We start from the raw sequence: 57671 nt of genomic DNA, 5'->3' as shown, positions 1-57671 counted from the left end.
TATCGCTGCCCCGCGGTCCNATCATCTGTAGCCCCGCAGGCAGCCCCTCTGCGCCGAAACCGGCGGGGATATTGACAACCGGCAGCCCCACCAGACCGGCAGGCACCACGACCTGCATCCAGCGGTGATAGGTATCCATGTCCCGTCCGGCGATCTGTGTCGGATGCACCTGATCCACGTCAAAGGGCCAAAGCTGCGCCGAGGGCAGCACCAGCACGTCAACCTCGTCAAACAGCGCGGTGACACGGCGATACCAATCCGACCGCGTCAGGCTGGCGCGCTGCACCTCCTGCCCCGTGAACCCGAGCCCGCGCTCGATCTCCCATTGGGCGGCGGGCTTGAGCTTGTCGCGGGTTTCCGGATCGCGGTAGAGCGCGCCCAATCCGGCAGCAACGGCAAAAGACCGCAGCGTGGTCCAGCTGTCCCACATCGCGTCCGCGTCAAAGGGGGCTGGTACAGCGGTCACCTGATGCCCCAGTGCGGCCAGCTGATCCAGGGCCGCTTTGCTCACGTCCTCGATCCCGTCTTCATAGGCGAATGCCCCGCCCCAATCGCCCAGCCACCCGATGCGGCGCGTGGGCGACGGGGTGTCCAGCTCCGGCAAGCTCGGCGCGGGTGACAGGCCGAGGGGTTGTTTGGGGTCCTTTCCGGTCATCGTGTCCAGCAAGGCTGCCAGATCGCGGGGGCAGCGCGCCATCGGGCCTGCCATGCTCAGCTGATGCAGGAACATATCGCCCTCTGGCTCTGCCGGTACAGTGCCCCAGCTGGGGCGCATGCCGTAGACGTTGTTCCAGCCCGCGGGGTTGCGCAGGCTGCCCATCATGTCGGACCCGTCTGCGATGCTCAGCATCCCCGAGGCCAAGGCAGCCGCCGCCCCGCCCGAAGACCCGCCAGCCGAACGTGTGTGGTCATAGGGGTTCCGCGTCGGGCCGTAGACGGGGTTGAACGTGTGGCTGCCCAGCCCGAATTCAGGCGTGTTCGTCTTGCCAATGATGATCGCCCCCGCCGCACGGATGCGGGCGACAAAGACGCTGTCCTTCTGGGCAATCGTACCGGCAAACAACGGTGATCCCTTGGCTGTTGGCAAGCCCTTGGCATCAGATAAATCCTTGATCGCAATGGGAATACCGTGCAGCCATCCGGCCCGAGGCGTGGCATCGGCCCTATCGGCTTCGGCCAGAAGCTCCGCGCGCGGGCGCAGCGCGACGATGGCGTTGACCGTGCCGTTCACGGCGTCGATCCGCTCTAGCGTGGCCTCCATCAAAGCACGCGCCGTCAGGCTGCCGCTCGCCAATGCCTCCGCTTGGGCCAAGGCCCCGATGTCTAGTATGTTCATGGCCGAGCCCTCCGTTCGGGGTCATAGAACGGAAGGCGGCAGGGGTATGCAAGAGGCACCGGCAAAACTGCTGCACGAGACAAGGCCGCTCGCGCGCAGTTGCCTGATATTTGGCCTTAGCCTTCTTGCGCCTCGGCGCGGGTCTTGCCCGACACGGCAAGCGCCAGCGCGGCGCCCATCAACCCGTCAAGGTCACCATCCAGCACCCCTTTGGTATCCGAGGTTTCAAAGTTGGTGCGGAGGTCTTTGACCATCTGGTACGGCTGCAAGACGTAGGACCGGATCTGGTTACCCCAGCCCGCGTCGCCCTTGTTTTCATGGGCTTCGTTGATGGCCGCGTTGCGGCGGTCCAGCTCCATCTGATACAGCCGCGATTTCAGCGCCTTCATCGCGATGTCGCGGTTCTGGTGCTGCGATTTCTCAGAGCTGGTCACGACGATGCCGGTAGGATGGTGCGTGATCCGCACGGCCGAGTCGGTGGTGTTCACGTGCTGACCACCGGCGCCCGAGGACCGATAGGTGTCGATGCGGATGTCGCTGGGGTTGATGTCGATTTCAATGTTGTCGTCCACCACCGGATACACCCAGATAGAGGTAAAGGACGTGTGCCGTTTGGCGGCGCTATCAAAGGGGCTGATCCGCACCAGACGGTGCACACCGGATTCCGACTTGAGCCAGCCATAGGCATTCGGACCGCTGATCTTGTAGGTCGCCGATTTGATCCCCGCTTCTTCGCCGGGGCTTTCGGACTGTAGCTCGACCTTATAGCCCTTTTTCTCGGCCCACCGGACATACATCCGCGACAGGATATTGGCCCAGTCACAGCTTTCGGTGCCGCCTGCCCCTGCGTTGATTTCAAGGAAGGTGTCATTCCCGTCGGCCTCGCCGTTCAACAGCGCTTCCAGCTCTTTCTGTGCGGCTGTCTCGGCCAGCTTTTTCAACGCGGTCTCGGCCTCTGCGATGACTTCGTCGTCGCCTTCCATCTCGCCCAGTTCGATCAGTTCGATGTTATCGGCCAGCTCTTGTTTGATGCCCTCGTAGGTGGCGATGGAATCGACCAGCGCCTGACGGTCGCGCATCAGTTTTTGCGCAGCATCGGGATCATCCCACAGATTGGGGTCTTCGACACGGGCATTGAATTCTTCCAGACGGTATGGCGCTGTTTCGACGTCCAGACGCTGTGCCAACAGCTCCAGCGACTTGCTGATCTTATCCGCTGTATTTTGTGCATCTGCGCGCATGGTATCCTGCCTTTAAATAGATCGCGGCCCCGAATAGCCGGGGCCGCGTTTCAAATAGACCAGCGCCGCAACTTGGGCAAGCGCTGTAGAATGGGGCCGGGCCTAGTACAACCCGCCGGAGTTGATGCTGCCAAAGCTTGCCTTGGGCCCGACACGCGCCTTTTTACCGGTAGAGGTCGTGACCTCGCGCGCGCGCGCCGCCGGCTTCNTCGACCAGAGGCAGATCCGCCCCCATCGCAAAGCCNCCATCNAAGGTGATCCCGAACAGCGGCTCTTCGCCGTCACGGAAGTATTCGGCCACAACGTTNNNACCTGCGGCGCTGTCAGACAGACGNGCACCGGTGAAGCGGTCGATCTTGATGAAGTGACCGCCGGGGGGCACTTCGAAGGGGCCGCCGCCGTATTTCTTGATCGCTTCGCTCATGAACCGCTGGAANACAGGNCCACACATCCCCGCCCCATAGGCACGACGCCCCAGCGAGCGCGGATTGTCGAAACCGATATAGCAGCCCGCCACGATNTTGCTTGAGAAGCCGACGAACCAGACGTCTTTGGCNTCGTTGGTGGTNCCGGTCTTGCCCGCGATTGGCACGGGCAGGTTCACCGCCCCACGCGCCGTNCCGCGATCCACCACGCCCTTCATCATCGATGTCAGCTGATAGGCCGTGATCGGGTCCATCACCCGTTCGCGGTTNGAGATGATGCGCGGCCCCACACCGGGGGCCAGCGTTTCAAGCTGGCAATCGTTACAGATCCGCTGATCATGTTTGTAGACAGTGCGGCCNTAGCGGTCCTGCACACGGTCCACCAGCGTCGGCTGCACNCGCTCGCCGCCATTGGCGAACATCGCATAGGCCGACACCATCTGGTANAGCGTNGTTTCCTGCGANCCAAGCGCGTTGGCNAGCACNGGCGACAGGTTGTCATAGACCCCGAACCGTTCGGCATAGTCGCCAACGGTGTTCATCCCGACCTCTTGCGCCAGACGGATGGTCATGAGGTTCCGCGACTGTTCGATNCCCGTCCGCAGNGGCGTCGGCCCGTAGAACTTGTTCGACGAGTTTCGNGGCCGCCACATGCCTTGGGGTGTGTTGATCTCGATCGGGGCGTCTACAACGATGGTCGCAGGGGTATAGCCGCTGTCCAATGCCGCGGCATAGACAAAGGGTTTGAAGCTCGATCCCGGCTGGCGTTTCGCCTGTGTCGCACGGTTGAACACCGACGCCTGATAGGAGAANCCGCCCTGCATCGCGATCACGCGCCCTGTGTTCACGTCCATCGCGACAAAGCCGCCCTGCACTTCCGGAATCTGACGCAAAGTCCAGCGGATGAACGACCCGTCACTATCCGCNGTCATGCGGCGCACCAGCACCACGTCNCCGACCTCAAGCAGGTCAGCGGGCACNTGGGCNCGGTTGCCGAGCTTGCCATTNTCAAGACGTTTGCGCGCCCANTGGANATCCTTGGCGGGGATGAAATGACCGTCTGCGTCCTCGTCCACGCCTTCGATCCCGATGCGGGCGGCGTCATTGGTCAGGCTCAGCACCACGGCGGGATACCACGGGTTTTCCAGATCAACGTCACGTGGCACACGGGTGTCNGACAGNGCTTCGCGCCAATCNGCCTCGGTGGTCAGCTTTTCGGGCGCGATCTTCTTGCCGGTGCCGCGGTAGATACCGATGCCGCGGTCATATTCCTCAAGCTGCTGCTGCAAGGATTGTGCGGCAATGGGCTGCATCTCGTTGTCGATGGTGGCACGCACGGTCAGGCCGCCGGTAAAGAATTCGCCCTCGCCAAAGTTCTCGGACAGTTGGCGGCGGATTTCATCGGTAAAGTAATCGCGCGGCGGCAGTTCGGCNTTGAAGCTTTCAAAGTCCCCGTTCTGCACCGAGCGCAAGGGCTGTGCGACCTCGGTCTCGTAGACGGCGGGGGTGATATAGCCGTTTTCCTTCATCTCGCGCAGCACGAAGTTCCGGCGTGCCAGCAANCGGTCCTTGCGGCGCACGGGGTGATAATCGGACGGCGCTTTGGGCAGCGAGGCNANGAANGCAGCCTCGTGNGGGGCNAGTTCCCCCAATGTCTTGTTGAAATAGGTCTGCGACGCGGCGGCCACACCGTAGGAGTTCTGGCCCAAGAAGATCTCGTTCAGATAAAGTTCAAGGATCTTTTCCTTGGGCAGCGTTTCCTCAAGCCGTGCGGCGAGGATGATTTCCTTGATCTTCCGTTCAGCCCGACGGTCGCCGGACAGAAGAAAGTTCTTCATCACCTGCTGCGTGATGGTCGATGCACCGCGCACATCCTTGCCCCTTGTGCGCACCGCATCTATGGCCGCCGCCCCGATGCCGCGCAGGTCATAGCCTTCGTGTGTATAGAAATTCTTGTCTTCGGCCGAGATGAAGGCCTGTTTGATCAGCGGCGGGATCGTATTGGCCGGCGCGAACAGGCGGCGTTCCTTGGCGAATTCGTCAATCAACCGCCCCTGCCCCGAATAAATCCGGCTGATCGTCGGGGGCGTATATTGCGCAAGGGATTCGTGGCTGGGCAGATCGCGGCCATACATCCAGAACACCGCGCCGATGGTCAGCGCGACCATACCGATGCTCATGGTGAGGGTGGTAAAAATACCCCCGAAGAAAGACAGGATCAAACGAAACACGGCTGGCAGTTCCTTGCAAGGAGGGTTGGTGACCCGTCTATACGCAACCCTGCGGGAATCGTCAAAACACGATGCAGTGGCCCTGTGCGGTAACCCGCGCAACACCTAGAGGGGCGTTCGGGTGCGGTTTATTGGCGAATCAAGGGCTTGAGCGCGGCATCCGCGTCGCGCCATTTGGCGATGGAATCCGCAATCGCCGACACCATGACCGCCCGCCAGATCGGGTCTCGCAGATTGGCAAGATCACGCTTCGAGCTGAGGAAGCCGATTTCGATCAGGACCGACGGGATATCAGCCGATTTCAACACCGAAAAGCCCGCGTTGCGCAGCGGGTGGCGATTCATCGGACCGCCGGCGGCTTTCATGCCTTCAACCAGCACTTTAGCGGCGGCAACCGACCGTGGCTCTGTCTCTTGGCGGGCAAGATCAAGCAGCACGCTGGCAACCTCGTCATCCGATCCGGTCAGGTCGGCCCCTGCGATAATATCGGCGCGGTTGTGGCGTGCGGCCAGATGGTCTGTGGCAGTATCGCTGGCGTCGTCCGACAGCGTATAGACCGTCGCCCCCTTTGCGCCGCCGTGCTGCAAACTGTCCGCATGGAGCGAGATGAACAGATCGCCTTCGGCCTGATGCGCAATGGCGACGCGGGTTTCAAGCGCGACAAAATGATCCGTGTCGCGCGTCATCACCACATCGACCCCGTCGCGGACCAATGTATCGCGCAGGGCTTGGGCAAAGGACAGCATCAGGTCTTTTTCCAGAATACCATCTGTCTCTGCCCCCGGATCAACGCCCCCGTGACCGGGGTCCAGCACCACGCGAAACGGTACCTCTTTCAGGTCGGCAACCGCCTTGGGCGGTGCGGCCAGCGCCATGGTCCACGCCGGATCAACGGGCGCACCGGCGGCGGCGGCAAATTCCTCGGGGCTGGCGGATTTCAAGGCGATTTCAAGCGTGGCGTGACCGGAACCCTTGTTGACAGGCATCCCGATCTCGCGCGGGATCATCGGTTCGGCCAGATCCGCGACAAGCCGCGACCAACCGGGCTGGAACGGGCCAAAGCGCAGACCGGTAATCCGTCCGGGTTCAGGCAGCAGGTCTTTGGTGTTCACACCGCTCCAGTCGGCCTCGCGGAAATCGACCACCAGCCGCGCCGGATCATCCAGCAAGAACACCCGAAACGGTACCCCTTGGCTCAGCCCAAGCGTCAGCGTCGTGCCCCCGAACCAGCCATCCGAGATGGCGCTTTTGGTAGGGTCCACGCGTGCCAGCGCGGTCAGATCCTGCGCGGACGCTGGCAAGGACAGCGCGCAAACCGTTGCGATAATAGGAAGAATACGCATGCCTGTCACCGTTCTGCTCGGGGTGGTTGCGGCAGGTATAGCCCCCCGCCGCCACCCGAGCCAGCCTTTCAGCGGGCCGCCATATAGGTCTTGAGCCGCCCCAGCCCTTCGGCAATATCCTGGGTGCTGCGCGCATAGGAAAACCGCAGCCAGTGATGCCCGCGCACCGGATCGAAATCGAGCCCCGGGGTCACGGCCACACCCGCCTTGTCCAGAATATCCCGCGCCAATGCCCGGCTGTCATCCGTCAGCTCGGACACATCGGCGTAGACATAGAAGGCCCCGTCGGGGGGCGCGAAACGGGTGAAGCCCGCCTCGCGCAGGCCGGTGATCATCATCGCGCGGTTGGCGCGGTAGACATCCATATTCGCCTCAAGCTCATCGGTGCAATCCATAGCGGCAAGCGCGGCGACCTGACTGGCGTGGGGGGCGCAGATGAACATGTTTTGCGCGATCCGTTCGACCACGCGCACGTGATCCTCTGGCACAACCATCCAGCCGACACGCCAACCGGTCATAGAGAAATACTTGGAAAACGAATTGATGACATAGACATCATCGGTGATCTCAAGCGCGGTCACGGCCTTTTTCTCGTATTCGATGCCGTGGTAAATCTCGTCCGAGATAAAAGATGCCCCCTGCGCTTGCGTCGCGTCGATCAGCGCGGACATGGCAGCGTGATCCAGCATCGTGCCCGTCGGATTGCCCGGCGACGCCACCAACAGCCCCTGCAGGTCCATACCCGCGAAATCCGCAGGCACCGGCTGCAAGCGGTTTTCAAGCGAAGTGGGCAGATCCACGGGGGCAAGGTCCAGCGCCTTGAGAATCTGGCGGTAGCTGGGATAACCCGGTGCCCCGATGCCCACACGGTCCCCGGTGTCAAAGAGCGAGGTAAACGTCAGGATGAACCCGCCCGAAGAGCCAGAGGTGATGACCACGCGGTTCGGGTCCAGATCGACGTTGTACCACTCTCCATACATCCGCGCGATCCGCTGGCGCAGCGCAGGCAGTCCCAATGCGACGGTATAGCCAAGCGCGCCCTGCTCCATCGCGGCGGTCAATGCGGTGCTGGCCCCTTTGGGCGCGCCTGTGCCGGGTTGGCCGACCTCCATATGAATGATGTGGCGGCCCTCCGCCTCGGCGGCGGCGGCGGCCTGCATCACATCCATCACGATAAAGGGATCGACCTGAGATCGGGTTGAAATACGCATGGGCTTGATCCTACTGTTGAGCCCGGACCTTTCACCGCACCCCGCCGGTGCCGTCAACCCTTGTGCGCGCTGGCAAAATCGCGCACCACCCTTGCAACCGGTGCCTGCACCCCTGCGTAACAACAAGCGAGTGACCCTGATGAAAAAGCTGATCGCCCCCGCCCTAGTGGCCCTTTCCCTGACAGCCCCCGCCCATGCGATGGACCTGACCGAACTGACCGATGCCGAACGCGCGCAATTCCGCGCCGAGGTCCGCGCCTATCTGATGGAAAACCCCGAAGTCATCATGGAAGCGGTGAACCAGCTGCAGGCCCGTCAGGCCGAAGCACAGGCGCAGGCGGATTTCACGCTGGTGTCCGACAATGCGGCTGCGATCTTCGACGACGGCTATTCCTATGTCGGTGGCAATCCCGAAGGCGACATGACCATCGTAGAGTTTATGGACTACCGCTGCGGCTACTGCAAAAAAGCGTTCTCCGAGGTTGAAAAACTGGTCAATGGCGACGGCAACATCCGCTTTATCGTGAAAGAACTGCCGATTCTGGGCGAACAATCCATGGTCGCCTCGCGCTTTGCCATCGCAACCAAGATCGTTGCGGGGGACGAGGCCTATAAATCCGTGCATGATGCCTTGATGAGCTTTAACGGCGACATCACCCCGACGTCGCTGGGACGCTTGGCCAGCAGCTTCGATCTGGATGCCGAGGCCATTCAGGAAAAGATGGACAGTGCCGAAGTCACCGCAGAGATCGAAAAGACCCGCGCGCTGGCACAGACGCTGCAGATTTCCGGCACACCGACCTTTGTGATGCAGGACGAACTGCTGCGCGGCTATCTGCCTTACGACCAGATGAAAGCCATTCTGGAAGAAAAACGCGGCTAAGATGCGCTTGGCATTGGCTTGTTGCGTGGCGGCCTTCCCGGTGGCCGCGCAGACCGACTTTAGCGCGCTGACCCATGCAGAACGGCGCGCCTTGGGGGAAGAAGTGCGGGCGTTGCTTCTGGCAGAGCCCGAACTTGCAGCACCCGCTGTGGCCCCCCGCAACTATGCTGCCGAAGCCTATCAAGAGAAGGCGCAGGCGGATCTCGCGCTTATCGCTTCCCTGACAGATCAAGTATTGGCCGGAGCGCCGATTGCGTTGTTTACCGGCGACGACTGCGCAGACTGCGATCTCGCGCTGGCGGAATTGGAAGCGATAACAGATGCATACGACATCATCTTCACGCATCACATGATGTCCGATCCTGCCAGCGTCGCCCTTGCGGCACAGCTTGGCATGACCGATCCTCCCTTCTACGTGATGGCAGACCGCATCTTGCGTGGCCATATGCCCGACATCGTGCTGCGGCGGTATCTGGCCCCGTAGAGCCTAGAGAAACCGCTGATGATAGCGCACCATGCGTTTGAAATGCGCATCAAGCGACCGCTTGAGATGCGGGGCCTCTTTCACGTTGAGGATATAATCGACCAGCAAGTCATACTGCTTGATCTGGCGCGGCAGCCGGTTTGACGGGGTCAACCGCGACTGTCGCTCCTCTTCGTCGATGACCTGCACCACCTGCTTTTCCGGCCAGTCGAACAGCGGCGCATCGGCCACCATCGCCTTGCCGTTCATCAGCGGCAATTCAGCGTCGTAATGAGCAAAGATCGCGCGTTCCAGCGGTTCTACCTCTGCCTTCGTCGCCACCGGCCAGGCCCAGACAAAGGCGATCTCCCACACGTCGATCTGACGGTTGGCAATCACATCGGACCGCGCCGATGTCAGATGCCGGCGCACCCGCGTGCGGATCCCATCAACCGACTGGCCCACATAAATCGGATTGCCATCCAGATCACAAAGCGCATAGACGCCGATCTGATTGGTCAGCGCCGCCAGTGCCTTGCCCCGAAACGCCTGCGCCGCGTTCAAGCGACTGCCTCCAGCGACTGACGCTCAAGCAGGGGCGCGAACAACACCTCGTCGAGATAGCGCACGACAGGCACGGCGACCCCATCCCCCGCCACGCGGTAGGCGTTGTTATAGGTGTCGGGCATCTTGTAGCTGTCCGGCAACCCCATCAGCCGCGCCACCTCGCGCGAGGAAACAAGCCGGGCCTTGGTCTGGTTGCCCTTGATAAACATCAGGATCTGCCGCGAGGACCCGCCCGCAGGGGTCCGCAAGCAGCCCGCAATCCCGTCGGTGCGCAGCTCTGCCCGTTGGCGGACATTCCCATCCGCATCGGGGCGCCCGCGTTTATAGATTGTGCCCACCACCGTACGCCCCGCTTTACGCGCTACACGCAGCCGTTCAAGGCTGGGGGGCGACATCAGCGTCAGCAGACGGTCGGTATCCGCAGCACTAAACCACGGCATGGTGGCACGCCGTTCAAGCACACGCTCAAGCGCCTGTTCGTCGGCGGGGGCATCCCCCAATTTCCACCAGACCCAGTTGGATCGGACCGGCCGTGCGGCGGAGGCGAGAAATTTTTGCAGCTTCTTGCCGTGAAAGACATGGGACGGTTTTGGCACCGTCAGCCCCGAGATATCGATATCCTCGCGCACGCACACAACGAACAGACGCGGCCGGCTTTGCGGCAGGAACCGCCGCGCGTCGATCTCGAGCGCGCCGACCTTATAGCCAAGCCGCACAAAGGTCGCGAGTACGGTGTTCATATCCGCCCCACCATTGCGCGACACCANCCCGACGACGTTTTCAAAGGCGATNATNCGCGGCGCAAANCCTGCTTTTATGGCCGTGGCGATCTTGTCGGCCCAATGGGNAAAGACACCGCTGCGCGCGCCGCCCANGCCCNGCCCCNTGCCCGCAAGGCTGAAATCCTGACAAGGGCTCGACGCCCAATACATATCGATCTGACGTGTCAGAAGGTCATCGGGCATGGCCGCGATATCGCCCTGATGCAATGCCGCCTGCCCCCAATTCTGGGCATAGACCTTGCATTTCATCGCGTCGATATCATTGGCCAGCACGCAATCCCAGCGGTCCTTCAAGGCCGCGCGCACCATGCCACCACCGCAGAAAAACTCGGCGTACGTCGGGGTCTTGGCGGCGTGATCAGGCATATCTATTGATATGGAATACGCAAATATCTGTCGATGGCAAATGCGCCGCTTGGGGCAAAGTCACTCGGCTGCTTGCTCTGCCGCTTGGGTCTCCGCTTCGATGGCGGCGGCGCGAGCTTCAACCTGTTCGACGATGTGATCGATCATCGCGTCATTGCCCAGCTTGTGGCTTTGTTTGCCCGCAAGATAGACCATGCCCGACCCGTTGCCCCCGCCGGTAAAGCCCACATCCGTCATCAGCGCCTCACCGGGGCCATTGACGACGCAACCGATGATGCTCAGGCTCATCGGGGTCTTGATATGCTCCAACCGTTGTTCCAGCGCCTCGACGGTCTTGATCACGTCAAAGCCCTGCCGCGCGCAGCTGGGGCAGCTGATGATGTTCACACCACGGTGACGCAGACCAAGGGATTTCAGGATCTCGTAGCCAACCTTGACCTCTTCCACGGGGTCCGCAGACAGGGACACACGGATCGTGTCACCGATGCCCATCCACAAAAGGTTACCCAGGCCGATGGCCGATTTGATCGTGCCAGAGGTCAGCCCCCCCGCCTCGGTGATGCCAAGGTGGATCGGAGCATCCGTCGCCTCGGCCAACTGCTGGTAGGCAGCGGCGGCCATAAAGACGTCAGAAGCTTTGCAGCTGATCTTGAATTCGTGGAAATCATTGTCTTGCAGGATCTTGATGTGATCCATCCCGCTTTCGACCATCGCATCGGGGCATGGCTCGCCGTATTTCTCAAGCAGATGACGTTCCAGCGATCCAGCATTCACGCCGATGCGGATCGAACAATTATTGTCCCGCGCGGCCTTGATCACCTCTTTGACGCGCTTTTCGTCGCCGATATTGCCCGGGTTGATCCGCAGACAGGCAGCCCCCGCCTCGGCGGCTTCGATTCCGCGTTTGTAGTGGAAATGGATATCCGCCACGATCGGCACCGATACCTCTCGCACGATCTCTTTCAGCGCCTTGGAGCTTTCGACATCCGGCACCGACACACGCACGATATCGGCCCCCACATCGGCAGCGGCCTGAATCTGCGCGATGGTCGCTTTGACATCCGTCGTCAGCGTGTTCGTCATCGTCTGCACCGTGATCGGCGCATCGCCCCCGACCGGCACATTCCCCACCATGATCTGACGGGACTTCCGGCGGTAAATGTTGCGCCACGGGCGAATGTGATTGAGGGACATGCAAAGCTACCTTTGGCGATGAAACAGTCGAAGGGTCTGTCAGGTTCGGTTCGCCCTACACCTATTCAGCCCGTCGCGTTGTTGCAATGGTATCCGGCTTATTCCGTCGGCGAAGTCGCCGCATTCTTCAGCTCGGCCACCATTGTCGCGAGCGCGGAATTCTCTTCCAGTACGGCTGGCTCGTAAAGCTCCGCCAGCGCCTGACGGTGCAGCGGCAGGTTCGACGTCACAGCCCCACGATCGCCAACAGGCCCGAAGTACTGCCCGTCCATCGCGAAATACAGCGCGCCGGATTCGCCGGTGCGCAGCGTCGGGGGCTCTTCGGTCGCGGGGATATCCCAGCTGTCGCCCTTGTTCATGATGCCTTCAAAGATAACCTTGCCATCTGCGGCGCGTACACGCACCCAGGATGGATAGGCTGCAACCATACGCAACTGCGGCGCGGGCCCTTCGACCACCTGCGGCACGGCACCCGGCAGCACCTCGGGCGTATCCCGTTGGACCACGGTATTCTCTGCGGTGCGCAGCGCATCCCCGACGGAAGGCGAAGGCGAGGTCGAGGCAAAGCTGCCGATACTGCGCGGATCAATCGAGGAAATCGGCGCATCCCGCGCGACCAGAACAGGCACATCCAGTGCGGCAGGGCGATAAAGCCGGTCCAGCGCGTCGGAACGTGGCACAGCCATCGCGGTCGGCGCATCGGGGTCTTCTGTCGTTTCGGGAGCGGAGGCAAGCGCGCCTTGAAGCGGATCAAGGTCAGACAGCACAACAGGCGTTTCATCCACCGGAGAGACCTGCACGCGCTGCACTTCTTGCAGAACGCTCCACCCGCCATAGCCAATCCCGCCGATCAAAGCGACGAGCACCAGCAGCGAACCCAAAGCACCGGGCTCTATGCGCGCCAGAAGGGAATCACCGACGGGGGTGAAGGGCGTCGCAGGGCGGGCAAAAATATCGCTCTCGCCATTGCGGGTCATACGCTCTTCGCGGGTCGGTTTTTTGACGACGGACGCTTTGGAGGACATGCCATGCGCCACGGCAAAACCGGATTCAGCACAGAAGGCTGCGAACGCCTTGTCCGGGTCCATGTTCAGATAGCGCGCATAAGACCGCACGTAACCGGCAATAAATCCAGGTGTATCAAAGGCTTCCGGGTCGGCGTTTTCGATGGCGGCAATGTAGGATGCCTTGATCCGAAGCTCGCGTTGGACATCCAGCAGGGATTTACCAAGCGTCGCGCGTTCACCGCGCATCAGGTCACCAAGGCGCAAGTCGAACGCGTCGAAACCTTTGGCTTCAACTTGCTCGTTATCTGCCGACTTGGAAGACCACCGCCCAATCATAAAAATGTCCCGTAGCTATGCCCGCTGCCCTTAATCGAAACAACATGTTGATTCGAGATTAAGCTTTTCTTTCGATATCGGTAGCATAAATCAACGGACTATACGAAATATTCGGGGTCACCCCGCCATTTCGGCACGATTCAGCGCACAATGGGACCACAAAGCGTCCATCGCGTGGACCAGCCCTTCGATTTCCAGCGGGCCATGTACGGGCGACGGGGTAAAGCGCAAACGCTCTGTCCCGCGGGGCACGGTGGGGAAGTTGATCGGCTGCACATAGATGCCGTGATCCTCTAGCAGGCGATCCGACAAAATCTTGGTATGTACGGGGTTTCCGACAATCACAGGGACGATATGGCTGCCGTGATCAATGATCGGCAGACCCAAGCCCTTGAGCCGCAGTTTCAGCACCTTGGCCTGCTGCTGGTGCTTCTCGCGCAGTTCGGGCGCGGTCTTGAGGTAGGCGACCGAAGCCGCAGCACCGGCGGCAACCGCTGGCGGCAGGGACGTGGTAAAGATGAAACCCGGCGCGTAAGACCGGATGGCATCGCACATCTTGGCCGAGGCGGCGATATAGCCACCCATCACGCCGTAGGCCTTGGCCAGCGTTCCGTTGATGATATCCAGCCGGTGCATCAGGCGATCACGCTCGGCGACCCCTGCCCCACGCGGGCCATACATCCCCACGGCGTGTACTTCGTCGATATAGGTCAGCGCGCCGAATTCATCGGCAATGTCGCAAATCGCCTCGATCGGGCCGAAATCACCATCCATCGAGTAAATCGATTCAAAGGCGATCAGCTTGGGTGCGGCGGGATCATCGGCGGCCATAAGCGCGCGCAGGTGGTCCACGTCGTTATGGCGGAAGATACGCTTGGCCCCGCCATTGCGGCGGACCCCTTCGATCATCGACGCGTGGTTCAGCTCGTCGGAATAGATGATCAGACCGGGAAACAACTTGGGCAGCGTGCTGAGCGTCGCGTCATTGGCGATATAGGCGCTGGTGAACAGCAAGGCGGCTTCCTTGCCGTGCAGGTCCGACAGCTCTTCCTCGAGACGTTTGTGGTAAATCGTGGTGCCCGAGATATTGCGCGTCCCGCCCGACCCTGCACCCGTCGCATCAAGTGCTTCGTGCATCGCGGCCAGAACGACAGGGTTTTGCCCCATCCCAAGGTAATCATTCCCGCACCAGACGGTGATATTCTTCTCTTGCCCGTCGGGTTGGGTCCAGACAGCGTGGGGGAATTGACCATTGCGGCGTTCAATGTCGATGAAGGTGCGGTAGCGACCTTCCTCGTGCAGCCGGTCAATCGCCTGATCAAGCTGTTTGGTATAGTCCATTGCGCCTTGCTCCTTCGTCGGTGGCGGGACCAGCAAAGGCAACCGGATCATTCGCCATATTCGTGCTTTAGAATGAATATAGTTTAGAGCCATTCAATTCAATGCCTTAATAGGAACCGATTGTCGCAGGTGCCGGCCCGGGGCGCATCGCATCGCGCTCGGGTGTCGCGCATCGGAAACCTGCACGCTGTCCCGCTTGCGTCAAAGGCCTGATTCTCAAGCGATTCTCACGCTGTATGGCGCGCAAGCTGCGGCCACCTCGGGCGCACCACTGGACACGGCCAAGCGCGCTGATACGGTCGCGGCAATCTTCACCCTGACAGAAAGGTTTACCCCCATGTCCCTACCCGACGTATTGGCACGGATCGATCATGATCTGGATGCGGCCACCGACCGGCTGCTCGATCTGCTGCGCATCCCCTCCATCTCGACCGACCCCGCGTTCAAGGAAGACTGCGACCGCGCCGCCGATTGGCTGGTCGAAGATCTGAACAGCATCGGTATCAAGACCACCAAACGCCCCACCCCCGGTCACCCGATGGTGGTGGGCCATGTGGACGGCCCCGCCGACAAGCCGCATATCCTGTTCTACGGTCACTATGACGTCCAGCCTGTCGATCCGCTGAACCTGTGGCACCGCGATCCCTTTGATCCCGCGGTCGAGGACACGGCAAAAGGCCGTGTGATCCGCGGACGCGGTGCCGCAGATGACAAGGGCCAGCTGATGACCTTTGTCGAGGCACTGCGCGCGTGGAAAGCGGTCAAGGGCGATTTTCCCTGCCGCATGACCTTCTTCTTCGAGGGCGAGGAAGAATCAGGCTCCCCGTCGCTGGTGCCCTTTATGGAAGAGAATGCCGAAGAGCTGCGCGCCGACTATGCAATGATCTGCGACACAGGCATGTTCCAGTCCAAGGTGCCGTCGATCGTGACGATGCTGCGCGGCTTGATGGGCGAAGAGATCACCATCACCGGCCCTGATCTTGACCTGCACTCTGGCATGTACGGCGGCGTGTCGATGAACCCCGCGCGTGTCCTATCCAAGGTCATCGCCTCCCTGCACGATGACACGGGCCGCATCACGGTGCCCGGTTTCTATGACGGGGTGCCAGAACTGCCCGACGATATTCAGGCGCAGTGGCAAGGGCTTGCCTTTGATCACGACAGTTTCCTTGGCGATGTGGGCCTGTCGAAACCCGCCGGCGAACAGGACCGCATGCCGATCGAGATGATCTGGTCGCGCCCCACGTGCGAGGTCAACGGCATGTGGAGCGGATACACAGGTGCCGGCTTCAAGACCGTACTGCCCTCGCAGGCCCACGCCAAGATCAGCTTCCGTCTGGTGGGCACCCAGGACCCGCACGTCATCCGCGAAAGCTTTCGCAAGATGGTAACCGACATGATGCCCGAGGACTGCGAAGCGACTTTCCACGCCCACGGGTCGAGCCAAGGATCGGTCTTCGAGACCACCGCCCCCGCATTCGAAGATGCCCGCAAAGCGCTGACCGATGAATGGAATGTTCCCGCTGCCTATGTCGGCTGTGGCGGATCGATTCCCATTGCGGGGCATTTCCAGAAAATTCTGGATACCACGCCGGTGCTGATCGGATTCGGCAAAGACGACGACGCCATCCACTCCCCGAACGAGAAATACGACCTCGAAAGCTTCCACAAGGGAATCCGAAGCTGGGCACGTATTCTGGATGCGATGACGTAAGCAAACGGGCGGGCCTAACGGCCCGCTTTTCCCTTTTTAGGACGAGGTAAATCAGAAATCTAAAAAGGGANAAGTGGCGCGGTTGACGGGGCTCGAACCCGCGACCCCCGGCGTGACAGGCCGGTACTCTAACCAGCTGAGCTACAACCGCGCAGTAAGGGCGGAATAAGATAACCAGCGCAGAGCGTCAAGCGATTAACCGCAGAAAACTACAAAGAATTTTGGAAATTTTCACCACGGCATTTTGCGCATGAATCAGCACCGGAAATCCCCTGCTTGTGGCGGAAATCAGGGGTCTGAACGCACAAGCAAACCACGCCCCGAAGGGCGTGTGCTTGTTATCAAAATATCTGATAAAATGCAGCGGTGGCGCGGTTGACGGGGCTCGAACCCGCGACCCCCGGCGTGACAGGCCGGTACTCTAACCAACTGAGCTACAACCGCCCACTGCGTACTTCGTCGTTGCCGTCGAAGCGTTTGGTGGTGATAGGGTTTGCTCGCGATGGCGTCAAGCGGGGTTTTGCATGGATCGGCAGGAAAATTGAAATTTTCTTTGATCCGCCGTCAGACGCCCTGCCCGACCTACCTTGCGCCCAAGAAAAAACCCGCGCTTTGGGGCGCGGGCTTGGCTTATTTGTCGGAGTATGTGCCCCAGACGTGATCACTGGGCGCTGGCGGCATATCCTTGGTCTGATGCAGGCGGTGCAAATTCACCTTGGCGATGAAATTGCCGGTGATAGGGGCTGTGACGAACAAGAACGCCATTACCAGAATCTCGTGCAGGGACCCCGTGCCGGAGGCGAAGGAATAGATCATCGCCGCCATCAGCAGCGACCCCACGCCCAGTGTCGAGGCTTTGGTCGGTGCGTGCAGACGGGACATGCAGTTGTCCAGCTTGATCAGACCGATGGAACCGACAAGGGTAAAGAACCCGCCCACGATCAGCAGGGCCGAGATGATGATTTCGGGGATTAGGGGTAGATCACTCAATGATATCACCTCGCAGCACAAAGCGCGCGATGGCCACGGTCGACACAAAGCCAAGCATGGCAAAGATCATCGCACTTTCAAAATAGATGTCGGTGCCCAAACGCATCCCCAGCAGGATGATCAGGGCAATCGCATTCACCACCATCGTATCCAGCGACAGGATACGGTCGCCGGTATTGGGGCCTTTCAACAACCGCAGCATCGCCAGAAGCTGCGAGACCGCGACAGCGACAAAGGCGATATTCAATGCAATCAGAATCATTCGAAAATCTCCTTCAGGCGACGCTCGTAGCGCTGTTTGATATCGTCACGCACCTCGTCGGGGTTTTCAGCATCCAGCGCATGGACCAGCAAAGCTTTCCCGTCTTCAGACACATCCGCCGACACCGTACCGGGCGTCAGGGTGATTGTCCCCGCCAGCATGGTGATCGCCTCGGGGGTGCGAAGTTCTAGCGGGATGACGACCCAGGCGGGGCGCATGTTCTTGTTGGACTTGAACAGGACGATCATCGCAACCACGACGTTGGCGACCAGAATATCCCACATGACCATGATCAGATAGCCCAGAAGCTTGACCGGTTTCGCGACCGGCGGGCGGTCAGGCCAATAGGCCGCGGTGGCAATCGGGATCAGCAGCCCCAGAATGACACCAAAGACAATGGTGCCAAGCTTGATTTCATTGACCAGCAGACACCAGGCAATCGCGAGGATCGCCGTCAGCATCGGGTGCGGAAGCAGTCGGGACAACATATCAGTGATCCTTTTCTGGTGCGGCGGCATCCTCTGCGCCGTGGTCCTCTGTCGCATCGGCTGACCCTTCGGCATCGCCGTGGTCATCCTCTGCGTGATGGTCCGTGATCTCTTTACCCGGCGTGGTCAGGACCACCGCAAGATAGCGTTCGGGGTTAAACAGCTGGGCAGCGGTCGCATTCAGCACGCGGGTCATGGGCCCCGCCGCAACGGTCAGCGCGACAAGCAGGGCGAGCAACCCGCCAATGGCCACCATCGGCAAGACGCCCTGCCTCTCGGCAACAACCGGTGCCTCATCACCCTCGGCAGGTTCTGGGGCGGACTGGTGCGCTTTCCAGAAAATCTGGCTCCCCGCGCGGGAGAAACCGACAACCGCAATCAGCGACCCGACAAGGATCACACCCCAGACCCACCACATCAGGTCAGCGCTGCGTGCCGCGTCAAGGATCAGCAGTTTGCCCAGAAAGCCCGAGAGCGGCGGCAGACCGGTCATGGCGATCGCCGCGACAAAGAACATACCCGCGACAAGCGCCCCACCTGCCAGCGGCGGCGCATCGACAAAGGACACCTCGGCCGCGCCGCGACGGCTGCGGATCACGTCGATCAGCAAGAACAGCGCTGCGGCGGCAAAGGTGGAATGGATCGCATAATAAAGGGCGGCGGAAATCCCGGCGGGGGTAAAGACCGACACGGCAGCCAGCAGCATGCCCATCGACCCGATCACCGAGAACGCGACCATGCGGTCGGCTCTTTTGGCCCCCAACACGCCCGCCATACCAAGTGCGACGGTCAGCAGCGCGGCAGGCATCAGCCAGACATCAAACAGCCCCTGCGTGATCTCAAGATCGGGAGGGAAAACCAGCGTGTAGAACCGGATGATACAATAGGCCCCGACCTTGGTCATGATCGCGAAGAGCGCCGCCACGGGGGCCGGTGCCTCGCTATAGCTGGCGGGCAGCCAGAAATGCAGCGGCAAGATCGCGGCCTTGACCGCAAAGACCAGCAGCAACAGCACGGCAGCAACGCGAATACCCGCACCATCACCCGCATCCAACGTCGCCACACGCATCGCCAGATCGGCCATGTTCAGCGTGCCTGTCTCGGCATAGATCGTGCCAAGGGCAAAGAGGAACAGGGTCGAGCCCAGCAGGTTATACAGCACATATTGCGTCCCCGCGCGCAGACGCCGTTGCCCGCCCGCGTGGATCATCAACCCGTAAGAGGCGATCAACAACACTTCGAAGAAAACGAACAGGTTGAAGGCGTCGCCGGTCAGGAAGGCGCCCAATATCCCCATAAGCTGGAACTGGAACAGCGGATGGAAATGCCGCCCGCGGGTATCCCAGCCCGACCCGATCGCATAAAGCAGCACCGGCACGGCCAGCACACAGGTCAGCAGGACCATCAGCGTCGACAGACGATCCGCGACCAGCACGATACCGAAAGGTGCCGCCCAGTTGCCAAGCTGGTACAGGCTGACCGTCCCGTCGGAGGCCTGCCAGAACAGCCCAAGCGCCAGTGCCAGCAACCCCAGCGTGCCCGTAACGGACAGCACCCGTTGGATCAGCAGGTGATAGCGCGCGGCCAGCACCATGAACGCCGCCAGCATGGCCGGCAGAACGATCGGAAGAATAAGCCAATGGGTCATGCCGGGCCTCCTCCGCGTGGGGAGGGTTCTGCGGTATCGGCTCCGGCCAGCGTGTCGGGTTCGTTGACCAGATCATCTCCCGCGCTGAGGTAGGACCCGACCGCGATCATCACGACCACGGCTGTCATCCCAAAGGAGATCACGATCGCCGTCAGCACCAGCGCTTGGGGCAGCGGATCGGTATAGACCTCGACCCCGTCGCGCAGGATCGGCGGGGCGTTCAACGCCAGCCGCCCCGAGGCGAACAGGAACACATTGACCGCATAGCTGATCAGCGAGGTGCCGATGATCACGGGAAAGGTACGCAAACGCAGGATCAGATAGACCCCGGCAGCGGTGAGAACGCCAATGGCGGACGCGACTAAAAGCTCCATATCAGGTCTCCGTCTCGGTTTTCGGTTCATCCCGTGACGGGTCGATATCCATAGCATGTTCGCTTTCCTCGATGCCGGCGCGACGGCCCAAGCGCGAGAAACTTTCAAGCGACAGCATCACCGCGCCGACGACGGCGAGGAAGACCCCAAGGTCAAAGCCCATAGCGGTGGCGAGCTCGAATTTCTCCATCGGGGGGATGCGGAAATAGCCAAAGGCAGAGGACAGGAACGGCGCACCGGCAAACCACGCACCAATGCCGGTCAGACCAGCGCAAAGCACCCCTGCCCCGATGATCCCGTGGTAATGATAGCGCTGGCGCTTGTCCGCCCAGGCAAAGCCGCTGGCCATATATTGCATCACGACCGCGATCGCGACCACCAGACCGGCGACAAAACCACCGCCCGGTTCGTTGTGACCGCGCAGGAAGATATAGACACCGACCAGCAGAACGATGGGCATCAACACGCGTGTCAGCACCACCATCATCAGCGGATGCGCATCGCCCGCGCGCTCTTCCTCATAGCCACGGTTCAGCAGACGCGCGCGCACAGGGCCGGACATCAGCGCCTCTGTCAGCGCATAGATGACCAGCGCGGCGATCCCCAGAACGATGATCTCGCCAAAGGTGTCGAAGCCACGGAAATCAACGAGGATCACGTTGACCACATTGGTGCCGCCGCCGCCTTTATAGGAATTGGCAAGGTGGTAGTCAGCGATAGAGGCAATCGGGAAATCCGACATCAGGATCGAATAGATCAGGCCCGCTGCCGCCAGCCCTGCCACAACCGATACCACAATATCGCGGCTGCGGTGCAGAATGGTGCTTTCCTTAGGCGTGCTGTTGGGCAGGAAGTTGAGCGCCAGCAGCAACAGGACAATCGTCACCACCTCGACCGAGATCTGCGTGAGCGCCAGATCGGGGGCCGAGAAATAGTTGAACCCGACCGATACCATCAAGCCGATGATCCCCATCAGGATCAGAACCGCCAGACGGTTCCGGTGCACCGTCACGAGGAATCCCGTCGCGATCATCAGCATCAGCCAACCGGCAAAGCCGACGGGCGTGATGGGCAGCATCTCGCGCGCGGGGGCGCCATCGGTGCCGGTAAACCACGCATGCGCCCCGATGGCGACGACGGCGGTCACAAAGACGGCGGCGTAGCGGGTGAACGACCCGTTGTGCAGACGCTCCGATACCAGACCGGTAAGACCCACGGCCGCGGCGATGATACGGTCAAAGATGTCCTTGGCCTCGGGGCGCGGTGTGGCGGCCCAAAGACGCGCCAGCGGGCCGAAGGCGGCGAGCAGCAGCAAACCACCCACCACAGCAATCGCCGACATGCCGAGCGCGGGCACGAAGCCGTGCCACAGCTTGATATGCGCGCTTGGCATCTCGGCGGCAGAGCCGATGACCGCTTGAGTCACGGTGCGCACAAAGGGTTCCGCCAGGAACGGTGCCACACCGATCACGATCACGGGGATGATCAACAAGGCCGGTGAAATCCACAGGCCAAACTCGGGGTCGTGGGGTTTGGCGGGGTAATCGTTCCGCTCTGCGCCCAGAAAGGTATGCGCAATAAACCGGAAGCTATACGCGGCCGAGAACAGCGCGCCGAGCGTTGCCACTGCCGCCACCAGATAGGGCGAGCCGAACAGCGTGGTGTGCAGCGCCTCTTCCAGCATCATCTCTTTGGACAAGAACCCGTTCAGCAACGGGATACCCGCCATCGACAATGCGGCCAACGTGGCAATCGCGAAGGTGATCGGCATCAGACGGCGCAAGCCCCCCAGTCGGGTCATATCGCGGGTGTGGACCGCATGATCCACGATACCGGCGCTCATGAACAAAGCGGCCTTAAAGCTCGCGTGGTTCAGAATGTGGAACACCGCCGCCATCGCCCCAAAGGAGGTGCCCGTGCCCAGCAGGAAGGTGATCAGCCCCAGATGCGACACGGTGGAAAATGCCAGCAGCGCCTTGAGGTCGTTCTTGAAAATCGCGATCAGCGCGCCAAGGACCATCGTGATCAACCCGGCAGAGCAGACCAGCACGATCCAGACTTCAGTGCCCGACAGCACCGGCCACATGCGCGCCATCAGGAACAGCCCCGCCTTCACCATCGTGGCAGAGTGCAGATACGCCGACACAGGCGTCGGGGCGGCCATCGCGTGCGGCAGCCAGAAGTGGAAAGGGAACTGCGCGGATTTGGTGAAACAGCCCAGCAGGATCAGGATCAGCGCAGGCAGATACAGCGGCGACGCTTGGATCAGCTCGCGGTTCTCGAGGATCACGGTCAGGTCATAGCTGCCTACGATCTGCCCCAGCAGCAGCATGCCACCGATCATCGCCAGACCGCCCATACCCGTCACGGTCAACGCCATCCGCGCGCCTTGGCGCCCTTCGGGCAGATGCTTCCAGAACCCGATCAGCAGGAAGGACGACAGCGACGTCAGCTCCCAGAAAATGAGCAACATCAATATGTTGTCCGACAGGACGATCCCGACCATCGCGCCTTGGAACAGCAGCAGATAGGTAAAGAACGCGCCCATATTGTCGTCACGCGACAGATAGAACCGCGCATAAAGGATGATCAGCATCCCGATGCCAAGGATCAGACCCGCGAACATCAAACCCAGCGGGTCGAGGAACAGGTTCACGTTCANCCCCAGCTGCGGCAGCCACGAGAGGCTGGCGGTCACGACCTCGCCTGCAAGAACGGCCGGTGCATGTGTCGCAAGGCCGATCGCGGCNCAGGCCGTCACCAGAAAGGTCACCAAAAAGCAGCTTTGACGGCCTGCCTGATACATCAGGCCGGGCAGCAAGGCGCCAAGAAACGGGAGGGCTATAATCAGGAACAAAGACATGGCCGCAACTATGTCATGAGCCACGCCAAAACGACCAGCCCTCTTTTCGCAAATTGCGATGGAAAAATACGGATTTATGAGGGCTTCTTGTCGCAGCAATTGAACTTTGCCGCGGCGCGATGATCCAATTTAGGTCCATTTCACGAATATGTAAGAGAGCAACCGCATCCGCCGCACAAAAAAATGCGGCAGTCNTCTAACTGCCGCATCACATTTGATAATTCCGCGCGCCTTGGGGCAGTGCGGGGTCTATAGATTCTCTTGGTCTTCGGGTAGCGCCCCTTTGAAACCGGTGGCGACCACGAATTTCTCGGAACTGTCGGACCGGCTGGCGGGGGGTTTGATATTGGCGACCTTGGTAAACCGACGTTTGAGGAGCTGTTGCAAGTCGCCCTCCGCGCCGCCGGCCAGCACTTTCGCGACAAATGTGCCGCCATCCTCAAGCACGTCAAAAGCAAAATAGGCCGCAGCTTCGCACAGCGCGATGATCNGGTTGTGGTCGGTCTGTTTGTGNCCNGAGCTTGACGCCGCCATGTCGGACATCACNACATCGGCCTTGCCCCCCAGCCAGCCTTTGACGATCTCGTCCGCGTCGTCTTCCATGAAATCAAGCTGGTGCAATTCGCANCCTGCAATCGGCTCCATCTCTTGCAGGTCGATCCCCAGAATNGTNCCGACNTTCTTGCCCTTTTTCTCGCCAAGAACNTTNCANCGNTTGACCGCGACCTGACACCAGCCACCGGGGGCCGCGCCAAGGTCGACCACCCGCGCACCGGGCACCAGAAAGCGGTATTTGTCGTCNAGCTCCATGATCTTGTANGCCGCGCGCCCGCGATACCCTTCGGCATTGGCGCGNTTGACATANGGATCGTTCAACTGGCGCTGCAACCAACGGGTCGAGCTNAGCTTGCGCCCGCGGGCCGACTTGACCTTNACCTTGAGGTCACGCTGGCCGCGCCCTGATGTATTCTTGCCAGTGGGGGTNTTCCCGCCCGACGCACCGCCCGTGGGCGTCTTGCCTGTCGGAGTTTTCGCCATCAGCCTAATCCTTCTTCCAAAACGCCATCCGCGCTCATCTGGGCATAGAGCAGCCCCTCGCGCAGACCACGGTCTGCAACACTTAATCTATCCGTCGGCCAGCACCGCATCAACGCCTGCAAAATCGCGGCNCCTGACATGATCAACGCCTGACGGTCCAGCCCGATACGCGGATCGGCACGCCGNCCNCCCGGCCCCATCGCNAGATAGGAATGGATCACCTTGTCGATCTGCGCCGAGGTCATGCGAAGCCCGTCCACCTTNGTCCGGTCGTAGCGCTTTAGCCCCAAATGGCTGGCAGCAACAGTGGTGACCGTGCCCGAGGTGCCGACAATCTGGAAATGGTCCTGCGACTGGATCGACTGATAGGGGGTGAAGTCGGTCAGGTTCTCCTCGAAGAACCAGCTCATCAAGGCNAAGCGTGCGGCGTCGTCTTCCACGTCAGAGAATTGATCGCGCAGGGTCGCCACGCCCANAGGNACGCTGATCCAGTCGACCACACGCGCGGCNGGNACNTCNGTNTTCGCCTGATGGAACCCCCCATGCAGCCGCATGATGGATTGCGCACGATCCGCCTTTGGCACCTTCGAGATGTCGATCCAGACCAATTCGGTNGAACCGCCGCCAATGTCCACCACCAGCAGGTTGTGGGTCTTGCGGTTCACCAGCGGCGCGCAGGAAATCACGGCAAGCTGNGCTTCTTCCTCGGGCTTGATGATATCAAGCTTGAGCCCTGTCTCGCGCTGGATACGCTGCATGAATTCCGCACCGTTGGCGGCACGGCGGCACGCCTCGGTCGCGACAAGCCGCATCCGCCGCACCTTGTTACGGCGCAGCTTTTGCTGGCANATNCGCAATGCCTGAATGGTACGCGTCATCGATCCGCGCGACAATCGCCCGGTTTTCTCAAGCCCTGCCCCAAGCTGGACAGACTTCGAGAAGCTATCGACGACATGGAAACCGCTGCCTTTTGGCTGTGCGATCAGCATGCGACAACTATTTGTGCCCAGATCAAGGGCCGCATAAAGTTCGGTCGATCTGGGCGGAACTGGCGCGGGGCTCAGAGCCGGCGGTACATCGAGCGCGCCCGCACCTTTGGGACGCTGTGGCGCCATGATTGCGCCTTTCATATTGAGTTGCCCCCAAGGTAATGTTTCTGCGGGCAAGGGGCAAGCGGGAAACCAGAGATCCGNCAGCGTAAGCTTATAGTCGCCCTCACAACCATCTTGAGAATTATGACGCCCCGCCCCCCTCGCCTGTCGCGGTTGCGCGCTGTAATGTGACCACGTCGCAGACGCCGTTCTGAATGTCGAAAAACGGCGACGGGGACAGATCAACAGCCGCTAAGAAAAACAAGCACAGCAGAGGAATCAATCATGCCCGAAGTTACCATCGTCTATTGGCGTGATATTCCTGCGCAGGTCATCGTCGGCAAAGGCCGTCGCGGGTCCAAGCGTCCGCTGCCTGAACGGTTCGAACAGGCCATCGACCGTGCNGCGATGAAAATCGGCGCGGATGACAGCGATGCCTATCTGGCCGAATGGCGCAAGGCCGATCCCTATACGGTCGACGGCGAANCCGACGCCGTGGCCGATGCAGAGGTCGCGCGCATCGACGCAGAGTTCGACCGTGACCGCATCAAGACGCTGATTGCCAATGACGGCTGGGCCTAACCGCCCGCTGCCGGTGCAAAAGTTGATCCCTTCATGAAAGAAATGCTCATGTCCCTTTTGAACTTCCGGCGCAAAGAAGCCCCCGTGTCCGATCTGCCTACCCCCGAGGTCGCGGGTTTTTTGCGCGACTACTCGATCGAGGTGATGCCCCGCACGGCGGAAAAGGTCGAAGACTTCCGCGATCTGCTGCCCGAGGGGACACGGGTCTATATCGCGCATATCGATGGCACCCCGATCGAAGACATGGTCGCCACNGCCGCGCGGCTNAATGCNGACGGCTANAAGGTCATGCCGCACTTTCCCGCCCGCATCATCAAGGATCGTGCCACGCTGGAAAACTGGATCGCCATGTATCAGGGCGAGGCTGACGTACGCCAAGCCTTGCTGCTGGCCGGTGGCGTCACGACGCCCCACGGCGATTTCAGCGANTCCATGCAGTTGATGGACACCGGANTGTTTGACAAACACGGGTTTGAACGGCTGCACATCGCNGGCCACCCCGANGGCAACCGCGACATCGACACCGATGGATCACGTCTNCGGGTGGANGATGCGCTGCGCTGGAAGCAGGGTTTCTCCGAACGGACGGACGCGAAGATGGCCATCGCCACACAATTCGCNTTCGAGGCGCAGCCGATCATCGAATGGGCCGATAGCCTGAAACACGCGGGCATCGACCTGCCGATCCACATCGGCATTGCAGGCCCCGCCAAGCTGCAAACCCTGATCAAATTCGCCATCGCCTGCGGGGTCGGNCCTTCGCTGAAGGTGCTGCAAAAGCGCGCGATGGATGTCACCAAACTGCTGTTGCCCTACGAGCCGACAGATGTGATCACCGAACTGGCCGCCCACAAAGCCGCCCACAAAGCCGCCAACCCAGATTTCAACATTACCCATGTGCATTTCTTCCCGCTGGGTGGGATCAAGACGAATGCCAATTGGGCCATTGAAAATGGCGGACCCGCTGCNCAACCAGCCAACTCCGTCTAAGGAAAGACTGAACACCATGACCAGAACTGTCGTCGAATCCAAAACAAAAACAGCGATCATCGGCTTTGACGAGCCCTTCTGCGTGATCGGGGAACGTATCAACCCCACCGGCCGCAAGATCCTCGCCGAAGAGCTGGAGCGTGGCGATTTCAGCCGCGTCGAGGCNGANGCCATTGCGCAAGCCGCGGCGGGCGCGAATATTCTGGACGTGAACTCGGGTGCCGTTTTCTCGAACAAGATGGCCGAAGACCCCCGCTATGCGGATAATAACTTTGTCGAACCGATGCTGATGCCCGAACTGATCCGCGTCGTGCAAAACGTCGTCGACATCCCGCTGTGCATCGACAGCTCGGTCCCCGGTGCGCTGGAAGCGGGTCTTGAGGCCTGCGAGGGCCGCCCGCTGCTGAACTCGGTCACCGGCGAGGAAGAGCGGCTGGAGCTCGTGCTGCCACTGGTCAAGAAATACAACGTGCCGGTGGTTGCGATCTCGAACGACGACACGGGCATTTCCGAAGATCCCGACGTGCGTTTCGACGTTGCCAAGAAGATCGTAGAGCGCGCGGCCGACTTCGGTATTCCGGCCCATGATATCGTGGTCGACCCGCTGGTCATGCCCATCGGCGCGATGGCGACGGCGGGGCATCAGGTCTTTACCCTTGTGCGCCGTCTGCGCGAGGAACTGGGCGTGAACACGACCTGTGGTGCCTCCAACATCAGTTTTGGCCTGCCCAACCGTCACGGCATCAACAACGCTTTCCTGCCGATGGCAATGGGCGCTGGCATGACCTCGGCGATCATGAACCCGATCACCCTGCCCGTGAACCAGACCAAGATTGCCGAGAAGAAAGCCGAACTGGTGACGGCAGGCATCATCCTGCCGGACGAGATCGACGACGAAACCTTTGTGACGCTCTTCGGGATGGGATCGACCAAGCCCACCCCCGGCAAAGAGATGGAGGCGATCCGCGCCGCCAACTTCCTGTTCGACCGCGATCCTCACGGCACCGAATGGATCAAGTTCAACAAGGTCGCGCCCAAGGCCGGTCAAGAGGGGCGTGGCCGCGCTGGCCGCAAGGGTGGCCGCCGCCGGTAATGGGGATTCTCCCTACCCCCAAGATCAAAATCCCCGCAAACCACGGTTTTGCGGGGATTTCTTTTGCGTTCGGGCCAGTGTTTAACCCGTCCAGCGCTTGACCCCACATCCCACACACGCATGATCACGGCACAAAGCTATACTATGCCTTGTATTGTCTTTGACACAGAACGACGGCCCCGAACGCACGGGCCTGCTGTCTAACTTCTGTCAAAGTTTCAACACATCCGTATGCCTAGATCGCTTTGCAACGACGCAGCCCGTGGGTGAATGAATGACAACGTGCTTTGAAGGTGTAGCTATGCAGCCCGTGTTCTGGGCTGCCGCAAGCGTGAGCGCTGTCGCCGCGGTCGTTATGGTCTGCATGCTGAAATATAAGCACTTCCACGGCAAGCGGTTCTACGGCCTGACCTTCGTCGCCATGATCTGGACCCTGATCACCGTCGGGGCCGAAGCCTCCAACCCGTCCTTTGCCTGCCAGTTTGACATGGCCGTCGTCGCGTGGCTGGGCAATGCGCTGGTGCCTGTGGCGTGGTGCTTCTTTGTCTTCGCCTATGTGCATCAGGCCGAGTGGCTGTCGAAAAAGCGTGTGGTGGCCGCGCTGGTGCTGGTGCCCGTGGGCTGCTTTGTTTTTGCCGCAACCAATAGCATGCACCAGCTGGTCTATACCTCCGAGACTGCCATCCTGCCCGGTGACCGGCAAATCACCTATATCCATGGGCCGGGATTCTTCGCGATCACGGCCGTGCTGTATACTTTTGTCGCCGCGACCTTCTATGCGCTGATCAAGGCCTTTGCCCGCGCCCGCCGTTCTGCCTGGCCGCTGCTGACAATGCTGGCGGTGGTCACGATCACCCCGCTGTCTGCCAATGCGGCTTACGTTATTTTCGGCTTCACCGTCTTCGGACTGGACCCGACGGCCTTTATGTTCACCGTCGGTATCCTGGCCTTTACCTTCATGCTGCTGACGAACAAGACGATGGATATGGCGTCGATCGGGCAGTCGATCCTGTTCAACACGACCAGCGAACCGGTGATCCTGATCGACAAAAACCGCCGTGTCACGTTGATGAACTCTGCCGCGAAACGCAGCGGCTTGTGCAACCTGTCCAAAGCCGAAGCCGACGCCCTTTTGGCCAAGATCGACACCCGCAGCCCCCGCACGACGGACGCATCCCTGACCATCGAACAGCGCATCTATGACCCGCGTATTCAGGAAATCGAAAGCCCGCTGGACCCGAACGGCGCCATTCTGGGGTGGAGCATCACCCTGGTCGATATCACCGACCGTATCGTCATCACCCGCGCCCTCGAAGATGCGCTGCTGCGCGCCGACGAGGCCAACCGCGCCAAGGATGAATTTATCTCTGTCGTCAGCCACGAGCTGCGCACGCCGCTTACCTCGCTCAAGGGCGGGCTGGCGTTGGCGCTTAGCGGGCGTTTGGGCGAGATCGACGCGCGCATCCGGTCCCCCCTCGAAATCGCACAGCGCAACGGCATGCGCCTGTCCCGTCTGGTCGATAACATTCTGCTGGCGCAAAAGATCGACGTGGACGCGCTGTCGCTTGACGCGCTGCCGGTCGATCTGGGGGCGCTACTGAAAGAAAGCCTGGAAGAGAACAAGATGTTCGCCGCCGAGCAGAAGATCGACCTCGTGCTGCCGAAAGGTGATCAAACCGCGACGATCACCGGTGACGCCTTTGCCCTCCGCCAGATCATCGACAACCTCGTGTCCAACGCCATCAAATTCTCCGAACAAGGCAGCACCGTTGAAGGCAGCCTATCCATCCGCAACGGCCATGTGCGCCTGTCGATCAAGGACAGCGGCCGCGGCATCCCCGACGGGATGGAGGGACAGGTCTTTGGCCGCTTTGAACAGGTCAAGAACGGCGGGCAATATGCGACACAGGGGTCCGGTCTGGGGCTCCATATCTCGCAACAGCTGGCCCAGCAGATGTCGGGAAAATTGTTCTACGACAGCGTAGTCGGCGAAGGCACGACCTTCCACATGGAGTTCACCACCGTCGCCGCACAGCAGCCCGCCGTGATCCTGTCAGCCGCTGACAACACGGACGACACCCCTACCCCTGCCAGTACAGGCGACACGCCAGAAGCCGTGCAGGCCTGAGGGCGAAGCCCAACATAAACATATCTACTTCAAGGGAAGATGGCGGACCCTAGAGGATTCGAACCTCTGGCCTCTGCCTTCGGAGGGCAGCGCTCTATCCAGCTGAGCTAAGGGTCCATCTAGGGGAGGTATAGCCAGACTACCCGCCCCCTGCAATTACAAAATCAGCCTTGGGTCACGCAAACAAATCATGCGCCAGTTCAAGCGCCTCGATCAGCGTGTCGATCTCGGCATTGGTGTTGTACATCCCGAAGGACGCGCGGCAGGTGGCGGTCTGGCCNAGNTGCTGCATCANCGGCCCGCAACAATGNTGACCCGCACGTACCGCCACGCCCTTTTTATCNAGAATGGTAGANATATCATGCGCATGCGCCGCCCCGTCCAGNGTAAAGCTGAAGATCGCNGCCTTATCCGGNGTGGTNCCCTGCACCTGCACCCAGTTCAGACCCGACAGACGCGACACGGCATAATCGCGCAANGATNCCTCATGGGCGGCGATATTCTGCATCCCGATGTTCATCATATAATCCAGCGCCACGCCCATGCCGATGGTCTGCACGATGCCGGGGGTGCCCGCCTCGAACTTCATCGGGGCATCGTTATAGGTGATGCCGTCTTTGGTGACCTCGCGGATCATATCGCCGCCGCCCAGAAACGGGCGCATCTCGGCCATGCGATCNGGGTTGATATAGATCGCGCCGGACCCNGANGGACCATAAAGCTTNTGACCCGTGATCGCGTAGAANTCGCANCCGATATCCTGCACGTCCACAGGCATGTGCACCGCCGCCTGCGACCCGTCAACCAAGACGGGCACGCCTTTGGCATGGGCCCCTNNGGTGATCGCCTTGACGTCTACCACCGTGCCCAGAACATTCGACACCTGCGTCACGGCAATGAGCTTGGTCTTGGGGGTGATGGCGTCGATCACGGCTTGCGGATCAAGCGCGCCAGAGGCGTCCACATCGACCCATTTGATCACNACNCCCTGACGCTCGCGCAGGAAATGCCACGGCACGATATTGGCGTGATGCTCCATCACCGACAGGATGATCTCGTCCCCNGCCTNCAGGTTCGGCATGGCCCAACCGTAAGCGACCAGATTGATCCCCTCTGTCGTGCCGGAGGTAAAGACGATGTGATCCTCGTTTCCGGCATTCAGNAACCGTGCCACAGTGCCGCGCACGGATTCATACTGATCGGTCGCCAGATTAGAAAGATAGTGCAAGCCGCGGTGAACATTGGAATATTCATGGCTGTACGAGCGGCTGATCGCATCAATCACGACCTGCGGCTTTTGGGCCGAGGCCCCATTGTCGAGATAGACCAGCGGCTTGCCGTTCACCTCGCGCGACAGGATCGGAAAGTCGCTGCGGATGGTGTTTACGTCATACATCAAGAAGCACTCCTTGGGCGGCAACGCCCACNATAGAGAGAAGCAGGCTNAGCCCCAGAACGATGGCCGCCATAGAAATCAGCAAAACGCCGACAGCCTTGCCCAGTCCGGTAAAGTTNAAGGCGGCGGCGATGAAGTTGACNAATATCCAAAGCCCGATCAGGCCCGTCGCCAAGGATGCCAGCACCGACACCCCCGGAGAGANGAACATCAGCAGGAAAATCGCCACCTGCGCGATGATGCGNAGGANCTGCAAGAACACCACCAGGGCCAGCACATCGCCAAGGTCGCCTTCGCCCCCAAGCGCACGCCCGGCCCAGTAAAGCCCGTGGGTCGTGATCACCAGGACGCCCGAGAGCAGGACAAACATCGCCAGCGGNCTGGTAAAGAACGCAGGCATCGCGGGNGTCGGTTGCAGCACCAGACTGACCGAGAANATCAACGTNTTGATCGCNGCCGCCAGNGCCAGCGCGGTCCACAGCACGTCCCGCCCNAGCNGCCANCCCATGATCTGGTTCGCGGCAGCACGCGGGTCACGCAGGCTAAGCACGACCAGCTCGGTCAGAACCGATCTTNTATCAGGGGCATTCATGAGCGTGTCCGATATGCGACCAGCAACCCGCTGATCCAGAACCACAAAAANACGCAAAGCCAGATNAGCCCGACGATGCGCAATTCGATCCCTTCGCCGACGAATCCCGCCGTCAGCCCGTGCAATAGCACAAGCGGGCTGGATGCCAGCAAGGCCCAGAACAGCGCCAGACGCGTGCTATAGCCGCTGGGGCGGCCGCGCANCACNTTGAGGATGATCTGCGTCCCCGCCGCCAGCATGTAGAAAATCAACGGCGCGATGAACAGCCATGCCAGCAGGGTCGCCCCCAGNAGCATGTCAAGCTCGGTGCCGTTGACGTGGGCTTCGCGGGCCAGACGCGGGGTCTGGGCCACGAAAAAGATGAGACACGCGACCATCAGATAGACCAGGTTGCGATCCTCCCGCGGGCCCTGCCCCAACAACCGCCGCACAACGGCGGCGGGGTTGCGNTAGCTGGCCACGATATCGCGTGTCGCCGCCATCAGGCTGCGTGCCGCTCAAGCCACGCGGCAAGCCGTGCGGTGATCTCTTCGCGCAGGGTCTCNTCCTCGATCTCTTCCACGGCCTCGGCCAGGAAGGACAAGGTCAGCAGATCCGTCGCGACGTTATGCGGCACACCGCGCGAGCGTAGATAGAACAGCGCGTCCTCGTCGATCGCCCCCGANGTGGAGCCGTGCGAACAGGCCACGTCATCGGCGTAGATCTCAAGCTCTGGCTTGGCAAGGAACTGGCTGTCGTCATCCAGCAGCAACGACTGGCTGATCTGGTAGCCATCGGTCTTTTGCGCGTCGGCCTTGACCAGAATCTTCCCTTGGAACACACCGGTCGCCCCGTTGCGCAGCACCTTCTTGAACACCTGACGGCTTTCGCAGTTCACCGCGTCATGGGTGATGAACACCGTGTCGTCGTGGTGGAAATCCGCGCCATCACCGACGCAAGCCCCCGCGACATGCGCCGCAGCATCGTCACCCGTCAGCTCGATCACACAATCGTTGCGCGTCATCACGCCATTGGCNGTCAGNGTAAAGGATTTGAACGCGGACTCAGTCCCCAAACGGGTAAAGATATGCGTCGCGGCNCGTTGTTCGTGATCGCGGCCTTGGGCGCGCACNTGGTGGAAAGACGCGTTATCCGCGACNTCAACCTCAAGCACACCGTTAAAGCGCGCGGCGACGGGGCCGTTCTCCAGCAGCGTGAATTCNGCGCCGGCGTCCAGCTTGACGACGTGGTGCAGCATGACATCCGCTGTNTCGGAGGTCCGGCGATAGACGATATTCACCGGCTTNGANANTTTGNCNGTNACATGGATCANCACNCCATCCGNGGCAAAAGCNGTGTTCANCGCCGCCAAGGGCCGTGCCACAGGNGTCTGGCCGTTCTTTTCCAGCGTCCCNTAAAGATCACGCGCCCAATGCAGATCGGCNTCCGCTTGGGCCANCCGTTCGATGGTGATNCCCTCAAGCGCCAGATCGTCCGACGCATCGGCATCAAACACACCGTCGACGAACACCAGCTTCAGCCGGTCGATCTGATCAAACAGGGCCACGTCTTCCGACGCGCGCACCGCGGCAGAGACCGCCTGCGGCTGGGTCAGCGTATCGGGGCGGGTGTATTTCCAGTATTCGTCACGACGCTCGGGCAGACCTGCCTGTTGCAGACGGGACAACGCATCCTTGCGCGCCGCATCGGACCAGCCCCCTTGGGGCAGGTCCAACGTGGCGATCAACGCCTCGGTCGGGGTTTGTTGTGTCGCTGCTTCGGCCATTACGCCACCTCGGACAGGATGTCGGCATACCCGTTGTTCTCGACTTCCAGCGCCAGCTCGGGGCCGCCGGTCTTGATGATGCGGCCATCAGCCATGATGTGCACCACATCGGGTTTGATGTGGTCCAGCAGACGCTGGTAGTGGGTGATCACAAGGAAACCGCGGCCTTCGGTACGCAGCGCGTTCACGCCGTCCGCAACCAGTTTCATCGCGTCAACATCCAGACCGGAGTCCGTTTCGTCGAGGATGCACATTTTTGGCTCAAGCATCGCCATCTGCAAGATCTCGTTACGCTTCTTCTCACCACCCGAGAAGCCCATGTTCACGGGGCGCTTCAGCATGTCGGCGTCGATCTTCAGCTCTTTGGCGCGGGCGCGCACAACCTTGAGGAATTCCGCAGCAGACATCTCCTCTTCGCCACGGGCCTTGCGCTGCGCATTCACAGCGGTGCGCAGGAAAGTCATGTTGCCAACGCCGGGAATTTCAACGGGATACTGAAAGGCGAGGAACAGGCCAGCGGCGGCACGCTCTTCCGGCTCAAGGTCCAGCAAGTCGATGTCACCCAGATGGGCGGAGCCTTCGGTGACCTCGTAGCCGTCTTTGCCCGACAGCACATAGGACAGCGTGGATTTGCCGGACCCGTTCGGCCCCATGATCGCGTGGACCTTACCGGCTTCGACTTCCAGATCGACACCCTTCAGGATTTGCTTGTCTTCTTCTTCCAGTTTGACCTTCAGGCCTTTGATGCTCAGCATGATGGGTTCCTTTTCTTGCGCTTTGGCGCTGCAATGACAGTGAATTGAGTGAATGAAAACCCCGTCGCGGGGCCGTCATCGGTGTAAGATTTCATGCCGCCCTCCCCGCCTGTAAGGCTTTGGGAAAACGGGCATAAAGAGCGGTGCGGCAGGCATCTATGCCCGCCTGATAGGAAAGCGGTGACAGCGGGTCGGGCAGAACCACCGTCGGGATGTCCTCGACGTTGATCGGGGCCCGCAGAGGCCGGCCGACCGAGGCCGCGTAATCCAGATATTTCAAGCGCGACTGCCCCATCGGGGCCAGCCAGCTGTTGGGCACACCATAGGCATCAGCCACGATCAACCCGTGCAGCGAAGACGCAAACACGTGATCACACGCAGCAATCGCCGCGCAGACATCCTGCGCCTCGCCGCGGGGGTCAATCAGCTGATACCGCGTGTCACTGGCGATCAGAGCCTGCAACACAGGGTCATCCACCAGCGAATGATGCGGCACGATGCCTATCTTGCCATTGGGCGCGCGGTCCTGCGGCCACACGGCATTGATCAACAGACCGGGATCACCGAACTCCGACAGTTCCAAACCCAGCAGCGCGGCAGTGATCGGCCCACGGACCAAGGCGATATCGACATGATCGACAAACCCCGTCCCCTGCACCGGATGCAACAGACCCGCCCCCCAGATCACCGGACGGTAGTCCTGCGCCTCGCTAAAGTTGCGCTTGACCACCTGCAAAAGCGACCCGATGGCCCAGACCTCCGCCTTGCGCACACCCGCATGCTCCACCGGCCGGCCCGCGACATGGGCGAGCACCACGGGGCTGAGGGCGTCCCCGAAATTCGGGACCGCCTTCCACCAGTGCAGGCGCAAGGGAGTGGTGTCCGCCGATGCCTGCATCAGAGCGCTGCGCCTTTGGTCCCTACGGTGATCATTCGCCATCCCCCTTGCGCAGCACCAACAGGGCCACACGGATCGCAGCGTAGATCATCGCAAAGATCAGCATCTGGAAGAACGTGTTCTCGAAGGCGACGAGCGTCAGCCCGCCCCCGCGAAACAGCGCCATCAGCACCCAGAAAACGAGCGCGGCAATTGTCACGTCCCATGTCAGCTTGCGCATCATCGTGATTACCCCACGGACCCTTCAAGCGAGATCGCAACCAGCGCTTGCGCTTCCATCGCGAACTCCATCGGCAACGCCTGAAGCACGTCTTTACAAAAGCCGTTCACGACCAGGGCAACCGCCTCTTCCTCGTCCATGCCGCGCGAACGGCAGTAGAACAGCTGATCGTCGTCTACCTTAGATGTGGTCGCCTCATGCTCCACCCGGCTGCTGTTATTTTTGACCTCGATGTAAGGCACCGTGTGGGCCCCGCATTTGTCGCCGATCAACAAGCTGTCGCACTGGGTATAGTTGCGCGATTCCTTGGCTTTGGGGTGCATGGTCACCAAGCCGCGATAGGTGTTCTGCGCCTTGCCTGCCGAAATCCCCTTGGACACGATACGCGACTTGGTGCGCTTGCCCAAGTGGATCATCTTGGTGCCGGTGTCAGCCTGCTGCATGTTGTTGGCGATGGCGATGGAATAGAACTCGCCCTGGCTGTCGTCGCCGCGCAGAATGCAAGAGGGGTACTTCCACGTCACGGCAGAGCCGGTTTCGACCTGCGTCCACATCACCTTGGCACGGTCGCCACGGCAGTCTGCACGCTTGGTCACAAAGTTGTAGATCCCGCCCTTGCCGTCTTCATCACCGGGATACCAGTTCTGAACGGTCGAATATTTCACCTCGGCGTCTTCCTCGATGATGATTTCAACCACCGCGGCGTGCAACTGGCTCTCGTCGCGCTGCGGCGCGGTACAGCCTTCAAGGTAGGACACATACGACCCCTTGTCGGCAATGATCAGCGTGCGTTCAAACTGGCCGGTGTTCTCNGCGTTGATNCGGAAATAGGTCGACAGCTCCATCGGNCAGCGCACGCCCGGNGGCACGTAGACGAACGACCCGTCAGAGAANACGGCCGAGTTCAACGTCGCATAGAAGTTGTCATTCACCGGCACGACAGAGCCGAGGTATTTCTTGACCAACTCGGGGTGCTCGCGGATCGCCTCGGAGATAGAGCAGAAGATCACGCCCGCCTTTTTCAGCTCGTCCTGGAAGGTGGTNCCGACCGAAACAGAGTCAAAAACCGCATCCACAGCCACCTTGCGGGGCTCGTCGCCAATCTTCTCTGCGCCTTCGACGCCTGCCAGAATNGCCTGCTCTTTCAACGGGATACCCAGCTTCTTGTAGGTCTCCAGCAGCTTGGGATCGACGTCATCCAGGCTCTTTGGCTTTTCCGCCATCGATTTCGGACGCGCATAGTAATACTGCTGNTGAAAGTCGATTTCCGGATAGTCGACCATCGCCCAGTTCGGCTCTTTCTTGGTCAGCCAGCGTTCATAGGCNGCCAGACGCCATTCCAGCATCCACTCGGGCTCTTCGTTCTTCTCCGAGATCAGCTTGACGATATCGGCGTTCAGACCCAAGGGGGCATAGTCCATCTCGATATCTGTGGACCACCCGTATTTATAGGCACCGCCGACTTCGCGCACGGCATCCACGGTTTCCTGATCAACGCCCTCTTTAACGCCGGTGTTCGGGTCGTCCTTGACCAAAGTGCTATCCATGCTTTTCATCCTTCAACTGGCGGCGCGCATCAAGCGGCCCGCGCCTCGTGTTTCTTCAATTTCGCGGTCCAGGCGTCTGCAAAACGCAAGACCTGTTCTTCTGTGGTGTCCGGCCCAAGCGATACGCGCACGGCACAGGATGCCTCAGCGTCGTCAAACCCCATCGCCGTCAACACCCGGCTTGTCGCCACCTTACCGCTAGAGCACGCAGACCCCGCGCTGATCGCAAAGCCCGCAAGGTCCATCTGCATCACCTGCGTCTCACCGCGCCANCCGGGCGTGATAAAGCAAGAGGTGTTCGGCAAACGCGCCACGTCTTTCCCAACAAAAATAGTCTTCTTTGACGCAGCCTCAAGAGCCTTCTCTAGAACATTTCTAAGTTCTGCAACCCGTTCCCATACNCCATCCGCCAAATCCTGCGCTGCGGCAGCGCATGCAGCCCCGAAACCGGCGATGCCGATGACGTTCTCTGTCCCCGCACGACGGCCCAATTCCTGCCCGCCCCCGCGCAACATCGGCTGCATCAATCCGGGCGTATATTCNGGCCCCGCGATCAGCGCACCGATGCCCTTGGGNCCGCCCANCTTATGCGCCGAGACAGCCAATGACGCATGACGCCCCACATCCGAGCGCCAGCGCCCCAGATCCGACAACTTGCCCGCCGCTTGCACCGCGTCACGGAACACGNTTGAGGGCGACGCGCCCAAACGCGCCAGCTCGGCCAACAGGCTTTCCGGCTGCAACACCCCTGTCTCGCTATTGGCACGTTGCAAAAAGAGCGTTTTACCCGCCAAGGCTCCATCCGGCAGCGCGTTCAAATCCACGTGACCATTGCGATCCACAGGCAATTGCTCGGCCTCNGGGCACCAGATGCGNACCGCTTCATGCTCCACGGCTGCGCCGGCCACATTGCCCGCGTCCTGCACCACCCCCGCAATCGCCTCGGTGGCACCGCTCGTGAAAATCACCTCCGACACATCGCAGCCGACCAAAGCCGCCACCTGTCCGCGTGCCTTCTCGACCATCATCTTGGCCGCACGCCCTTCGGCATGGACGCTGGACGGGTTGCCCGCCACATCCATCGCCGCCAGCATGGCCGCGCGCGCCTCTGCCCGCAGGGGCGTGGTCGCGTTATGATCAAGATATACTCTCACATCAGCTTCCAAATGGTCCTAAATCCCAGGGAGTGTGAGGGACAGCGTCCCTCATTCCGCATCCGCCTCGTCCACGATGGCAAAGAGGTTCGGCACCGCCGGACANGGGGCAAGCTCGTTNGCNACAACNTCCGACAGCCGCGTCTGGTGCAGAAAGACATAGACCTGTGCGCTCANCCCCTCCCACANNCGGTTGGTCAGCGACTGCGCCCGGCTGCCCGATGACCCGCCAGAGGCACCNGCCCCCACATGCATCGCATCGACCTTCTCGTCGACCGCCGCCAGAATATCGACAACGCGAATGTCCGACGCNGGCCGCCCCAAGCGGTAGCCGCCGCCCGGACCACGCACCGANGACACCAGNTCGGCCNGGCGNAGCTTGACGAAAAGCTGCTCTAGGTACGGCAGGGAAATGGACTGACGCGCCGCGATATCGCCCAGATTGACCAGACGATCCGCAGGCTGAAGCGCTATATCGGCCAAAGCGACCATCGCATACCGCCCCTTGGTTGACAGCTTCATCGCAGTGTTCCCTTCCCCATAAGCGCCTGTTTGATTGACGACGACGCCTGAAATGCCTAAACGCAAAGTCTGACCCCCAGAAACGGGGATCACACAAGTTAGAACCGTTCTAAACTGCCCTAGCGAATTCGTCAACTATTCCGCTGCACTTAGAACCCCAAGCAGGGACGCTCATGCCCGAGGTTATTTTTCCCGGACCCGAAGGCCGCCTCGAAGGCCGCTACCATCCACAAAAAGAACGCGACGCACCAATCGCCATTCTGCTCCACCCGCATCCACAATTCGGCGGGACGATGAACCATAAGGTCGTGTATAATATGCACTATGCCTTCTACAATATGGGTTTCACCGTTCTGCGCTTCAATTTCCGCGGCGTGGGNCGNAGCCAGGGNGAATACGATCAGGGNGTNGGTGAACTCTCCGATGCGGCCTCGGCGCTGGATTACCTGCAATCGATGAACAACAACTCCAAGCANTGCTGGGTTGCCGGTTTCTCGTTTGGCGCATGGATCGGGATGCAGCTGCTGATGCGCCGCCCCGAGATCACGGGCTTCATCTCTGTCGCACCNCCNGCGAATATGTATGACTTCAGCTTCCTCGCACCCTGCCCGGCCTCCGGTCTGGTGATCAANGGGACCGCTGACCGTGTGGCACCACCCGCAGATACCGTGAACCTCGTGAACAAGTTGCACGAGCAGAAAGGCATCACCATCACCCACCAAGAGATCGAGGGTGCCGGCCACTTCTTTGAAGAGCCGCATATGGAGACGNTGATCACCTCTACCACAGACTACGTGAAGCGCCGCCTGACGGAGACAACCCGCTAATGGCGGATCCGACAGTCGTCGAACTGGCCAANCAAATGGCCGAAGAATGTCTGGCGGTCCAACGCGAAACCGGACAGGAGCGGCTTTTTATGGAAGTCGCTGCTGTTCTGGGCGCGTCGTCGCAGACGATGGAAGAAGCCTTTGTCACGGCGATCCGCACGCGGCTTGCCGCCGCACAGGGGCGTGACTTTATGGCCAAGGCGCTTGCCGCGCACCGTGCAAAGGAAAGCTGACGTATGACCACCAGACTTGAGCAGCAGATCGCCTTTCTGAACGAAGCGGACAAGCTCAAGTCGGTCACACGNGGGACNTTGCTTTGCGATGCGTCGCGGGCCGAAAACTCGGCTGAACATAGCTGGCACCTGACGCTTTATGCGCTGGTGCTGGCGGATCAGGCGGGCCCCGATGTCGACATCACCCGCGTGATCAAGATGCTGATCCTGCATGATNTGGTAGANATTGACGCAGGCGACAACCCGATNTTTGGNAGCTACGACACTGCCGATATGGAAGCGCAGGAACAGCTTGCCGCTGANCGTATTTTTGGCATCCTNCCCAACGACTTGCGCGACGATCTTCGCGCGACGTGGGAAGAGTTTGAAGCCAATGAGACCCCCACAGCCCGCTTTGCGAAATCGCTGGACCGGTTCCAGCCCCCGATGCAGAACCTCGCGGCGGGCGGCGGCAGCTGGGTTGAATACAACGTGACCGAAGCGCAATTCGTGGAAAAAGTGGGCCGCAAAATCCAGACCGGCGCGCCGGGTCTTTGGGAGTTTGCCCGCGCCCGTGTCTCTGCTTGGTTTGCCGCACGGGGCTAACCGCCCGCCCCCTTTACCCATCATCCCCCACCACGCGTGTCACACGCCTGTCGCAGCGCGATGCTATGGGCTAAGCCGCGCAACTCTTTTCAGTATACCATTGCATACCGACTAGGCATTCATGCCTGAATAGGCTATGCGGGTGTCAGTATCATTTCAAAGGACCGCAGATGATGACCAAGATCAAAGTGGAAAACCCGATCGTTGAGCTCGACGGTGATGAGATGACCCGCATCATGTGGGATTTCATTAAGAAAAAGCTGATCCTTCCCTATCTCGATGTGGATCTGAAATATTACGATCTGGGGATGGAGGTCCGCGACGAGACCAACGACCAGATCACCATAGACGCGGCCCATGCGATCAAGGAATACGGCGTGGGCGTCAAATGCGCGACCATCACCCCTGACGAGGCTCGGGTCGAGGAATTCGGCCTGAAAGAGATGTGGCGCTCCCCCAACGGGACGATCCGTAACATTCTGGGCGGCGTGATTTTCCGNCAGCCGATNATCTGCAAGAACGTCCCCCGCCTTGTGCCCGGNTGGACCAAGCCGATTGTCGTGGGCCGTCATGCCTATGGCGACCAGTATAAAGCGACCGATTTCAAATTTCCCGGCAAGGGCAAGCTGACCCTAAAATTCGTCGGCGAAGACGGGACAGAGATTGAACGCGAGCTGTTCGACGCCCCCGATGCCGGTGTCGTGATGGGGATGTACAACCTTGATAAATCCATCATCGACTTCGCCCGCGCCTCGCTGAACTACGGTTTGAACCTNGGCTGGCCNGTNTATCTGAGCACCAAGAACACGATCCTCAANCAGTATGACGGCCGCTTCCTNGAGCTGTTCCAGCACATCTACGAGACCGANTTCGAAGATAAATTCAAAGCGGCGGGCATTACCTATGAACACCGTCTGATCGACGACATGGTCGCCTGCGCGATGAAGTGGAACGGCGGCTATGTCTGGGCCTGCAAGAACTATGACGGCGACGTGCAGTCAGACACCGTCGCGCAGGGGTTCGGCTCGCTCGGGNTGATGACATCCGTGCTGATGACCCCCGATGGCCAGACGGTCGAGGCTGAAGCCGCCCACGGCACGGTCACCCGCCACTATCGTCAACACCAGAAGGGCGAGGAAACCTCGACCAACTCCATCGCGTCGATCTACGCATGGACCGGCGGGCTGAAGCACCGCGGCAAGCTGGATGGCAACGCCGAGCTGACACGCTTTGCAGAGACGCTCGAGAAAACCGTGGTGGATACTGTGGAATCGGGCTTCATGACCAAGGACCTCGCGCTGNTGGTCGGCCCNGACCAAGGCTGGCTGACGACAATGGGCTTCCTTGAAAAGGTGGACGAGAACCTGAACAAGGCGCTTGGCGCGCAGTAAGCCGGATGCTTAAAATAAGGGCCATTCTCACCGGGTGGCCCTTTTTCTGTGCACGNNCCCCNCGCGTGACGTGATGTCATNGNGAAAAATATTATTCTGCACTGCAGCACCCCTAGACAGGTCAACATAGCTGCCCTATCTGNGCGATATGACATATGCTGATCCCCTCCACCATTCTTCGCTAGATGATGTTCAAGGCCTCAGCCTTGGAGTCTTTCTNTGCGGTATCGGAATTTTCGTGCTGACCTCTGCCGGTCTGATCACCGGNCAGACGGCGGGCTTGGCGGTGATCATCGCCTATCTGACNGGCTATTCCTTTGGCACGGTCTTCTTCCTGATCAACCTGCCGTTCTACTTCCTTGCGTATAAACGGCTTGGGGCCGAGTTCACGATCAAGTCGCTGATTTCCGTGACCATGCTGTCGGTCGTGACCGAATTCCTGCCCTATGGTTTCGCGATCCAGTCGCTCAGCCCTGCCCTCGCGGCGGTGATCTTTGGCGCGCTGGTGGGTCTGGGTCTGCTGGCGATGTTCCGCCACAACGGGTCGCTTGGCGGCCTTGGGGTGGTGGCACTGCTGGTGCAGGACACCACGGGGTTCAAAGCCGGATGGGTCCAACTGATTACTGACGCCGTAATCTTTTCGGTCGCATTGTTCCTGTTTCCAGCCTCCGTCGTGGGCTATTCGCTGCTTGGCGCACTGGTGCTGAACCTGATCATCACNTTCAACCACCGCCGCGACCGCTATATCGCGACCTGATCCGCAGGCGTATAGCACCCAGCCCCGCTCTTGACACCGGCCCGTGACCGCCTCAGGACTGGGCCGGAAAGCAGCAACGGGGGCGTCAGGATATGCATTACGTTTGGTTGATGATCGCGATCCTGACCGAGACGTTGGGCACCAGCGCTTTGCAAGCCTCGCAACAGTTTACGCGGCTTTGGCCNTCNGTCGGCGTCGTTGTCTGCTATGCGATTTCTTTCTACCTGATGGGGCTGACGCTCAAGGTGATGCCCGTGGGGATCGTCTATGCGATCTGGTCGGGCCTTGGCATCGTCTGCATCGCGGGTATCGGCTATATCGTGTTCGGACAAAAGCTGGACCTCGCCGCCGTGGTGGGCCTGTCGATGATCATCGGCGGCGTGCTGGTCATCCACCTGTTTTCCNANAGTGCGACCCACTNANGCGCGCTNTCTCGGAACCTGCCGCTGCTTTTAGGCGTTAGCGTGTAACGCAACGACCGAAAGTGCCGCATGTTAGACTCACTAAGCTCCGTTTGGGGCACCCTCCCCGACCCTTTGCGCAATCAGCTAGAAGGCTACGCCATCGGGTTCTGGAGCGTCCTGCCGCAGCTTATCCTGTCGATCGTTTTCCTGTGTTTTCTCTGGGCCATCATCCGCATCGTTCAGGCCGTCGTNCCCGGTGCTCTGCGCCGCGCCCATATGCGGCGGTCGCTTGTCGACGTGATCATGATGCTGATCGTGGTGGGCATGTGGCTCTTCGGGGTGCTGATCGCGGTGACCATCGCCTTTCCCACCATCACCCCCGGCAAGGCACTGACCGCCTTGGGTGTGGGCGGTGTCGCCATCGGTTTCGCCTTCAAGGATGTGTTCGAAAACTTCCTCGCCGGTATCTTGCTCCTGATCCGCGAGCCCTTCGCGGTGGAGGATTACATCGAATGCGAAGGGTTTGAGGGTCAGGTCGAAGAGATCACGATCCGCGATACCCATGTGCGCCAGACCGACGGGCAGCTTGTGGTCGCCCCGAACGCGATGTTCTTCAAGAACCCCGTCACCATCCGTACCGCCCGCGATGTGCGCCGGACCACGGTGATCTGCGGCGTGGCCTACGGCGAGGACGTGGATGCCGCGCGTGAAGTGATCGCCAATGCGGTGCGCGGCGTGGATGCGGTACGCGATGACGTGCGCGACGTCGAGATCTTTGCGCAGGAGTTCGCGGATAGCGCGATCAACTTCGAGGTCACATGGTGGACCGGCTCGCGCCCCATCGACATCCGCAGCAGCCGTGACAAAGTCGTGGCCGCNGTCAAACGCGCGNTGGATGATGCGGGCATCGAGATCCCCTTCCCCTATCGCACGCTGACCTTTAANGAACCGCTGCCCATCCGNGACCANCGCGANAGCACAGAAGACACAGGCACCGGCGGCTAATCGCCTTTAGGGCTAGCTTTCTGATGCCGGGCACGGTAAGCGCTGCGCAAATGCTGCGGTGCGAGAGCGTGCGCGGCCCCCTCCCGTATCAAAGGCATACCCCAATGGACATGCGTAACATCGCAATCATCGCTCACGTTGACCACGGCAAAACGACGCTGGTTGACGAGCTTCTGAAACAATCCGGCACCTACCGCGAAAACCAGGCCACAACCGAACGCGCGATGGACAGCAACGANCTGGAGCGCGAGCGCGGCATCACGATCTTTGCCAAGCCGACCTCNGTCGTCTGGAACAACACACGCATCAACATCGTCGACACGCCCGGCCACGCCGACTTTGGCGGTGAAGTTGAACGCATCCTGTCGATGGTCGACGGTGTTGTCCTNCTGGTCGACGCGGCTGAAGGCCCGATGCCACAGACCAAATTCGTGACNTCCAAGGCGCTGAANCTGGGCCTGCGNCCGATNGTNGTGCTGAACAAGGTCGACAAGNCCGACGCCGAGCCTGACCGCGCACTGGACGAATGNTTCGACCTTTTCGCCAGCCTTGANGCGACCGACGAACAGCTTGAATTCCCGCATATGTACGCCTCTGGCCGCTCCGGCTGGGCCGATGCAGAGCTGGACGGCCCGCGCAAAGACCTTAGCGCGCTGTTCGANCTNNTNCTCNANCANGTNCCNGCGCCNAAGCAGATCGAAAANGCCGACAAGCCCTTCACCATGCTGGCAACCACATTGGGCGGNGACCCCTTCCTGGGCCGTCTGCTGACNGGTCGCGTGGAAACAGGCACGCTGAAAGCCGGCCAAAGCATCAAGGCGATGTCGCGCGACGGCAAACTGATTGAAAACTTCCGCTGCACCAAGATCCTCGCCTTCCGCGGGCTAGAGCAGACAGCCATCGACATGGCCGAAGCAGGTGACATCGTTTCCATCGCCGGTATGTCCAAGGCAACCGTGGCCGACACGCTGGCCGATACATCGGTGAACGAAGCCATCCCTGCCCAGCCGATCGATCCGCCCACCATCACCGTGACTTTCGGCATCAACGACAGCCCGCTGGCCGGTCGTGACGGCAAGAAAGTCCAGTCCCGCGTGATCCGCGAGCGCCTGATGAAGGAAGCCGAATCCAACGTCGCGATCAAAATCTCCGACACCCCCGGCGGCGACGCCTTCGAGGTTGCCGGTCGTGGCGAATTGCAGATGGGCGTTCTGATCGAGAACATGCGCCGCGAAGGGTTCGAGCTTTCGATCTCGCGCCCGCAGGTTCTGTTCCAGGAGATCGACGGTGTGCGTCACGAGCCCATCGAAGAAGCCACCATCGACGTGGATGACGAATACTCCGGCGCGGTCATCGAAAAGATCACAGGCACCCGTAAGGGCGAGTTGGTNGANATGAAACCCGCCGGNGCCGGCAAAACCCGCATCATCGCCCATGTCCCGTCGCGCGGGCTGATCGGATACCACGGTGAATTCCTGACCGATACCCGCGGCACAGGCGTCATTAACCGCGTGTTCCATTCCTGGGCACCGCACAAAGGCACGATTCCCGGCCGTCGCGCNGGCGTCCTGATCTCGATGGAGAACGGCACCTCNGTGGCCTTCGCCCTGTGGAACCTTGAAGAGCGCGGCAAGATGATGATCGGTGCACAGGCTGACGTCTATACCGGCATGATCATCGGCGAACACAGCCGTGAGAACGATCTTGAGGTGAACCCGCTGAAGGGCAAAAAACTGACCAACGTCCGCGCCTCGGGCACCGACGAGGCCGTACGTCTGACCACGCCCATGACCTTGAGCCTGGAAGAAGCCATCGCCTATATCGATGATGACGAACTGGTTGAAGTGACGCCAAACGCAGTCCGTCTGCGCAAGCGCTATCTGGACCCGCACGAGCGGAAACGGATGGCAAAGTCGGCGTAAACAAAGCGACGCTGGACCGGGGCTTTGCCCCGGACCCCAGGATTTTATACCATTTGGAAAGCGGGGCTGGTTTGCCCTGCTTTTTTTTATGTCTGGCGAAGTGTGGGGGGGGAGGTTTGGTGGGGTCAGCGGCCTTGCTTGGCCGCTGACAAGAGCTTGGGTGCGGGCTTGGCCAGCTGGGCTTAGCCGTCGATTTCTACGACCATCAGCTCGCGTTCTGACGCGTCTTTGGCGTGGCTCAGCGCCTCTTGGTAGGCGTCGGAGTTGTAGCAATCGACCGCATCCTCGACAGAGGCGAAACGGGCCACAACATTGCGCGGACGTTCCTTGCCTTCAAGCTGCACGAAGCGGCCACCACGGGCCAGGAAGCTGCCCCCATGCGCCGCGATGGCGGGGCCAGCGAGCTTGGCGTATTTACCGTAGGCGTCCTCGTCAGTAACCGTGACATGTGCAATCCACAAAGCGGGCATCGTTTATCCTTTCAGAATATTTTCGGCTGCGGCAATCGCGGCCTCGGCGTTTGCGACATCTTTGGCACCACCCTGGGCCATTTCAGGACGGCCACCGCCCCCCTTGCCGCCCAGTTCGGCAACGACGGTCTTGACGATATCACCCGCCGAGATCGTGGCAGCCAGATCGGCGGTGACACCCGCCGCGACCGCTGCTTTGCCGTCTGCATCAGCAATCAGCAGCACCGCGCCGGACCCGAGCTTGGCCTTATGTTCGTCGATCAGCGCGGGAAGATCCTTGCCGGTCACACCGTTGACCACCTGCGCGATGAACTTGATCCCGTTCACCTCGCGCGGGGCCACGGCACCGGCATCGCCACCGCCCGACATGGCCAGTTCACGGCGCAGCTGAGCGACTTCGTTAGCCAAGGCGCGGCGTTCGTCCAGCAAGGCACGGACGCGATCGGGCACATCCGCCGTCGAGGTCTTGAGCTCTGCCGCGACGCGGGTCAGCGCGGTTTCTTGCGTGCGCAGCCACTTGAGGGCTTCGGTGCCGGTCAGCGCCTCGATCCGGCGGATGCCCGAGCTGCTGGAGCTGTCGCCCAACAACACAAAGGCCCCGATGTCACCGGTCTGGCGCACGTGGGTACCACCGCAGAGTTCCAGCGAATAGGTCTGCTTGTCCGCGCCCTTGCCCGAACCGGCCTCGCGGCCCATAGAAACAACCCGCACCTCGTCGCCATACTTCTCGCCAAAGAGCGCCTGCGCCCCCATCTCGCGCGCGTCATCCGGGGTCATGATCCGGGTTTCCACGGCGGTGTTCTGGCGGATGTAGCTGTTCACCTCTTCCTCGACCGCGGCCAGTTGGTCGGTCGTCATGGCGTGGTTGTGGCTATAATCAAAACGCAAACGATCCGCCGCATTCAAAGAGCCACGCTGCATCACGTGATCCCCCAAGGTCTTGCGCAGCGCCTCGTTCAGCAGGTGTGTGGCAGAGTGGTTCGCACGGATCGAGGTCCGCCGCGCGTGGTCCACATCCAAGACCGCGGCCTGAGAGGTCTTGACTGTGCCCTCTGTCACCTCGCCGATATGGATGAAAACGCCCGCGGTCTTGCGCGTGTCGGTCACCGTGACCACGCCGCTGTCGGTCTTGATCGTGCCGGTGTCCCCGACCTGACCGCCGCTTTCGGCATAAAACGGTGTCTGGTTCAGCGCGATCTGAACAGCGTCGCCCTGTTTCACCTCGGCAACCTGCGCACCGTCCTGGATCAGCGCAACGATCTGCCCCTCGGCCGTTTCGGTGTCATAGCCCAGAAAATCGGTGGTGCCGGATTTTTCGGCCACATCGAACCAAACCGTCGCATCCGCCGCTTCGCCCGAACCGGACCATGCGGCACGCGCCTTGGCCTTTTGCGCATCCATCGCGGCGTTGAAGCCTTCAAGATCAACCTTGCGGTCCTGTTCGCGCAGGGCATCCTGCGTCAGATCGACCGGGAAGCCGTAGGTGTCATAGAGTTTGAACGCGGCCTCGCCCGGCAGATCGGCACCGGCGGGCAGGCCCTTGAGTTCGTCATCCAGCAGCTTCAGGCCGCGGTCCAACGTTTGTTTGAAGCGCGTTTCTTCCAGCAGCAGTGTCTCTGTAATCAGTGACTGCGCCTGCCCCAGTTCGGGGTAGGCCCCGCCCATCTGACGCACCAGTTCGGGCACAAGGCGGTGCATCAACGGGTCTTTCAGCCCCAGCAAATGCGCGTGACGCATCGCCCGGCGCATGATCCGCCGCAACACATAGCCCCGCCCGTCGTTCGAGGGCATCACCCCATCCGCGATCAGGAAGGAGGTCGACCGCAGGTGGTCGGCGATCACGCGGTGGTGCGTCTTGCCCGGGCCATCCGGATCGGTGCTGGAGGCATGGGCGCTCGCCTCGATCAGGTTGCGCATCAGGTCGGTGGCATAGTTGTCGTTCGTGCCCTGCAGCAGCGCCGCGACCCGCTCGATCCCCATGCCAGTGTCGATCGATTGGTTCGGCAGTGCGGTGCGGCTGCCATCCTCGAACTGTTCATATTGCATGAAAACGAGGTTCCAGATCTCGACAAACCGGTCGCCGTCTTCCTCTGGCGATCCGGGAGGGCCGCCCCAGATGTGATCCCCGTGGTCGTAAAAAATCTCGGAGCATGGGCCGCAAGGGCCGGTCGGCCCCATCATCCAGAAGTTGTCATCTGTCGCGATGCGAATAATCCGGTCGTCCGGCAGCCCGGCGACTTTCTTCCAGATCTCCGCAGCCTCGTCGTCGGTATGGTAAACGGTCACGTAAAGACGGTTGGGATCAATGCCCAGTTCTTTGGTAATCAGCTCCCATGAAAAGGCGATGGCCTCGGCCTTGAAGTAATCGCCAAAGCTGAAATTCCCCAGCATTTCAAAGAAGGTATGGTGGCGCGCTGTATAGCCCACATTGTCAAGGTCATTATGTTTGCCCCCGGCACGCACGCATTTCTGCGCTGTTGTCGCACGCGAATAATCGCGGGTTTCGACGCCGGTAAACAGGTTCTTGAACTGCACCATGCCGGAGTTTGCGAACATCAGCGTGGGGTCGTTTCGCGGCACCAGCGGGCTGGACGGCTGGATCGAGTGACCCTGCTTTTCAAAATAACCAAGGAAGGTTGATCGGATATCGTTGAGCGTCTTCATATGCGGGGCCTTTCGAGGGGCAAAAACAATTACCTTCGAATACCCTCGCGACAGAGCACTGTCCACAGGCAGCCCCCATGAAAAAAGGCGCGCCGTAGGGGGCACGCCTTTTCCAACCATTTGCGGTGCAAGCCTTTACGCTTCGAGGATATCCGCGTCGTCGCTGTCGGAGCCGTCGAAATCCAGCCCGTGGGCCGCGCGGATCTTGTCTTCGATCTCATTTGCCATGGCGGTGTTTTCTTTCAGGAAGGTCTTGGCGTTTTCACGCCCCTGCCCGATCCGTTCATCGCCATAGCTGAACCACGATCCCGATTTATCAACCACGCCAGCCTTGACCCCAAGATCCAGCAGTTCGCCCATCTTGGAGATCCCTTCCCCATACATGATGTCGAATTCGACCTGCTTGAACGGTGCGGCGACCTTGTTCTTGACGATCTTGACCCGTGTGGCGTTGCCGACCACCTCGTCACGATCCTTGAGCGCGCCAATGCGGCGGATGTCCAGACGGACGGAAGAATAGAATTTCAGCGCATTCCCGCCGGTCGTCGTTTCGGGCGACCCGAACATAACGCCGATTTTCATCCGGATCTGGTTGATGAAAATCACCATGCAGTTCGACCGCGAGATCGAGCCTGTCAGCTTACGCATTGCCTGGCTCATCAGACGGGCCTGCACCCCGACAGAGCTGTCGCCCATATCGCCTTCCAGCTCGGACTTTGGCGTCAGCGCCGCGACGGAGTCGACCACCACCATATTCACCGCACCGGAGCGGACCAACGTATCCGTAATTTCAAGCGCTTGTTCGCCGGTGTCAGGCTGGGAAATCAGCAGCTCGTCGATATCAACGCCCAGTTTGCGCGCGTATTGCGGGTCAAGCGCGTGTTCCGCGTCAACAAAGGCACAAACGCCGCCGTTTTTCTGCTGCTCCGCAACACAATGCAGGGTCAATGTGGTCTTACCCGAGGATTCCGGGCCGTAAATCTCGATGATCCGCCCCATGGGCAGACCGCCAATACCAAGCGCGATATCCAGCCCCAACGAACCGGTCGAGCTTGCCTTGATGTCCTGAATGGCGCCTTCGGCCCCCAGCTTCATGATCGACCCTTTACCGAACTGGCGTTCAATCTGTGCCAGCGCGCTGTCCAGGGCCTTTTGCTTTTCAGCTTGTTTCTTGTTGTCCATAGTCAAAAGATCTGCCGTTGCCATGATAGGTTATCCTCTTACTGTCACAGTGGTCTGCAAGCCGCAATCATCATGCCCCGACCATCTTGATGTTCTTTCTATGTTCCATATGAGATCAAAATAAGAACATTACAATGTATTTGTTTGCCCTTTCATCTATTTATTGAACTGATTAACATTCGGTTGATACGCGAAAATTACTATTCGACTGACGAAAGGTTTTCTTTCAAGTGCTTGTTTTCTTTAAGGAACGCCTTGCGTTTTTGTCGGTTCCAAAAACCGGCACCACCGCCTATGAAACCGCTTTGGCCCCCCGCGCGGATATGGTCATTTCCGAACCGCCCATGCTGAAACATGCGCCGGTCTATCGCTACAACCGGTTTATTCGCCCGATGTTTCTGAAAGTCTGTGATACAGAGCTTGAATTGATGGCCGTCATGCGCGAGCCGATCAGTTGGCTGGGCAGTTGGTATCGTTATCGCCAGCGGCCCTTTATGCAGGGCAAGCCCAATGCCACCTTTGATGTGAGTTTTGATGAATTCATTCTTGCCTATATGAAGGGGAAAAAACCGGGATTTGCCGACGTGGGCAGCCAGCTGAACTTTATGGCAGCGCAACCGAACGGAACGGGCATAACCCATTATTTTCGATACGAGAATCAGGATCGGTTAAAAGGTTTTCTTGAACAAAGGCTCGACGTGACGCTTGATCTGAAACAAGAAAACGTGTCCCCCCAAATGGACCTGCATCTTTCCCCGGAGATAGAGCAACGTTTCAAACGCAAATTCGCAGATGAATTCGCGCTTTACGACTCGATCGAGTAGCGGGCAGCCAGCCTATTGGATCTGACTGTTCACAGTATTCGTCAGCTCCGTCAGCGAAAACGGTTTAGGCAGGAAAACAGAATTGGGAATCGTCATCTGGGCATCCCCGAAACTATCCTCGGCATAGCCCGAGACAAAGACCACAGGCACCCCCGGGCGTGCTTTCAGCGCCTCGCGTACCCANGTGGGGCCATCCATCCCCGGCATGATCACNTCGGTCACAAANACATCAATATTAAGCGCTTGGTCCTCAAGGGTTTTTAGTGCCATCTCGGCCGANTCNGCTTCTAGAACGGTATAGCCGCGCATGCGCAGCGCGCGGCTGGCAAATGCACGCACCGGTGCCTCGTCTTCGACCAGCAAAACTGTCCCGTCCTCTCTTTTCGATCCGGTCCGGGAAGCGGTTAGTTTCATCGGTGCTGATGCCTCCGCGCCCTTGCTATGGCACGGGAAATACAGGGTGAAGGTGGTGCCTTCCCCGATCGTGCTATCGACGAAAATATAGCCCCCCGACTGTTTGACAATACCGTAGGCGGTGGANAGCCCCAGCCCCGTCCCCTCGCCGGTCCGNTTGGTGGTGTAGAAGGGTTCAAACACTTTTTGCAANCGNTCCNGCGGNATNCCTTCGCCCTCGTCAGNGACCTGAACAGTTACATATTNCCCNACGGGCACGGTCACCCGATCACGTGTAAGCGGTTCAGCCAGCTGGGTATTTTCTGTCGTGACCTTGATTTCCCCGCCCATGGGCATCGCATCGCGCGCGTTCACGATCAGGTTCATCANCACCTGTTCCAGCTGCCGTTTATCTGCACGGATGGGTTGCAGGATCGGGTCATGGCTGAGCGTCAGNGTCACCGTTTCACCAACCAGACGATTAAGCAAATGGGTCAGGTCGGCAAGCGTGTCGCGCATATTGACCGTCTCGGGGCGGAGCGTCTGCTTGCGTGAAAAGGCAAGCAACTGCCCCACCAAAGCCGCAGCGCGGTTGGCATTCTGGTCGATCTGTACCAGATCGCTGTAATCACGATCGCCCGGGTCATGGCGCAGAAGGAGCAGGTCACAGTGGCCGGAAATAGCGGTGAGCAGATTGTTAAAATCATGGGCAACGCCCCCAGCAAGCTGCCCGATAGCCTGCATTTTTTGACTTTGGGTAAACTGCGCNTCCAACGATTTAAGCTCGGTCGCGTCATGTAGCACGGCGATAAGCGTGGGCGTGCCGCCTTCGGAAATCAGGCTTAACCTTATCTGNACAAACACTTCCCGATCGCTGCGTTTGAGCCTGAGGAACTCGGGCTTTTGCAGCAATCTCCCTTCCAGNGTATCTTGCAACCAGTCCGAGATTGACCGCCCCAGCCCCTCCATCACGTCGGCAAGCGACACGCCTTNCGTCAATTCCGCGCCCACCAACTGCTCTGCCGGNGCGTTGAAGGACAAAACCTCGCCGCTTGGGGCGACTTTGATGAGCGGGATCGGCAGGTTTTGAAGCGCGGACCATCCTGCGTCCTGAAACCGGTCGTTTGCATGGGGCAGAAAATATAGTGCGCGGCGGTTGGCCGAGGCTCCGATCTCGGCGACGGTCATGCATATGGGGCCTTTGGCAGTCTGCACGGTGACCATTTCCCCCGAAGCGATGGGGATATCGCCGATGATCTGGTTCAACGCCGTCACGCGNCTGCCGACNAGGCTNCGGGCCGCGGCGTTCATGAACAAAATGACNTTNGANTTGCTGGCCATGACCATTGGCAACCCGTGGTCGCTCGTGCCAGCGCCGTTTTCCGCCGNGTCCCACAAGGTTTCGAGCCGCCAAAATAGATCTTCCCCCACGCGGTGCGCGGACAGGCGCATGGTGCCGTCGCGGGTGTTGATGTCTTCTTTCGCAGCGCCCCCTTCCGTCGCCTTNGCCGCGAGCCGAGACGACAGCGCCTCTGGGTCCGCGAAAAGCGGCGCGAGCAGGTCGGCGATGGTGGGCTGTGCCGGACGCAGAAAGGTGGTTAACGCGACGTTGTTCTGCGCAACGATATCGCCTTCCTTGGTGGTAAGCACACAGGGGTTCGGATCATCAGCCATCGTGGTTTTTGCCGCCGCACGCCGCGCGCGTTGCACCCGCTGGCGGCGCAGCGCGACCACAAAGTTAACCAAGACAGCAAGGCCGACAGTGGCGCTGGCGGCCTGTAGAACGATGGCCANAGANCGCGCTGGAGCNATTGAACCAAGGATGGCGGCGAAGATAACAAAGGCTGATAGCACCAGCCAACGCTTACCAAAGACGATCTGACGAGCCGCACTTTCTTGAGCCAACACTTTCCCCCTAAATCATGAAACCGAGTTCATTTAGACTTAGAAGGGTTAATGTGCTGTTAATTTCGTCTCAGGTCAAAGGAAATAACATCTTTAAGTTGTTTCAAAAGATCCTTCAACGACGTCTAAAATGTGCCGTAAAAAATCCGTCACCCTGCGCATCTACATGGAAACGCTTGGCAAATACCTGCGTCCAGTCCGGGTTCCGCGNCAGAAACGCCGCNGCCCGATCTTCGTTTTCATATTGCAGAACCGAGCATGTCGCATAGGCCAGCGTCCCGCTTTNGGCGGTTAACGTGGCGGCGTGATCCAGGATTTTATCCTGAATTTGTGTCAATTCTTCCAGACGACCGGCTGTAAACGTCCACTTGCCTTCGGGCGACCGNCGCCACGACCCGCTCCCCGAACAGGGAGCNTCACATAAGACGACGTCAAAGGGGCCGGCCCCGTCCAGTTCATCGGTNGNCACCTGTCTGACGGTTNCACCNGCGCGNTCTGCGCGCGCGGGCAGGTCCACCATNCGGCGCGGATCGATGTCNTGGGCAAAGACCGTCGCATCGCGCCGNGCGGCCATCGCCAGCGCCTTGCCGCCGCCACCTGCGCAATAATCAAGCATCCGCTCAGCTTCGGGAAGCGCCGCCACAACCGCTTGGCTGGCCGCATCCTGCAGCTCAATATCACCGTGTAAGTAACTGTCAGAGTTGCGAAGTTTCCGCCCCCCCTCTGTCACCGTCAGGGCGGTCGCGCAAAGGTCATTCGTCCGTGTTTCGATGCCCGCTTCGGCCAATGCCTCTGCCACATCCGCGACCGTTGCCTGTGCCGTATTCACCCGGATAGAGATCGGTGCCCGCGATTGCAGAGCCTGCGCGACAGCTTCGGCGTCTGCCCCAAGCGACGCCTGAAACAGCGGTATGATCCAGTCCGGCAGGTTCCACAGGGTCGCCATATCACTTGGCGCGTCGGGGGGCGTGGCCTCTGCGTCCGACAACGGCAGTGGCGCGTGACCTTGCCCGTTGAACAGCGGCGCAAGGTCGATGCCCTGCGCCCGCAAGACACCAATCATCAGCGCACGCCCGGTTTCACCCCCCCCAAGGTGCGCGGCCAGTCGCCGCTGCCGCAAGACATCGAACACATGATCGCGCACCGCAGCACGGTCCTTGGACCCTGCATAGCGGCTGCCACGGGCCCAACGGGTCAGGGCTTGCTCCGCCGGGGCACCGTCCGCCATTGTGTTCAAAATCTCGATGGCGGCAGAGATGCGCGCGCCGGGGGTCATGCTTGGGTCACGTAGATTACGCCTTTGATTTAAGGGACTTACCCGATCCGGTAGTTCGGGCTTTCGCGGGTGATCTGCACGTCATGCACGTGGCTTTCAGACAGACCCGCATTGGTGATCTTGACGAAAGTGCAGTTCTTGCGCATCTCTTCGACCGTGGCGCAGCCGGTATAGCCCATGGCCGCACGAAGCCCGCCGACCAATTGGTGCACAACAGCATTGGCAGAGCCTTTATACGGCACCTGCCCTTCGATCCCCTCTGGCACCAGCTTGTCCGATGCGGCGTCTTTTTGGAAATACCGGTCTGCAGAGCCGCGCGCCATGGCGCCAAGGCTGCCCATGCCACGGTAGCTTTTGAAGCTACGGCCCTGGTACAGGATCACCTCGCCGGGCGATTCATCGGTGCCCGCAATCATGCTGCCGACCATCGCGCAGGACGCGCCTGCCGCAATCGCCTTGGCGAAATCGCCCGAGAACTTGATCCCGCCGTCTGCGATGATAGGCACATCGCCCGCAGCTTTGGCGCAATCCATGATCGCCGTCAGCTGCGGCACGCCGACGCCAGCCACCATGCGGGTGGTGCAGATCGACCCGGGACCGATGCCAACCTTAACGGCATCCGCCCCCGCATCGATCAACGCACGGGTCGCGTCCCCTGTCGCGACGTTGCCGGCCACAATCTGCACGTCGCTCGACAATTCACGGGCACGGCGCACCGCCTCTGCCACGCCGGCGGAATGGCCATGCGCAGTATCGATTACGATCATATCAACGCCCGCCTCGACCAATGCTTGCGAGCGTTCATAGCCCGCGTCGCCGACAGTCGTCGCTGCAGCAACCCGCAGCCGACCAAGATCATCCTTGCACGCGGTGGGGTTCAGCACGGCCTGTTCGGTGTCTTTCAACGTCAGCAGGCCAGTCAGCTTGCCCTTGGCGTCGGTGACCAACAGCTTCTCGATCCGGCGCGCCTTCATCAGGCTGATCGCCTCGTCGCGGTCGGCGGGCTCTTGCAGCAGCGCCAGATTGTCGGAGGACATCATCAGGCGCACCGGCGTGGCATCATCAGAGGCAAAGCGCATATCGCGGTTCGTCACAATGCCCACAACGCGGCCTGCTTCATCAACAACGGGGAAGCCCGTGACACGGTAGCGTTCCTGTAGCGCTTTGGCGTCGGCCAGTGTCTGGTCAGGGCGCAGGGTGATCGGGTTGTAGACGATGCCGGATTCAAACCGTTTGACGCGGCGCACTTCCTTGGACTGTTCGTCGATCGTGAGGTTGCGGTGAATGACCCCCATGCCCCCCGCCTGCGCCATGGCAATCGCCATGCGGCTTTCGGTGACCGTATCCATCGCAGAGCTGAGTAGCGGAATGTTCAGCGCGATCGATTTGGTAACGCGGGTCCGCGTGTCAGCCGTAGACGGCAACACGTTGGATGCCGCAGGCACCAGTAGTACATCATCAAAGGTCAGAGCCTCACGAATCTCCATTTTGCACCTCGGCTTGCATGGGTTCATTTGGCGGTTTCATATTTCATGGATGGCCTTGATTGGAAAGACCCATTTGCACGCTAACTGCATTGCTTGACGCGCATACGTGATCCGCGCAGGCGCTGTCATGGGGGTACAGGGGCACAGACAGGCGCAGATGGCAGGAATTATGCCGCATCGCGGCTTTCACCTGCCGCCTGCTACGCTATGGTGCGCCAAAGTGTTGAGGATAAAGATAGATGAGCAACGATCCCCTTGTGGTATTCACGCCTTCGGGCAAACGCGGTCACTTTGCCAAGGGCACGCCGGTGCTCACGGCGGCGCGGCAGTTGGGCGTTGATCTGGATTCCGTCTGCGGCGGGCGTGGCATCTGTTCGAAATGTCAGGTCTCGCCCGGATATGGGCAATTCTCTAAGCACGGGGTCACCGTGGCACCGGATGCGCTGTCCGAATGGAACAGCGTCGAACAACGCTACAAGGACAAGCGCGGGCTGATCGATGGCCGCCGTCTGGGCTGTCAGGCGCAGATCATGGGCGACGTGGTGATCGATGTGCCCGCCGAAAGCCAGGTGCACAAACAGGTGGTCCGCAAACGCGCCGAGGCGCGCGATATCGTGCTCAACCCGTCGACCAAGCTCTTTTACGTCGAGGTGCAGGAACCCGACATGCACGACCCCTCGGGCGATCTGGAGAGGCTCTGCGACGCCCTGCGCGATCAGTGGCAGCTTGAAAATGTCACCGCCGATCTGCAAATCCTGCAAACGCTGCAACCTGCCCTGCGCAAGGGCGCATGGAAAGTCACCGTCGCCGTGCATTTGGGCGATGATGAGAACCCGGCCCGCATCATGCATCTTTGGCCCGGCTTCTACGAAGGGTCGCTTTACGGGCTCGCGGTCGATCTGGGCTCCACCACCATCGCGGCGCATCTGTGCGACCTGCAAACCGGAGAGGTCGTGGCCTCTTCCGGCGTGATGAACCCGCAGATCCGCTTTGGCGAAGACCTGATGAGCCGCGTCAGCTATTCGATGATGAACGAAGGCGGCGCGGCAGAGATGACCCGCGCGGTCCGTGCCGGCATGAACACATTGTTCGATGAAATCAGCACCGAGGGCGGCATCGACAAGGGCATGATCGTGGATGCGGTGTTTGTCTGCAATCCGGTCATGCACCACCTGTTTCTGGGCATCGACCCGTTCGAGCTGGGACAAGCGCCCTTTGCGCTGGCCACGTCAAACGCGCTGCGTCTGCGCGCCATGGACCTGGACCTGAACATCCACCCCTCTGCCCGCGTCTATCTGCTGCCCTGCATTGCGGGCCATGTGGGCGCGGATGCCGCCGCCGTCGCCCTGTCGGAAGCCCCCGATAAATCCGACGATCTGGTGCTGGTTGTCGATGTAGGCACCAACGCCGAAATCCTGCTGGGCAACCGCGATAAAGTGCTCGCCTGTTCGTCCCCCACCGGTCCCGCCTTCGAGGGGGCGCAGATCAGCAGCGGCCAGCGCGCCGCCCC

The 57671-nt window shown here is 60.4% G+C and carries 49 protein-coding genes, 3 tRNA genes and 1 pseudogene (1 of these 53 running past the window's edge); 16 read left to right on the top strand and 37 right to left on the bottom strand.

Going from position 1 to position 57671, the window contains the following annotated elements:
* The 5 genes and pseudogenes from CBB63_RS10310 to CBB63_RS10290 all read right to left on the bottom strand — a co-directional run.
* A protein-coding gene (locus CBB63_RS10310) for an amidase (protein WP_286699068.1) crosses the window boundary here: on the bottom strand, window positions 1-1336 show its 5' portion. The gene continues 77 nt to the left of window position 1, outside the view; only the first 1336 of its 1413 coding nucleotides appear in the window; its start codon is at window positions 1334-1336; the stop codon falls past the left edge of the window.
* A 116-nt stretch (window positions 1337-1452) separates the two neighbouring features.
* The gene (gene prfB / locus CBB63_RS10305) at window positions 1453-2577 is read right to left on the bottom strand and encodes a peptide chain release factor 2 (RefSeq protein ID WP_009826942.1); all 1125 of its coding nucleotides are present in this window, start codon (window positions 2575-2577) and stop codon (window positions 1453-1455) included.
* Between the two features lie 102 nt (window positions 2578-2679).
* A pseudogene (locus tag CBB63_RS10300) lies at window positions 2680-5233 on the bottom strand (penicillin-binding protein 1A).
* 128 nt (window positions 5234-5361) lie between these two features.
* Window positions 5362-6576 (bottom strand): N-acetylmuramoyl-L-alanine amidase, encoded by a 1215-nt coding sequence (locus CBB63_RS10295; protein ID WP_286699067.1) that lies wholly within the window; start codon window positions 6574-6576, stop codon window positions 5362-5364.
* Window positions 6577-6644: 68 nt separating this feature from the next.
* Window positions 6645-7787 (bottom strand): pyridoxal phosphate-dependent aminotransferase, encoded by a 1143-nt coding sequence (locus tag CBB63_RS10290; protein WP_286699066.1) that lies wholly within the window; start codon window positions 7785-7787, stop codon window positions 6645-6647.
* A gap of 139 nt (window positions 7788-7926) precedes the next feature.
* Here CBB63_RS10290 and CBB63_RS10285 point away from each other — a divergent pair, with 139 nt between their 5' ends.
* Window positions 7927-8670, top strand: coding sequence for a DsbA family protein (locus CBB63_RS10285; RefSeq protein WP_009826938.1), 744 nt, complete (start codon window positions 7927-7929; stop codon window positions 8668-8670).
* Between the two features lies 1 nt (window position 8671).
* A complete protein-coding gene (locus CBB63_RS10280; protein ID WP_286699065.1) occupies window positions 8672-9154 on the top strand; it encodes a disulfide bond formation protein DsbA in 483 nt (160 codons plus the stop codon).
* 3 nt (window positions 9155-9157) lie between these two features.
* Here the strand turns inward: CBB63_RS10280 and CBB63_RS10275 are convergent, their stop codons facing one another.
* The 5 genes from CBB63_RS10275 to hemA form a co-directional block, all read right to left on the bottom strand.
* Window positions 9158-9697, bottom strand: coding sequence for a GIY-YIG nuclease family protein (locus CBB63_RS10275; RefSeq protein WP_005853274.1), 540 nt, complete (start codon window positions 9695-9697; stop codon window positions 9158-9160).
* A complete protein-coding gene (locus CBB63_RS10270; protein ID WP_286699064.1) occupies window positions 9694-10848 on the bottom strand; it encodes a DNA cytosine methyltransferase in 1155 nt (384 codons plus the stop codon). The genes CBB63_RS10275 and CBB63_RS10270 overlap by 4 nt, the downstream gene beginning before the upstream one ends.
* Window positions 10849-10908: 60 nt before the next feature.
* Window positions 10909-12042 (bottom strand): flavodoxin-dependent (E)-4-hydroxy-3-methylbut-2-enyl-diphosphate synthase, encoded by a 1134-nt coding sequence (ispG, locus tag CBB63_RS10265; RefSeq protein ID WP_074635003.1) that lies wholly within the window; start codon window positions 12040-12042, stop codon window positions 10909-10911.
* Window positions 12043-12140: 98 nt separating this feature from the next.
* Complete coding sequence (locus CBB63_RS10260; protein ID WP_009826933.1) at window positions 12141-13385, bottom strand: helix-turn-helix domain-containing protein; 1245 nt, start codon at window positions 13383-13385, stop codon at window positions 12141-12143.
* Window positions 13386-13502: 117 nt separating this feature from the next.
* Complete coding sequence (gene hemA, locus CBB63_RS10255; protein ID WP_037944163.1) at window positions 13503-14726, bottom strand: 5-aminolevulinate synthase; 1224 nt, start codon at window positions 14724-14726, stop codon at window positions 13503-13505.
* 337 nt (window positions 14727-15063) lie between these two features.
* On the opposite strand from hemA, the gene CBB63_RS10250 reads away from it, so the two are divergent.
* Window positions 15064-16440, top strand: a complete 1377-nt coding sequence (locus tag CBB63_RS10250) for a M20/M25/M40 family metallo-hydrolase (RefSeq protein WP_286699063.1) — start codon at window positions 15064-15066, stop codon at window positions 16438-16440.
* A 74-nt stretch (window positions 16441-16514) separates the two neighbouring features.
* Here the strand turns inward: CBB63_RS10250 and CBB63_RS10245 are convergent.
* The 10 genes from CBB63_RS10245 to CBB63_RS10200 form a co-directional block, all read right to left on the bottom strand.
* Window positions 16515-16591, bottom strand: a tRNA-Asp gene (locus CBB63_RS10245).
* Between the two features lie 216 nt (window positions 16592-16807).
* Window positions 16808-16884: transfer RNA gene (locus CBB63_RS10240), tRNA-Asp, on the bottom strand.
* Window positions 16885-17070: 186 nt separating this feature from the next.
* Window positions 17071-17430 (bottom strand): Na+/H+ antiporter subunit G, encoded by a 360-nt coding sequence (locus tag CBB63_RS10235; RefSeq protein ID WP_064215750.1) that lies wholly within the window; start codon window positions 17428-17430, stop codon window positions 17071-17073.
* Window positions 17423-17692: a K+/H+ antiporter subunit F gene (locus tag CBB63_RS10230; RefSeq protein WP_005853262.1), complete on the bottom strand. Its 270-nt coding sequence runs from the start codon at window positions 17690-17692 to the stop codon at window positions 17423-17425. Before CBB63_RS10230 ends, CBB63_RS10235 begins: the two co-directional genes overlap by 8 nt.
* Entirely contained in the window at window positions 17689-18180 is a 492-nt protein-coding gene (locus tag CBB63_RS10225; protein WP_037944161.1) for a Na+/H+ antiporter subunit E, read from the bottom strand. The genes CBB63_RS10230 and CBB63_RS10225 overlap by 4 nt, the downstream gene beginning before the upstream one ends.
* Window position 18181: 1 nt before the next feature.
* Window positions 18182-19828: a monovalent cation/H+ antiporter subunit D gene (locus CBB63_RS10220; RefSeq protein ID WP_286699062.1), complete on the bottom strand. Its 1647-nt coding sequence runs from the start codon at window positions 19826-19828 to the stop codon at window positions 18182-18184.
* Window positions 19825-20202 (bottom strand): Na+/H+ antiporter subunit C, encoded by a 378-nt coding sequence (locus CBB63_RS10215; protein ID WP_009826928.1) that lies wholly within the window; start codon window positions 20200-20202, stop codon window positions 19825-19827. The genes CBB63_RS10220 and CBB63_RS10215 overlap by 4 nt, the downstream gene beginning before the upstream one ends.
* Window position 20203: 1 nt before the next feature.
* Window positions 20204-23065 carry a monovalent cation/H+ antiporter subunit A gene (locus CBB63_RS10210; protein WP_286699061.1) on the bottom strand — a complete coding sequence of 954 codons (2862 nt, stop codon included), beginning with the start codon at window positions 23063-23065 and terminating at the stop codon, window positions 20204-20206.
* 249 nt (window positions 23066-23314) lie between these two features.
* Window positions 23315-24103 carry an RlmE family RNA methyltransferase gene (locus CBB63_RS10205; RefSeq protein ID WP_286699060.1) on the bottom strand — a complete coding sequence of 263 codons (789 nt, stop codon included), beginning with the start codon at window positions 24101-24103 and terminating at the stop codon, window positions 23315-23317.
* Window positions 24103-25218, bottom strand: a complete 1116-nt coding sequence (locus tag CBB63_RS10200) for a Ppx/GppA phosphatase family protein (RefSeq protein WP_286699059.1) — start codon at window positions 25216-25218, stop codon at window positions 24103-24105. The genes CBB63_RS10205 and CBB63_RS10200 overlap by 1 nt, the downstream gene beginning before the upstream one ends.
* 261 nt (window positions 25219-25479) lie before the next feature.
* Between CBB63_RS10200 and CBB63_RS10195 the strand changes: the two genes are divergently transcribed.
* The 4 genes from CBB63_RS10195 (at window position 25480) to CBB63_RS10180 (ending at window position 29987) form a co-directional block, all read left to right on the top strand.
* Window positions 25480-25776 (top strand): virulence factor, encoded by a 297-nt coding sequence (locus tag CBB63_RS10195; protein ID WP_286699058.1) that lies wholly within the window; start codon window positions 25480-25482, stop codon window positions 25774-25776.
* Between the two features lie 33 nt (window positions 25777-25809).
* Window positions 25810-26766, top strand: a complete 957-nt coding sequence (locus CBB63_RS10190) for a methylenetetrahydrofolate reductase (RefSeq protein WP_502695902.1) — start codon at window positions 25810-25812, stop codon at window positions 26764-26766.
* Window positions 26767-26782: 16 nt separating this feature from the next.
* Window positions 26783-27859, top strand: a complete 1077-nt coding sequence (locus CBB63_RS10185) for a dihydropteroate synthase (protein ID WP_286699056.1) — start codon at window positions 26783-26785, stop codon at window positions 27857-27859.
* 301 nt (window positions 27860-28160) lie between these two features.
* Window positions 28161-29987 carry a sensor histidine kinase gene (locus CBB63_RS10180; protein WP_286699055.1) on the top strand — a complete coding sequence of 609 codons (1827 nt, stop codon included), beginning with the start codon at window positions 28161-28163 and terminating at the stop codon, window positions 29985-29987.
* Between the two features lie 40 nt (window positions 29988-30027).
* Here the strand turns inward: CBB63_RS10180 and CBB63_RS10175 are convergent.
* The 11 genes from CBB63_RS10175 to iscR all read right to left on the bottom strand — a co-directional run bounded on the left by CBB63_RS10175 (window position 30028) and on the right by iscR (window position 38836).
* Window positions 30028-30104: transfer RNA gene (locus tag CBB63_RS10175), tRNA-Arg, on the bottom strand.
* Window positions 30105-30162: 58 nt separating this feature from the next.
* The gene (locus CBB63_RS10170; RefSeq protein ID WP_286699126.1) at window positions 30163-31383 is read right to left on the bottom strand and encodes a cysteine desulfurase; all 1221 of its coding nucleotides are present in this window, start codon (window positions 31381-31383) and stop codon (window positions 30163-30165) included.
* Entirely contained in the window at window positions 31376-31975 is a 600-nt protein-coding gene (locus CBB63_RS10165) for a YIP1 family protein (protein ID WP_286699054.1), read from the bottom strand. Before CBB63_RS10165 ends, CBB63_RS10170 begins: the two co-directional genes overlap by 8 nt.
* Complete coding sequence (locus CBB63_RS10160) at window positions 31972-32457, bottom strand: YIP1 family protein (RefSeq protein ID WP_286699053.1); 486 nt, start codon at window positions 32455-32457, stop codon at window positions 31972-31974. Before CBB63_RS10160 ends, CBB63_RS10165 begins: the two co-directional genes overlap by 4 nt.
* The gene (locus CBB63_RS10155) at window positions 32457-33740 is read right to left on the bottom strand and encodes a SufB/SufD family protein (protein WP_286699052.1); all 1284 of its coding nucleotides are present in this window, start codon (window positions 33738-33740) and stop codon (window positions 32457-32459) included. The genes CBB63_RS10160 and CBB63_RS10155 overlap by 1 nt, the downstream gene beginning before the upstream one ends.
* Window positions 33740-34495, bottom strand: a complete 756-nt coding sequence (gene sufC / locus CBB63_RS10150; protein ID WP_005853235.1) for a Fe-S cluster assembly ATPase SufC — start codon at window positions 34493-34495, stop codon at window positions 33740-33742. The genes CBB63_RS10155 and sufC overlap by 1 nt, the downstream gene beginning before the upstream one ends.
* 91 nt (window positions 34496-34586) lie before the next feature.
* Window positions 34587-35393, bottom strand: a complete 807-nt coding sequence (locus CBB63_RS10145; RefSeq protein WP_286699051.1) for a polysaccharide pyruvyl transferase family protein — start codon at window positions 35391-35393, stop codon at window positions 34587-34589.
* Between the two features lie 31 nt (window positions 35394-35424).
* Window positions 35425-35616 (bottom strand): hypothetical protein, encoded by a 192-nt coding sequence (locus CBB63_RS10140; protein WP_005853232.1) that lies wholly within the window; start codon window positions 35614-35616, stop codon window positions 35425-35427.
* 5 nt (window positions 35617-35621) lie between these two features.
* The gene (gene sufB, locus CBB63_RS10135) at window positions 35622-37160 is read right to left on the bottom strand and encodes a Fe-S cluster assembly protein SufB (protein WP_286699050.1); all 1539 of its coding nucleotides are present in this window, start codon (window positions 37158-37160) and stop codon (window positions 35622-35624) included.
* 29 nt (window positions 37161-37189) lie between these two features.
* Window positions 37190-38314 carry a cysteine desulfurase family protein gene (locus tag CBB63_RS10130; protein WP_286699049.1) on the bottom strand — a complete coding sequence of 375 codons (1125 nt, stop codon included), beginning with the start codon at window positions 38312-38314 and terminating at the stop codon, window positions 37190-37192.
* A gap of 51 nt (window positions 38315-38365) precedes the next feature.
* Window positions 38366-38836, bottom strand: a complete 471-nt coding sequence (iscR, locus tag CBB63_RS10125; protein ID WP_286699048.1) for a Fe-S cluster assembly transcriptional regulator IscR — start codon at window positions 38834-38836, stop codon at window positions 38366-38368.
* Window positions 38837-39009: 173 nt separating this feature from the next.
* Here iscR and CBB63_RS10120 point away from each other — a divergent pair, with 173 nt between their 5' ends.
* The 7 genes from CBB63_RS10120 (at window position 39010) to typA (ending at window position 45960) form a co-directional block, all read left to right on the top strand.
* Window positions 39010-39663, top strand: a complete 654-nt coding sequence (locus CBB63_RS10120; RefSeq protein WP_286699047.1) for an alpha/beta hydrolase — start codon at window positions 39010-39012, stop codon at window positions 39661-39663.
* Between the two features lie 236 nt (window positions 39664-39899).
* On the top strand, window positions 39900-40481 hold the full coding sequence (locus CBB63_RS10110; RefSeq protein WP_286699045.1) for an HD domain-containing protein: 582 nt from the start codon (window positions 39900-39902) through the stop codon (window positions 40479-40481).
* 173 nt (window positions 40482-40654) lie between these two features.
* On the top strand, window positions 40655-41872 hold the full coding sequence (locus CBB63_RS10105; protein WP_286699044.1) for an NADP-dependent isocitrate dehydrogenase: 1218 nt from the start codon (window positions 40655-40657) through the stop codon (window positions 41870-41872).
* A 148-nt stretch (window positions 41873-42020) separates the two neighbouring features.
* Window positions 42021-42629: a YitT family protein gene (locus tag CBB63_RS10100; RefSeq protein WP_005853215.1), complete on the top strand. Its 609-nt coding sequence runs from the start codon at window positions 42021-42023 to the stop codon at window positions 42627-42629.
* Between the two features lie 92 nt (window positions 42630-42721).
* Entirely contained in the window at window positions 42722-43099 is a 378-nt protein-coding gene (locus tag CBB63_RS10095) for a DMT family transporter (RefSeq protein WP_286699043.1), read from the top strand.
* 66 nt (window positions 43100-43165) lie between these two features.
* Complete coding sequence (locus tag CBB63_RS10090) at window positions 43166-44038, top strand: mechanosensitive ion channel family protein (protein ID WP_286699125.1); 873 nt, start codon at window positions 43166-43168, stop codon at window positions 44036-44038.
* A 104-nt stretch (window positions 44039-44142) separates the two neighbouring features.
* A complete protein-coding gene (gene typA / locus CBB63_RS10085) occupies window positions 44143-45960 on the top strand; it encodes a translational GTPase TypA (protein WP_286699042.1) in 1818 nt (605 codons plus the stop codon).
* Between the two features lie 182 nt (window positions 45961-46142).
* Here the strand turns inward: typA and CBB63_RS10080 are convergent, their stop codons facing one another.
* The 3 genes from CBB63_RS10080 to recA all read right to left on the bottom strand — a co-directional run bounded on the left by CBB63_RS10080 (window position 46143) and on the right by recA (window position 50300).
* The gene (locus CBB63_RS10080) at window positions 46143-46430 is read right to left on the bottom strand and encodes a DUF1330 domain-containing protein (protein WP_009826907.1); all 288 of its coding nucleotides are present in this window, start codon (window positions 46428-46430) and stop codon (window positions 46143-46145) included.
* 3 nt (window positions 46431-46433) lie between these two features.
* On the bottom strand, window positions 46434-49094 hold the full coding sequence (gene alaS / locus CBB63_RS10075) for an alanine--tRNA ligase (protein ID WP_286699041.1): 2661 nt from the start codon (window positions 49092-49094) through the stop codon (window positions 46434-46436).
* Between the two features lie 135 nt (window positions 49095-49229).
* Entirely contained in the window at window positions 49230-50300 is a 1071-nt protein-coding gene (gene recA / locus CBB63_RS10070; protein WP_005853202.1) for a recombinase RecA, read from the bottom strand.
* Window positions 50301-50506: 206 nt separating this feature from the next.
* On the opposite strand from recA, the gene CBB63_RS10065 reads away from it, so the two are divergent.
* Window positions 50507-51100 (top strand): hypothetical protein, encoded by a 594-nt coding sequence (locus tag CBB63_RS10065; protein ID WP_009826904.1) that lies wholly within the window; start codon window positions 50507-50509, stop codon window positions 51098-51100.
* Window positions 51101-51112: 12 nt separating this feature from the next.
* Here CBB63_RS10065 and CBB63_RS10060 read toward each other — a convergent pair whose 3' ends face one another.
* The 3 genes from CBB63_RS10060 to guaB form a co-directional block, all read right to left on the bottom strand.
* Window positions 51113-53398 carry an ATP-binding protein gene (locus CBB63_RS10060; RefSeq protein ID WP_286699040.1) on the bottom strand — a complete coding sequence of 762 codons (2286 nt, stop codon included), beginning with the start codon at window positions 53396-53398 and terminating at the stop codon, window positions 51113-51115.
* Window positions 53399-53513: 115 nt separating this feature from the next.
* A complete protein-coding gene (locus CBB63_RS10055; protein WP_286699039.1) occupies window positions 53514-54674 on the bottom strand; it encodes an RsmB/NOP family class I SAM-dependent RNA methyltransferase in 1161 nt (386 codons plus the stop codon).
* 38 nt (window positions 54675-54712) lie between these two features.
* On the bottom strand, window positions 54713-56161 hold the full coding sequence (gene guaB / locus CBB63_RS10050) for an IMP dehydrogenase (protein ID WP_009826901.1): 1449 nt from the start codon (window positions 56159-56161) through the stop codon (window positions 54713-54715).
* A 239-nt stretch (window positions 56162-56400) separates the two neighbouring features.
* On the opposite strand from guaB, the gene CBB63_RS10045 reads away from it, so the two are divergent.
* Window positions 56401-57671 (top strand): ASKHA domain-containing protein (locus tag CBB63_RS10045; protein ID WP_286699038.1); only part of this gene is annotated, 1271 nt, incomplete at its 3' end.

This window comes from Sulfitobacter sp. TMED3, assembly GCF_002167505.1.
GTDB lineage: Bacteria > Pseudomonadota > Alphaproteobacteria > Rhodobacterales > Rhodobacteraceae > Sulfitobacter > Sulfitobacter pontiacus.
Note: the sequence above shows the minus strand (reverse complement) of the source record. Positions and strands in the feature narration are given on the sequence as shown.

Coding starts and splice junctions, on each gene's coding strand:
- prfB (WP_009826942.1), bottom strand. CDS start 2,577: ATGCGCGCAGATGCACAAAATACAGCGGATAAGATCAGCAAGTCGCTG.
- CBB63_RS10295 (WP_286699067.1), bottom strand. CDS start 6,576: ATGCGTATTCTTCCTATTATCGCAACGGTTTGCGCGCTGTCCTTGCCA.
- CBB63_RS10290 (WP_286699066.1), bottom strand. CDS start 7,787: ATGCGTATTTCAACCCGATCTCAGGTCGATCCCTTTATCGTGATGGAT.
- CBB63_RS10285 (WP_009826938.1), top strand. CDS start 7,927: ATGAAAAAGCTGATCGCCCCCGCCCTAGTGGCCCTTTCCCTGACAGCC.
- CBB63_RS10280 (WP_286699065.1), top strand. CDS start 8,672: ATGCGCTTGGCATTGGCTTGTTGCGTGGCGGCCTTCCCGGTGGCCGCG.
- ispG (WP_074635003.1), bottom strand. CDS start 12,042: ATGTCCCTCAATCACATTCGCCCGTGGCGCAACATTTACCGCCGGAAG.
- CBB63_RS10260 (WP_009826933.1), bottom strand. CDS start 13,385: ATGATTGGGCGGTGGTCTTCCAAGTCGGCAGATAACGAGCAAGTTGAA.
- hemA (WP_037944163.1), bottom strand. CDS start 14,726: ATGGACTATACCAAACAGCTTGATCAGGCGATTGACCGGCTGCACGAG.
- CBB63_RS10250 (WP_286699063.1), top strand. CDS start 15,064: ATGTCCCTACCCGACGTATTGGCACGGATCGATCATGATCTGGATGCG.
- CBB63_RS10230 (WP_005853262.1), bottom strand. CDS start 17,692: ATGATTCTGATTGCATTGAATATCGCCTTTGTCGCTGTCGCGGTCTCG.
- CBB63_RS10225 (WP_037944161.1), bottom strand. CDS start 18,180: ATGTTGTCCCGACTGCTTCCGCACCCGATGCTGACGGCGATCCTCGCG.
- CBB63_RS10220 (WP_286699062.1), bottom strand. CDS start 19,828: ATGACCCATTGGCTTATTCTTCCGATCGTTCTGCCGGCCATGCTGGCG.
- CBB63_RS10215 (WP_009826928.1), bottom strand. CDS start 20,202: ATGGAGCTTTTAGTCGCGTCCGCCATTGGCGTTCTCACCGCTGCCGGG.
- CBB63_RS10180 (WP_286699055.1), top strand. CDS start 28,161: ATGCAGCCCGTGTTCTGGGCTGCCGCAAGCGTGAGCGCTGTCGCCGCG.
- sufC (WP_005853235.1), bottom strand. CDS start 34,495: ATGCTGAGCATCAAAGGCCTGAAGGTCAAACTGGAAGAAGAAGACAAG.
- CBB63_RS10145 (WP_286699051.1), bottom strand. CDS start 35,393: ATGCAGGCATCGGCGGACACCACTCCCTTGCGCCTGCACTGGTGGAAG.
- CBB63_RS10140 (WP_005853232.1), bottom strand. CDS start 35,616: ATGATGCGCAAGCTGACATGGGACGTGACAATTGCCGCGCTCGTTTTC.
- CBB63_RS10080 (WP_009826907.1), bottom strand. CDS start 46,430: ATGCCCGCTTTGTGGATTGCACATGTCACGGTTACTGACGAGGACGCC.
- alaS (WP_286699041.1), bottom strand. CDS start 49,094: ATGAAGACGCTCAACGATATCCGATCAACCTTCCTTGGTTATTTTGAA.
- recA (WP_005853202.1), bottom strand. CDS start 50,300: ATGGCAACGGCAGATCTTTTGACTATGGACAACAAGAAACAAGCTGAA.
- guaB (WP_009826901.1), bottom strand. CDS start 56,161: ATGGAGATTCGTGAGGCTCTGACCTTTGATGATGTACTACTGGTGCCT.